Source organism: Marinobacter algicola DG893 (genome assembly GCF_000170835.1).
Lineage (GTDB): Bacteria > Pseudomonadota > Gammaproteobacteria > Pseudomonadales > Oleiphilaceae > Marinobacter > Marinobacter algicola.
In genome coordinates, this window is sequence record NZ_ABCP01000014.1 from 1 (window position 1) to 56,948 (window position 56,948).

Genomic DNA, 56,948 nt, shown 5'->3' on the forward strand with positions numbered 1-56,948 from the left:
AGCCCACTTCCTCAAAGCTAGAAGGTCTCGATTATGAATAAGTCTGAGCCAGTCAACGTATTGGGCGAGAAACTGGAAGTATGCGGTACGGATCCGGAGACCGGGTTTTATCGGGATGGGTGTTGCAACACTGGCCCGGATGACCTGGGGGCCCATGTTGTCTGTGCAGTCGTCACCGATGATTTTCTGGAATATTCCAGCGCCCAGGGTAACGATCTCAGCACACCTCGGCCGGAGTTTGGCTTCCCGGGGTTGAAAGAGGGGGATTCCTGGTGCCTGTGTGCCTCCCGCTGGCAGGAGGCGTTTGAGGCCGATAGTGCGCCGCGTGTGAAGTTGCGTGCGACGCATCGTTCAGCGTTGAAGTATTCAAAGCTGGAAGATCTTAAGCGTCACTCCGTGGATTTGAGCTAAGTGAATGGCGGATCAAATCGGGCCTGATCTGTCCGGGTGGCAGGAACTGCAAGCCAGATTGCGGGCTGCCGGACATCGGCGGTTGGTGGTTTTAGACGGGGATCGCACCGCCTCTCTCGCGTGGCTGGGGGAACTTCTTCCAGCGTTGTCGGTAGCGCCAGGGATCTGGACTGGGCCGGTTGAGGATCAGCCGGAATCCTCGCTGACCTCGATCAAACCGGTTGAAGGACGTCGCTGGTTGGGACAGGAACTGGCTTGTGTAGTCTGGGATGGCTGGCGGGGGAATCCGCCGGACGGCTTTGCGGCGTTGTCGGGAACACTTGCGGCCGGTGGTCTGTTTTTCTGGCTGATGCCAAAGCTGAAAGAGTGGGGCGGTTTCGACGATCCGGATTACCGGCGTACCGGGTTGGATGGAATCGATCAGCATCCGTTTGCGGCTCGTCTGGCGGGGGTTGTGGCCGGTGATCCTGATATTATTCGCATTAACCCGTCTGTTGACCCTCAGCCGCCACTGCCAACGGTTGTACCACCCGGCGATGCCTTCCGGGTAGGCGCTACCGATGACCAGCGCGCGCTTGTGGAAGAGGTGGTTCGAACGGGGCTGGGGCGGCGTCGGCGACCGCTGGTGGTGACGGCGGATCGGGGGCGGGGTAAGTCTGCAGCCCTGGGCCTGTCGGCGGTTCGTCTTCTGAATGAAGGGCGGCGGCGCGTGATTGTGACGGCGCCAGGGCCGGATGCGGTGAAAACATTGTTTCACCACGCCCGCCTGGCCTGCGGACAGGCCTCAGATCCTGGCATGGGCACGGACAATGTTGCGGTGGGCGATCAGGGGCGGCTGGAATATTGGCCCCTGGATCGGCTGCTTGCCGAAAAGCCGGAGGCGGAGGTGGTGATGGTGGATGAAGCCGCCGCCATACCGGCAGACTTGCTCAAGCAGATACTGCTGGGCTGGCCGAGGGTGATATACGCTTCCACGGTGCATGGCTATGAAGGTTCCGGTAGAGGCTTTGCCATCCGGTTTCGCTCGGTGCTGGATGCCGAAACGCCTCAATGGCGCAACACATCGATTACGGCGCCCATACGATGGTCTGGCTCTGACCCCCTGGAGCCGTTGACGCGTCGGATGTTTCTGCTGGATGCCCAGGCGCCATCCATCAGTCAGGACGATGTGAATGTCGCCGTTGAGCGCTGGAACCCGGGCACCGCGAAAGACAGTGAATTGGAGGAGGCCTTCGGTTTGCTGGTGGATGCCCACTACCGTACCTCTCCCGGTGACTTGCGCCAGTGGATGGACGACCCGGCTGCGGTGAGTTGGCGCCTGACGCGCGGTCGTGTTCTGGTCGGCGTGCTTTGGGCGACGGTGGAAGGGGGGCTGGACAGCGAGCTTGCAGAGCAGGTCATGTTGGGCAAGCGCCGCTTGCGGGGACATCTTTTGCCCCAGTCCCTGGCCACCCACAGTGGATTTGCCGAAGCAGCCTGCCAGCGCCTGTTGCGCATCGTGCGGATTGCCGTGAGTGCCGAGGTTCGCGGTGAGGGGCTGGGTCAGACACTGGTGGCGGCTGCGAATGATTATGCGTGCAAGCAGGGGCTGGACGGTATCGGTACCAGTTTCGGCGGCAACGCCGGACTGTTGTCGTTCTGGCAGCGGTGCGGGTTGGAACCAGTGCGGCTTGGCCTGAAGCGCGAAGCCAGCAGCGGCGAGTATCCCCTGCAGTTGCTTGCCGGGGTGTCTGCACAAGGTAAGGCGTTGACAGACCATTTGCGTCGCAGGTTGACGGAGCACTGGCTCACCCTCGTGCCGCGCAACTGGGTGGACGCAGAGCCGGAGTTGATTCTGCGGATAACCTGCAGCCTTCCCGCTGGCAGACCGCTCAATAAGGATGACTTCAGGGACCTGCACAGTTTTGCCAATGGCTATCGGGGCTTCGATCTGGCCTTGCCGGTACTGAGGCGGCTATCATTGCAGGCAGGCGTCGTCAACGAGATGACTGACGAACGTTCGCGCTCCCTCTGGGCCAGGGCGGTGCTACAGGACTGGTCGTGGCCCGATCTGCAGGCAGACGGTGAATGCGTGGGTCGGGAGGCAGGCGAAGCGGAATTGCGCTCTCTGGTGGGCGATATTTTGCAGAACCGGCCCGACTTGTGAACCGCTCGCTTTCATTGCCGCCCGCGACTGACCAGAATATCCGCAAAAATAAATCAACAGAGACTGAATCACCATGGCCCAGGGAACCGGCACCATCCTCCTGAGATTTCTCGCCGCGCTGGTCGCAGGCGCGCTGATGACAGCGTGTGCGACGGGCGAAGATCCATCCAACCTCAAGCAGCGTCGGGCGTCAGTAGCGGACACGCCCTTGATGGAAGCGGTCAGTAACGGAGATCTTGAACGGACCGAGTCGCTTGCGGCCTCTGGTATGTCTTTGAACACATTAACCGAGGCCGGCACACCGCTTTCGGCTGCGGTGAGGGCGGGTGAGGACCGAATTGTCTGGTTCTTGCTCAGCGAAGGCGCCGCGCCGGATCTGGCGCCAGAAAGTGGCGTAACGCCGTTGATGATTGCCTCAGAGGATGGTCACCGGCGGATCGTGCAACTGTTGTTGTCGGCCGGTGCCAGCGTAAATGCATCGGACGCTGAGGGGACAACGCCGGTGATCCGTGCCGCCCGTAACGGTCATCTTTCCGTGGTGAAAGTGCTGTTGGCCGCCGGGGCGAACGTCAATGTGAATCAGGGCGGCCATTCGCTGTTGATGCACATTGTTGAGGGCGGGGACTTACTGACCGCCGAGATGCTGCTGGCGGCGGGTGCAGACGTTAACTATCGCGGTAGTGACGGGCAAACGGCGCTGGATCTGGCGCGGGCCAGCAACAACCGGGATATCGAGATGTTGCTGATCCAGGCCGGCGCCGAGCTATGACACGGGCTCACTGACCTTTCAGCGCAGTGCCATGGGGTCGTTGCTGTCGTTCAGTTCCGGCTCGAAGTGTTCTTCAACCACAGCGTCAGGCACGTCCCTGACGGTCGGGAAAGACCAGGCGGGCTTGTGATCCTTGTCGATCAACCTGGCTCTGATACCTTCCCGCAAGTCTGGTCGCCGGGTACAGCGGGCTGCCATGGTGTATTCCATCCGGAAGACGTCCTTCAGTGACATTTGCTGCGCCTTCTTTAGCTGGGTCCAGACCAGCCAGGCGGTGACCGGGCAGCCGTTGCGCAGGTTATTCACGCAGCCTTGCCACCAGTCGCTGTCGATCTCCGCCGCCAGGAGATTCTCAACAATGGCCGGTAGCTCATCGCCTGCGCTGAGCCTGGCGATGTCCTGCTCATGCCGCGCCAGTTCACTGGTTGGCAGTGCCCTGTAGTCGGGATGCTCAAGTTGCTTGACGAGCCGGAACAGGCGGTTGTCATCCGCCGCTGATTCACCGGTCCAACGCTCCTCTTTCAAGCGCTCGATCAGTGAATCCACCTGATCTGGCAGGATGGCCATGTCAGCCAGGCCGACCCTCAACACGTCAGAGACATTCAGCCGGGCTCCGGTCAGCCCCATGAACAAACCGATGCGGCCTGGCAGCCGATTGAGGAACCAGCTCGCACCGACATCCGGAAACAGGCCTATGGTTATCTCCGGCATGGCCAATGTGACATCGGGCGTTACCAGGCGGTAGCGGCAGGCGGAGAAAATGCCAAGTCCACCGCCCATCACCACGCCGTGGCCGATGGCGATCACCGGCTTGGGAAAGCGGTGGATGGTGTAGTCCAGGCGATACTCACTGGCAAAGAATTCGGCCGGTGCGTCCGGGTCTTCGTCACCGGACAGGGCGCCATAGAGTTCGCGGATATTGCCACCCGCGCAGAACGCACGTTCACCGGCGCCGCGGAAAATAACCAGGCTGATGTGGTCGGCTTCGGCCCACTGATCCAGTACTGCCTGGGTTTCGCGGATCATCGACGCGGACAGGGCGTTCAGGGTGGCAGGGGAATCCAGCGTGATCAGACCAATGTTGCCTTCCCTGCACGCGATTTCCTGAACCTGAATGGACATGTCGACTTCTCCGCATCGAATGGGGTGATAAAAGGTGGTTACAGGTGATGGGAATAGTGACGTAAATGATGTCCGGCTACGTACGGTTTATTGATCCATCACATTTGAGCTTTGTTCCTGCTGTGCTATAAATTCGTGCAACTTGCGCACCGGCAGGGTCCTGTCGGGCTATAAAACGATGAGAGGGTAAAACCAATGAGACTGAAATACCACACCCTGGCTGCCGTGTTTGTGTTGGGGGCTGCCGCTCCCGCCGTTACCATCGCCGCTGGTGATGCTGAGGCCGGTAAAACCAAGGCCGCCGTGTGCGCAGCCTGCCATGGCAAGAATGGCATCGCGGCCATTCCGGGTTACCCCAACCTGGCAGGGCAAAATGAGCAATATCTGGTGTCCTCGCTCAAGGCGTACAAGAACAATCAACGTAACGGTGGCCAGGCCGCCATCATGCAGGGTCAGGCGGCGGGCCTCAGCGATGAGGACATTGCCAACCTGGCTGCTTATTACGCCAGCCTTCCGGCGGGTGGTGGGGAATAATCCCCATCACCGTCAGGGCATGGCAGGCGTTGCTTCGCTGATAATTCGGTAACTGGGTTCGTAAGCGCCGGAACCGGGCAGCTTCATCCGGTCCTGGGCGACGAACTCTTTCAACATCGCTTCCAGGGGAGCCAGTAGTTCCGGGTCGCCGGATATTTCAAACGGCCCCTTGGCCTGCACGTGGCGTATGCCGCTTTCCTTGACGTTGCCGGCGACGATGCCGCTGAATGCCTTGCGCAGGTTGGCGGCAATCAGGTGAACTGGCTGGTCACGGTGTAGCTCCAGCGACCGCATGCTTTTGTGGGTAGGCTCGAACGGCATCTGGAACACCGGGTCGATCTTCAGCATCCAGTTGAAATAGTAGGCGTCCTGCATGGCCCGGCGGAAGGTTTCCACGTCCTTCATACCCTGTTTCATGGTATGGGCGACTTTGTCCGGATCGTCGATGATGATCTCGTACTTGCTGGCGGCTTCATCGCCGAGCGCATTGCGAATGAACTGGTCTATCATCTCGAAGTATTCCGCGTTTTCCTGCTGTCCGGTAAAGACGACCGGGAAGGGCAGGTCGGCGTTGTCCGGGTGCAGCAGGATGCCCAGCAGATAGAGAATTTCCTCGGCGGTACCCACACCTCCGGGGAACACAATCACGCCGTGGCCCGTCCGAACGAAAGCTTCGAGGCGCTTCTCGATGTCCGGCATGATCACCAGCTCGTTAACGATCGGGTTCGGCGCTTCGGCACCGATGATGCCCGGTTCCGTCAGGCCGATGTAACGGCCGTTTTTTACCCGCTGTTTCGCATGGCCAATGGTCGCGCCTTTCATCGGGCCTTTCATGGCGCCAGGGCCACAACCGGTGCAAATGCTCAGCCCGCGCAGGCCTAACTGGTGGCCCACTTCCTTGCTGTACTGATATTCGCGCTCGTTGATGGAGTGGCCACCCCAACACACCACCAGGTCCGGATGACGCCCTGCCTGCAGCACGCGGGCGTTGCGGAGAATGTGAAAAATCAGGTTGGTAATGCCTTCAGGGTCGTCCCGGCGCAGTCCCTCTGCAGACTCGGGGATGGAATAGGAATAAATGATATCCCGCAATACCGAAAACAGATGTTCCCGAATGGCGCGCAACATCTGCCCGTCCACAAACGCATGGGCCGGCGCATTGACCAGTTCCAGTTTGAGGCCGCGTGGTTGTGGAATCAGGCGAACGTCGAAGTCGGCGTGGGCTTCCATCAGAGTTTTACCGTCGTCGGTTTCAACACCCGTATTGAGCACGGCCAGGGCGCATTGCCGGAATAGCCGGTACAGGCCCCCTTCGCTTTTGTCCTTAAGTCGGTTGACTTCAAAGTTGGAGAGGATTTCCAGGCTGCCTTCTGGAGAAACCAGGGCATTGATGGTGGATTCGGTCATGAACGGAAGAACTCCTGAATGTGCTGCGGGCCCTTGGCGATAGGGCGTTCCTTTCTGTTTCAGTATAGCGGGTCTCGAGAATGCCCGATTTTGAGGCAAACCGTGAAACCGTTACACTAAGCGCTTTACTGTAATTACGCTACCCGACAGACGTCCGATTTATGAAACTCCTTATACGCCCCGCCGCTGAAGTGGCCATCAAGAGCAAACCCGTTCGCCGGCAACAGATGCGGCACCTGCGGCAAAATATCCGTAAACTGCTGGCACGCCTGGACAACGATATCCACGTTGAGGGTTCCTGGGACCGGGTGGATGTGGCGATCCCTGACGGGCGTGGTTTGGCTGGCCCGGTGATAGATGAGTTGGGTCGTATTCCGGGGATTTCGACCATCCAGGAGATAGGTGTCTTTCCCTGGGTAAGTATGGACGACGTGGCGGAGCAGGCAGTAACGGCCTACGCAGACCGTATCCGCGGCAAAACCTTTGCGGTTCGGGTCCGCCGACAGGGTTATCACGAATTTCGCTCAATTGACCTGGAGCGTTTTGTTGGAGCCGCCCTTTTTGAAGCCTCCGAGCCCAAGGGCGTAGACCTTCGCAACCCGGATATTGAAGTGCGTCTTGAGGTCCACGAGGACCATTACCACATTGCCCACCGCAAACACCGTGGTGCTGGCGGCTACCCGTTGGGCGCAGTGGAAACGGTGATGACTTTGGTGTCCGGTGGATATGACTCCTCGGTGGCGGCTTATTTGATGATGCGTCGGGGGCTTCGCTCCCATTTTCTGTTTTTCAGTCTCGGTGGCCCCGCCCATGAAATTGGCGTGCGCCAGGTGGTGCATTATCTGTGGGATCGTTACGGCGCCTCCCACGGCGCCAAGTTCATTTCCGTGCCCTTTGAAGGCGTGGTGGCTGAAATCATGCGTTCAGTCAATCAGCGCCACTGGGGGGTGGTACTCAAACGCCAGATGCTGAAAGCCGCCTCTGATATTGCGGCCGCCAACAACGCCGCTGGTCTGGTGACCGGTGATGCCGTGGCGCAGGTGTCCAGCCAGACTCTGTCAAACCTCAACGTGGTGGACCGGGCCAGTAACGAGGTGGTGCTAAGGCCGCTGATTTCCATGGACAAGGAAACCATTATCAACATCGCCCGGGACATCGGTACCGAACCGTTTGCTCGCACTATGCCGGAGTACTGCGGTGTGATTTCCCGTAAGCCGGCCACCCGTGCCAAGCTCCATCGGGTAGAGGAAGATGAGGCCGCTATGGACGCCCGGGTATTGGAGCAGGCCATCGCCAGCCGTCAGGACACACCGGTCAACCGCCTTCTGGAAACCACCCGGACGCCAGAAGAGGTGGAACTTGTTCATACGCCGGCCGTGAATGATGTGATCATTGACGTGCGCCACCCGTCTGAAGGGGAGCAGTCACCGCTGCAGCTCACCAGCAATCAGGTGATGGAGATACCGTTCTACGAGCTGAATGAGCGGATCCAGTCTATGCCGGACGACAAGCAGTACCTGCTGTACTGTGACCGCGGCACCATGAGCCGGATGCATGCCTGCCATCTGAAGGCCGAGGGGCACACCAATATCAAGGTGTACGCCCCGGCAAGCTGATGCCTACCCTTCCAGTCCCTTGAAGAACTGCTGCACGTTGGCGCTCAGAGCTTCCAGATCGTAACCGCCTTCCTGCACAACCAGGGTGGGCAGGCCGGTGCGACGGATGTCAGAGCCCAGGCGACAGAAGCCTTCGGAGGAAACCGATACCTTGGCCTGGGGGTCGTTGTAGTAGATGTCGAACCCCAAGGTCAGTATCAGCACGTCTGGCTGGAAAAGACGGATGGCAGCCAGTGCCTCATCCAGTTTGTCGAAAAAATCCTGCTCTGACGACCCGTGGGGCATCGGCAGGTTGATGTTGTAGCCAAACCCCTCCCCTTCACCACGCTCGTCTTCATAGCCGCTGACCACCGGGTAGAAGTTGGTGGGATCACCGTGAATCGACACGTAGAGAACATCGCTGCGATCGTAGAAGATTTCCTGGATGCCCTGGCCGTGGTGCATGTCGGTGTCCAGTATGGCAATCCTGGGATAACGGGGCTTCAAGTGCTCTGCGGCAATAGCGGCATTGTTGAGGTAACAGAAGCCTCCGGCGGCATCTTTTCGGGCGTGGTGGCCCGGCGGTCGACACACCGCGTAGGCGTGGCGCTCGCCGGCAACCAGGGCGTCAGCAGCGCCGAGCGCTGTCTGGGCAGACCAGTAGGCGGCGTCCCAGGTGTTTGCGCCGATGGGGCAGCTACCATCGGCCTGGTAGCGGGCGGCTTCGGCGAGGATGCCTTTGAGGGCATTCGGTGACCGAACGAAGATATTGGAAATCACTTCGTCACCCCAGTCTTCCATCTTCGACCAACGACGGTGGGCAGACTCCAAAAAGCGCAGGTAGCCCAGATCGTGGACCTTTGAAATCGCCCCGGCACCCTGGTCTGCTGGCTGTAATACCGGAATGCCCATGGCCTTCAGTCCTTCCAGCATTTGAGCGGTGCGATCAGGAACTTCCTGGGGCTGACGCATCTGGCCGCGGGTGAAGTAGGTCTTCGGAAGATGCTGATCCTGCGAGGGATGAAAAAACGCCTTCATGTTCCTGCCTCCTGATAATGACATGGTTCGAGTATAGGCCCCCGCCGGCGCTGGTCAAAACACCATGGTCTGACTTTACAGTGGCGGTTTCTGCATCCACTATGAGAGACATATCACACTGACGCAAACCCCAATTCATACATTCCGAGAACATTGTTAAAAGGAGCCGAGATGATCGAGTCACCACTGCTTCCCAAGCTGACTGGCTACATCGGCGGTCGCTGGTCTGATTCGCCGGACGGTAACACCTTCGATGTCTATAACCCGGCCACGGGTGAGGTGGTTGCCAGTGTGGCATCGATGTCCGAAAGCGAAGTGTACAAGGCAGTTGAAGCGGGCAAGTCTGCGCTTCGTTTAACCAGTCCCTATTCCATCGAAACCCGTCGCAAGTGGCTGGAAGATATTCGTGATGCACTCAAGGCCAATAAAGAGGAAGTGGGCCGTATCCTGTGTATGGAGCACGGCAAGCCGTTGAAGGAAGCGCAGGGTGAAGTGGACTACGCCGCCGGGTTCTTCGATTACTGCTCCAAACACATCCAGGCACTGGACGCTCACACCATTCCCGAAAAGCCGAAAGACTGTACCTGGACGGTGCACTACCGCCCGATTGGTGTTACTGGCCTGATCACACCCTGGAACTTTCCCATTGGCATGATCGCCAAGAAGCTGTCCGCCGCCCTGGCGGCCGGGTGCCCGTCGGTGATCAAGCCGGCCAGCGAAACGCCGCTGACGATGATTGCGCTGTTCGCGCTGATGGACAAACACGTCGACCTGCCAGATGGCATGGTCAACCTGGTCATGGGCAAGGCCAGTGTGATCGGCAAGGTGCTGTGCGAAAGCCCCGACGTGCCCATGCTCAGCTTCACCGGTTCTACCGAAGTGGGCCGCAAGTTGATACTGGATACGGCCGACCAGGTGAAGAAGCTGGCCCTGGAGTTGGGTGGCAACGCACCGTTTATTGTCTTTGACGATGCGGACCTGGATGCCGCAGCCGATAACCTGATCGCCAACAAATTCCGAGGCGGCGGCCAGACCTGTGTCTGTGCCAACCGAATTTTCGTTCACGAGAAAGTGGTGGATGAATTCGGTCAGAAACTTGCCGACCGGGTCAATCGCATGACCGTGGGTAATGGTTTGACGGAAGACGTTGACCTTGGCCCGCTGATCAACAAGGCCGGGTTCGACAAGGTGAAGCGCCACGTGGAAGACGCCCTCGAACGGGGCGGTGAGTTGGTAGCCGGCAAGAAGCCGGCAGATCTGGGGGATGGCCACCTGTTCTTCCCTCCGACGGTCATTTCCGGTGTGACCCGGGACATGTGCTGCTCCCGCGAGGAAACCTTCGGCCCGCTGGTGCCCATGGCCACCTTCCGCACGGAGGAAGAAGTCATCGATGCCGGTAACGACACCGAATTTGGTCTGGCTTCCTATGTGTTTACTGCAGATGCGGAACGCGCCCAACGTGTAGCCGCCGGGCTGCGCTTTGGACATTGCGGCTGGAACACCGGTACCGGCCCAACGCCGGAAGCGCCGTTCGGTGGCATGAAGGCGTCCGGCATCGGCCGCGAAGGTGGTCTGGAAGGCCTGTTCGAATTCGTTGAGGCCCAGACCGTTCCGCACGGATTTTAAGGTTCCGGCGTCAACAGGACCTTCACGGAGTCATCCACCAGGGTAGAATCGAGATAGCCGATACTGCCCAGGGTGGATGACACCACGCTCTTCATGCTGTTCGCCGAGGATACCTCCCTCGGCGGATGCCCCTTCCCGGTCAGAACCTGCCGCGACCAGAACGACTTCAGCCAGGCGTCATTGCGCTCGGTGATCAGGTCATTGAACTCATCCCGCATGCTGTTACCCGCTGGAAGCTGGAATGCGACCACGCGCTGGCCGTCAGGCATTCGTGAGCTGCGGTTCAGGTAAATGTCCTTCACCTGCTGCACGGTGATCGAATCCGGGCCACCGTGGTGGCCGATGATCACCAGTTCCGCCCGGGAGACGCTGCTCAACAGGCATAACGCGATGAGCAATGCGGGCAGGGATACGCGTCGAATCGCCATGGTGTCCCTCCTGATCAGAATGCGGCATCAAGCCGGACGGTGTATACGTCGGTGCTGTCGAATCGGCCGCCGGGATTGCCGGCCAGGGCATCCAGCTGGTTGCCAATCAGGCCCCCGGTGGTTTTGCCGAAGCCCCTTGCGTGGGTCCAGTCCACCTTCATGGCAACCGAGGTGGTCATGTCCCAGCGGAATCCCAGACTGTAGGCCTGGCGGCGTACGTCCAACACCTCAAGCGGAGTGCCGTCGCGCTCGTAATTGTCCTGGCTTTCGACCCAGGAGGCGGTGACATACGGGGTGACTTCTTTTATCCGATAGCCGAGAGTGATGTAGGCGGAGTCCGTGTCCTGGTAAAAGCCGTCCACTTCAACCCGTGTCAGTTCCGACATCAACAGCCAGCTGCCATCGTCATAGGACAGGCCCAACCCCATGAACTCAGTTTTCTCTTCGTCACCCAGCGGTGGTGTTCCGCCGATGGTGGCTTCCGCACGGGCGTAAACGCCATGGAACGTCCACAGGTAATTGGTCCAGTTGGCGGTCAGGCCCGTGATGTTGCGCAGTTCCACGCTTACGCTCCGGCCCAGGGAGTCGGCATCGTCGTCCAGATGGCCGGCAAAAGCGTGGGCCTGAATAGAGGAACTGGACAGGTTCAGCGTGTAGGCCGCATCGGCACCCAGGTAGCTGCGGACTGGCACCGGATCGTAGACCGCCTCCGGTGGACGTGCCCAAGGCTGGCCATAGCCGATTTCCAGAGTCTCGGACTCCATGAACAGCGGCAGGCGCATTTTACCGGCTCTCAGTTCGGAGCCATTGGCGAATTGGTGGCGCAGGTAGCCCCATTCCAGTTCGGTGTCCCAATCCTCGTTGCCACGGGACACCAGCTGCATGACCGCGTCGGTGTTGCGGCCGAGGGCAAAGGTGGTCTGCAGGCCAAACAGGCTGAGAGTCTCAAGGTCGGATTGTTCCGTTGCCTCGTCGTAACCGGCATCGTTGTTGGCGCGGGTATAACCGGTGCTGAAAAAACCGTTAAGGCGAACCTTTTCCAGGCTCGACTCGGTCATCTGTTTCTGCATGGAATCCAGCCGCTGCTCCAACTGGTCAATCCGGTCGCTATCATCAGCCATGGCCGGTAACGACAGGGTCGCGGTCAGTGCGAGGGCGGTAAAGGCAAAACGGGGGGTAAAACGGGTAGTGCTTGGGTATACGGAGTACATCGTACATCATCTCCTTTGATGTCTGGTCGCAAAATGCGGGCGCCTTCCTGGCTTCAGGGGAGTTATTCCTTGCCCCTGCAAATTGTCTGGTGCGGGAAAACGGTGGCCAGCGGAGGAACTGAAGGCTCTTCCGGGCAACCCGCGGCGGGAGTATACCCAAGTTGACGACAGTTTCATAAAAAGCGTTCACATTTTCTGTATCGGCACCGTACATGTGTGCGGTAAACCCAATACACCCCCACCCGGCAAACCCTCCTTTCTCCTGTTATAATTCCGCACCTGTTCATTTAACCAGTAGCGACCGGATCTCTATGGATGTCTCCCACATTATCGACGCCCTGAACGACGCCCAACGTGAGGCGGTGACGGCCCAGAATGATCATTTGCTGGTGCTGGCCGGTGCGGGCAGTGGCAAGACCCGGGTGCTGGTGCACCGGATTGCCTGGCTGATGCAGGTGGACAAAGTACCGCCGACGGGCATCCTCGCGGTGACCTTCACCAACAAAGCGGCGAAGGAGATGCGTTATCGCATTGAGCAGATGATGCACATTCCGGCCCGAGGTCTCTGGTTTGGCACCTTTCACGGCATTGCCCACCGGCTGCTCAGGGCCCACCACCAGGACGCCGGCCTTCCGGAGAATTTCCAGGTGCTGGACAGTGATGATCAGTTGCGTCTGATCAAGCGCGTGATGCGTGAACTTGAGATTGATGAAAGCCGCTGGCCGCCGAAGCAGGCCCAGTGGTTTATCAACGGCCAGAAAGATGAGGGTCTGCGGGCGGAACATATCCAGGAAAACCCCGGCGACCATTTCACCAGCACCATGCTGACGGTCTACCGCCAGTACGAAAAGCTCTGCAATCTGAGCGGGCTGGTGGATTTCGGCGAGCTGTTGCTGCGCTCCCACGAACTCTGGCTGCATCGCCCGGAGTTGTTGAGCCATTACCAGAGCCGGTTCCAGCAGATCCTGGTGGACGAGTTTCAGGACACCAACACCATTCAATACGCCTGGCTGCAGATCCTGGCGGGAAACCGGGTGCCACTGACCGTGGTGGGCGACGACGACCAGTCCATCTACGGCTGGCGGGGCGCGAAAATCGAAAACATCCAGCAGTACCAGCGGGACTTTCCCAACGCCCGCATGCTGAGACTGGAGCAGAACTACCGCTCTACCCAGATGATTCTGAAAGCTGCCAACGCGGTCATCGCCAACAATCAGGGGCGCTTGGGCAAGGAGCTGTGGACTGATGGAAAAGATGGTGAGCCCATCAGCCTGTATGCGGCTTTCAACGAGCAGGATGAAGCCAACTACATCGCTGACACCATCAGCAGTTGGGTCAGTGAGGGCAACCTGCGCAGCGAGTCGGCGATTCTTTACCGCTCCAATGCCCAGTCCAGGGTGCTGGAAGAATCCCTTATCCGACAGGGCATTCCTTACCGGGTCTATGGCGGCCTGCGATTCTACGACCGTCAGGAAATTCGCAACGCCATCGCCTATCTGCGTCTGGTGCACTATCGCCGGGACGATGCAGCGTTTGAGCGCGTGGTGAACATCCCCGCCCGTGGTATCGGTGCCAAGAGCCTGGCGGACATGCGCGCGTTCGCCACTGAGCGCAGCATCTCCCTGTGGGAGTCTGCCGAGCGTTTGTTGGAGGCCGGGCAGGTAAAGGGCCGCGCCAAAACCGGTCTGCAATCTTTTATGGGCATCATCGAACGCCTGACGGAGATGGTGGACGACGCGTCCCTGCATGGGCTGATGAAGAGCACCCTGGAACTGAGCGGCCTCAGGGATTATCACGCCAACGAGAAGGGTGAGAAAGGTCAGGCGCGGGCAGAGAACCTGGACGAACTGGTGAATGCCCTGTCGGACTTTGAAGCGGAGGAGGGGGTTGATCCGTTATCGGAATTTATCGCCCAAGCGGCTCTGGACGCCGGCGAGGCACAAGCCGAGGTCAATGAAGACTGCGTGCAGTTGATGACGCTGCATTCCGCCAAGGGTCTGGAGTTTCCACTGGTGTTCCTGGCCGGGGTGGAGGAAGGTTTGTTCCCCCACAGCATGTCGCTTGAAGAGCCGGGGCGGATGGAGGAAGAGCGGCGCCTGGCCTACGTGGGCATTACCCGGGCCATGCAAAAGCTGGTGCTTACTTACGCCGAATCCCGCCGTTTGTATGGTCAGGAGAAATTCCACGCGCTTTCCCGCTTCGTTCGTGAAATTCCTGGCGACTGCATCCAGGAAGTGCGGTTGCGCAATACAGTCAGCCGGCCAGCCATGATGGCCCGCCCGAACGAGGGCCTGTTCAGCCAGGAACCGGACGTTGGAACGGGTTTCAGCCTGGGCCAGCGGGTACGCCATCCCAAGTTTGGTGAGGGTATTGTGATGAACAGCGAGGGTTCTGGTCATCATACCCGGGTGCAGGTGAACTTTGATGAAGGGGCGAAGTGGCTGGTGTTGGCCTACGCGCCGTTGGAGGCATGCTGAGATCGGGAGTCAGCTTTGTTTGCCAAAACTGATAGTTCGGGAGTTGGCCCAGGCACGCGGCGGCCTTTCCAAAGAAGTGTTCGAGCCATCTTAGGTCGCTTATCTTCAGGCATCCATTGCTCCACAAATTTGTTTAAAGGCTATCCCGTACCTGCGCTGGTGGTGGTTAAACCATAGCTTTCAACCAAGAAATTGGCTGCCAAAACCATCGTCGCCCACTTGAGACTCTGCTGCGAGCATTCTCAGAAAGATAAATGAGGCAAGGCTGGATCAAGTGGCCAGCGCTGTCTTGTCTCGCTGGGACCAAGGATACTCCTTAACCGGCAAGTGAATGACCGCTGAGATAGCTCCCACTCCCACGCCAACCCACCAAACCAGGGTGTAGTCGTTGTAGATGTCATACATTGCACCGCCCAGCCAAACACCTAAAAACCCGCCTAACTGATGGGAGAAGAATACCAGGCCGTAGAGCGTGCCCATGTATTTCAGGCCGTAGATATGAGCTACCAACCCCGATGTCAGCGGTACCGTGGCCAACCAGAGCGAACCCATGGCAACGGAAAACAGCACCACCGTTTCCGGGGTGATCGGCGTCATGATAAAGGCCGCCGAAACGAGCGTTCTCAGCAGGTAGACGCTGGCCAGCAGGTATTTTCGGGAGTACTTGTTCCCCAGCCAACCAGCGCACAGTGTTCCGCCAATATTGAACAACCCAATCAGTGCGATGGAAATGGCGCCAAGACCGGAAGCCGATGTCACCCCGAGTGTGTAGAGTAAGCTGTTCGGGGCAATCGGGCCGCACATTTCCGTAATGAAGGCCGGGAAGTGTGCAGTGATAAAGGCCAGTTGGTAGCCGCAGGAAAAGAAACCGATAAAAATAAACAGGAACGACGGATCTCGCACCGCACGCTTGATGACAACACCCATGGGTTCTTCGTCCCCCGTGGGCTTCTGTGGCTTCGGTGCTCGCATGAGCAGCAAGGCCATCATGGAAAGCATGATAAAGCCTGCGCAGGCAATAAAAACCGACTGCCAGGGCATCTCGCTAAGGAGAGCGTTTGCCACGGGTGGGCCGACGATCTGGCCGGCAGAACCTGCGGCCGTTGCAATCCCGAGCGCCATCGATCGGTGTTTGTCTGAAGCCGCACGCCCGACGACTGCCAGGATGACCCCAAACCCCGTACCGGCAATGCCGAAACCGACCAGCATTTCCAGCAACTGGTGTTGCCCAGGGGTAATGGCAAATGCTGACAACACCAGCCCGACGACGTAAAAAGCGCCACCGCCCAGAATCGCCTTTCGATCCCCATAGCGTTCTGCGAATGCGCCAAAGATCGGTTGCCCGATGCCCCAGAACAGGTTCTGAATCGCAATAGCGAGTGAAAACGACTCCCTGGGCCATTGAAACTCCAGGGCAATCGGCAACTGGAACAGCCCGAACGATGCGCGAACCGCAAAACTGACCAGAATGATGATGCACCCGGCGATCAGGACAGGATTGATCAACCGATCATAGGTGCCCGGGGAAGCGTTCAAAACTCTGCCCCCTGCCTCTCTGAAAGGTGATTTTCCAACTGTGGCATTCGATCTTGTCCGAAGAACATCTCGTCCCCAACGAAAAACGTAGGAGCGCCAAAGATACCACGCTCCACCGCTTCTTCGGTGAACTGTTTGAGTTCCGCCTTGACGGACGGGGCTTCACAAAGAGCCAGCACCTTGTCGGGATTGAATCCTGCCTGGTACAGCACGTCAGCCGCGACTTCGGGGTCGTTCATGTTCTTCTGATCAACCCACATCGCGCGAAACACCACTTCCAGATACCGATGAAACTCTTGAGCCCCCAAAAAGCCGACAGCACCCCGCATCAGTAGCAGCGTGTTTATCGGGAAATGGGGGTTGAAGTTGAGGGGCACACCGTAAGCCCGAGCGAAACGTTCCATATCCATGCGTGTGTAACGGGATTTCGTTGGATTCATCGCCGGCGACTGGTTGCCGGTAGCTTTGAAGACGCCTCCCAGCAGCATGGGCTTCCAGCGTATGTCTGAATGTGTTCTTTGAGCCAGCGTGGGCAGCTGTGTCCAGGCCAGGTAACTGGCAGGGCTTCCCACATCAAAATAGAAATCGATTACTTGAGTCATGGCGTCACTCCCTAAAAGGTTTCCATCCAAGGCCGGAGGTCCAGCTCATGGGTCCAGCAGTCTCTGGGTTGCTTGTGGAGCTGCCAATACTGTTCGGCAATATGGTCGGGATCGAGGATTCCGCCCTGCGCTTTCAGCGCGTAGCGATCTGGGAAGTTTTCTCGGATGAAGGCTGTATCAATCGCACCGTCGATGATTGAGTGCGCCACGTGAATACCTTTGGGCCCCAGTTCTCTGGCCATACTCTGAGCCAGGGCTCTCAAGGCGAACTTGGCACTGGCAAACGCGGCAAAACCTGGGCCGCCTCGCATGGAAGCCGTAGCACCCGTGAAGATGATGGTTCCCCGGCCCCGCGGCAGCATAACTTTGGCCGCCTCCCTGCCAGCAAGGAATCCCGCGAATGCGGCCATTTCCCACACCTTTCGGTAAACACGTCCGGTTGTCTCGGTAATCGGAAACTGAACATTGGCACCGATGTTGAACACCACAACACCGACTTCACCAATTTCCGACTCAATTTTTGAGAACAGACCGCACATAGCCTCTTCGTCACGAGCATCGCACCCCAGCCCGATGGCCTGACCGCCATTTTCTTCAATCTCCTTGACGAGCGGAGCTAACGCATCCTGATGACGCCGTGTTGCAACAACCGCATAGCCTTCTCTGGCAAATCGCTGCGCAATCGCCCCACCAGTCGCATCGCCGGCACCGATCACGACAGCCACTTGTTGTTCGTTATTTGTCATAACTCTTTGCCCCTTGCTACCCTTGGGTTCCTTTTTAGAACTCACTAATAGTCAGTTCCTTTTTGGAACCTGTCAAGTTAAAATGACGGCGGAATCCACGAGGAGTTAAGACATGCGTTGGGAAGAGCTGGATCAAGAGCCGTGTTCAGTGGCCAGAGCCTTGGCTGTTGTCGGTGATCGCTGGACACTCATTATCCTGCGGGACTGTTTTCTGGGAGTACGTCGATTCGATCAGTTCGAAAGCCGGCTTGGCATTACCCGTCATGTATTAACGGACCGGCTGAAAAAGCTCGTTGAGAACGATGTACTGACCAAAGTTCCGTATCAGGAAAAACCACTTCGAGAGGAATACCGCCTGACCGAAAAAGGACTCGCCCTGCACCCGGTAATCATGTCACTGGTGCATTGGGGCAACACGTACATGACCGATGAGCGTGGAGTTCCCCTCGTGCACATCCATAAAACCTGCGGGCACCGCATGGCTCCGGTGACTACTTGCTCCAAATGCGGTGAGGAAGTAACGGCTCGGGACGTTCGTGTCGAAGTCGGTCCTAATTGGGGGAGAACAGCCCGCGATCTGATCCCAAATCGTGCCTCCGGGCAACAGACCAAGTAATGTCATCCCAGTCCGTTTCTTGAACATTCCGAACGGATGAGTCGACTGCAATGGACTGGCATCGGGCTAGCGTTCCAAGGCACCGCCCTCGCCATATTGGCAGCATCGCCTTTCTGGCTTTTCTGATCTGGCTCTGGCTTAACGGTTGAGCATCTTTCCCTCCATATAAGATTAAGAGAGCCAAACAAAATTTTGCCGGACAAATTGCCGGTCAATTGGCCGGACAGAAAAGTAGAAAATATGATCCGATGAAACTGAGCTCCAAAACTGGAAATGGTGTCAGTGCCTATTTATACTGGCTTCAAGTAAAATAAATTGCCGTCAGAGGGAGCTGTGTGCCGCTGCTGGAAACCGGACAAATACCCGGACAAACTACCGGTCAGAAACTCAGAATCACTACACGAATTAAGGTATCAGATGACATCCTGGATGAGTGCCGCGCCTTTTGCGCCAAACGAGAAATCCTGTACGAAAGAGGGGCTTCTCGATCTGGCCAGCATCCTGAACAGGAAGGCCGCTCAGGTTGCCGGCCAGCTTGAGCCGGAGACAGCGAATACGTTGCGCCGGCACATGGCTGTCATCAACTCGTATTATAGCAATTTGATTGAAGGCAATCGAACCCTTCCTCACCAGATCCGCGAGGCCCAGCGGGGAAATTTTGAGGACGATCCGGTTGCTCGGGACAAACAGATTGAGTCTCTTGCCCACATCGACGTACAAGCGTGGATAGCGTCTGAGGATCGGAGTCTGGAAGAAGTTATTTCCGTGGACTTCATCAAAGAGCTGCATCGCCGATTCTACAGGGACTTGCCTAGCGACCTTAAAAAGGTCGAGCTGGATGAAACGGGGGAAATCGCGTGGGTTGAGGGTGGAAAATTCAGGGATCGAGGGGTAAAGGTTGGTCGGCACATACCACCAGACGCCGAAAACCTGGAACAGCTAATGACGCAGTTCTGCAACGAATATAAAAGCGTCAGACACCAAGGTGATCGACGTCTGATCGCAATCGCAGCTGCACACCATCGATTCCTCTGGATCCACCCATTCCTGGATGGCAATGGCCGAGTTGTTCGTCTTTGGACGGATGCGGCATTCCGGGCGGCCGGACTGGAAAGCGTGGGCGTCTGGTGTTTGAGCCGTGGGCTTGCGATTTACTCCGAGAAGTACAAAAGCAACTTGGCTCAAGCTGACGCCGTCCAGCAGGGCCAAACTGATGGCAGAGGCCCGCTCAGTGAGCTTGGTCTGGCCCGCTTCTGTCATTTCGTTCTGGATACCTCCGTTGACCAAGTCAGCTACATTTCAGAACTTCTGAACCTGAAATCGATGAAACGTCGAATCGAAGACTTCGTGGCGAGCAGGGATGACCTGAAACCCGCTTCTACATGGGTTCTGTATCAGGCGTTCATTCAGGGATCGATCTCAAGGTCTGATGCCCTGGCATTAACTGGGGAGCGTGATGAGCGGACTGCCCGGCGACTGCTTAAAAAGCTTCGCGATCTAGGCTTGCTGGTCGATGCAGACCCAAAGGATAGTCGCTCGCCACTTCTTTGGTCTGTTCCGGAACATGCTGAGCCCGTCTATTTCCCAAAACTCTCACCCCAGTAGGTGGTTCCCGCTTTAACGTCGAAAAGCATCGAAAGGAAAGTGTTCGCTTTTTTTTATGTGCCCGGAGTATGCCTTGGTCGCAAAGCGAACATTCAGTCGATGTATGAGGGCGTTTCATTTTCAGCACGAACAGTCCGATCATTCAGGTACCAGAGACCGCCCGGTCAATGGCTTCTTTTGCCTCCTTGGGTGAGAGAAAACGTTCCTTATTCCCAGCCGTGGAGGCACTCACTGGCTGAGTTTCACTGCTTCGATTAATCATCCCCATTGTCAGTTGCATACCAAACTTTCGAAGAATCTTATTGAGCGTTCGAACAGTGCCCGACTCTGGGTCCCTCTCAATCGCAGAGATAGTCGTGGCAGAGAACCCCGTAAGTCTTCCGAATTGCTTCTGGTTCAACCCTGTAAACTTCAGGCGAAATCGACGAAGGGCCTGGCCCAGGTGAATTTTTCCGGCTTCAAGCTCTGCAAAGGTCTGCTCTCGAATCAGCGACCGTTCGTTTGGCGTTAGCGGTGTTCGCTTCAATTTAGGCATGCTTAATAACCCCTATATCTCAGCTCGAATACAGCAAGCGTTCCAGCTGATCATGAACCAATTCCGGCTCATTCATCCTGATCGCAATATGGTTCAGCATGGCGTCTGGAGCTCCATGCCTTTTTAAGCCGGCCTTCATGTCCATCAGCTTCAGCAACTCACCTTCCATAATGCTCGCAGCTGCTTTGGTATTAACAGCAAGCTCCTCCAGAATTAGCGAATAATCTGGGTTCCGCCGCTGGTCCCGCAGGTGATGTGGCCACCATGTAGACATCGCGATTGATTCAGGGTCCAACACCATGGGGGCTATGTCATAGGCCGGCGCCAACTCAATTTCATGACCTCGCTTAATCAATGAGGTGTTGCGACCGTGGTTGTCGCGATTACCCGTTGCGGTGTTCAAAACATCCCGAACCAGGTAATCCGCGAGCAGAGCATCTTTGTCCTCGGGCTTGGTCACACAGTTCTGGAGTTTCCGGATCACGTCGACGTGATCCAGCCGAGCACCATCGCCGATCACGCCCATCATCGAATAAACCGACTCTATCCCATGACGCAAGATGCCTTCTTGCCATACTTCTCGGTCAAAACGCGGTAACCAAAGAGCAACATCGCCGTAGATGTCATCGAAAGTCGCCCCAGTGATGGAGTTAAAGCCCTGCTCCTCAAGGAACTGGTAAACGGCGGCCTCGCCCTCAAGTACCCAGATATCGTCGCGGGTCTTCTTTCCCCTCGGAAATTTAACCAGCCAGTGCCGGGCAATCTCTTCGTCGGGAATGGTTCCCTCGAGCGCATACTTGCCATCATGGTTTTCGACCAACAAAAGCTTGGGCGCGTCACCCCCGGCGCCCGTTGCGCCGCCAATTGCCACATGCAGGTTGTGAGCATACTGGATAAGGCTATCGGCCCGGGTACACACTTCTTCACGGTCGAATAGGACAACCTCTGACCTCGCAACTTCAGACTCGAAAACTTCTGCCGCTTCTTTAATTCTCAGGTTGCCAACTGGACCGATACACCCCTCAGACAAGAGCTGGTAATCGATTCGATGCTCGGGATCGCGGTCATATCCAAGGCTATTTACCCAATGTCGGCGACCAGCGCCCTGAGGAATGATGTCTCTTAAGATCGGGACGATCTCACCATTCATGTAGTCGCCAGCCAAAATGCAGGGCAGATTCACTCCCACAGCTGTCCGGTCAATTAAATCCTGATGGTCAATATCTCCAATTCGCTCGAGGGCTTTCAGAGCGTATTCAATGTCATAAGAGAATGTCGGGTTGCCTCTGAGACCTTGGTCCGGGTCTCTGAATTCGATAACGCCGGCATCATGCCACTGGTTGTCCCAGTGAATTTGGAGGGTAAGGCTCATACGCGGCCACCATAAATTGCAAGAATACTTGCAGAATTATTGGTCATCAAGGTATTTATTGCAAGTATACTTATAATTATGGAGTGATTGCACAAAAACCTGACAAGTATTCTTGCAAAATGATTATGGTGTAAAAGGAGAAGAGTGGCCAGTAGGATAATTAACCCCTTTTTTCGTCAGCCATTGATACTGAAGTGTGTCCGCCTATTGGCCAGGTGTTTCTCACGCCATTGGAAATTCCGGCTGTCCTCCGGAATGCTGCTAAGGAGTCGAACTTAACGGCACAACTCAGAAAAGGGTCGTCCAGCGATTGGCTGCGTGGCACAGGCGAAATACCAAGGGTAAAAAACGTTAATCAGCAGCGCGTCTGATACATAAATGATTCGCAGGTTGAGTGGCTGAGACACAAATTAAAGCTACGGTCGCAAAGCGAACATTCAGGTGACCACAAAGCGGACCTTTCATGGGCCGCGTGACCCCGTTTCCTCCCCCCTCCGATTCACTGAAGACTTGTCGCCATTGGAATGTCTGGCGAAACACCAACGGGCGGAAAACTCTAATCAGCAGTGCAACTAAAACAGGGATGTTTACACTTGCAATAGAGGAGGAGTCCACACACGTTCGGGCATTACACGCCCTCAGATACAGCCTGCTTCCAGATTTGGAATAATAGCGCGCCAATGGAAATGGCATCGTTGTCCAAAATTTATCAGCTTCCCGACGCATGAGGCGGTAATTCAGAATGAAGTAGTCAAAGCCTTGGTGCTGCCCTAGCCGCAATTAAAAATTGACCCTGACCCCGTTATTTCCATATCGTAATTTCGTCGTTAGTCAGCGCTTTCTGGACACTCGATCGGCTGCACAACCTTTTCGCATAAGCTGTGTACACCGGGAATTTGCTGCCCATGTCAAAGTTAGCCCGAACTCCCCACCAATAGAAAACCAGCCATAACGGGTCCACCACTGAGAATTGGGTACCGATCGCATAATCCTGGTATTGCAGCTCCTTCTCGATATCCGTAAGGCACTGCTCGTAATTGCTCCTGCCGCTCTCTTTAACTGGAGGGAAGTTTATTTCACTTGTAACAAACCTCTCAGGTCGAAATATCTGCGCATACGCGACGTGAACTGTGTTCGATGACCTGGACTTACCCCGATACACATGACACACCCCAGCCTCAAACGGAGGCCATTTCAAAGGCCTCTGGGCTGACGCCACCCAGATGGGTATGACGCCGAATTCGGTTATAGAACACTTCGATGTAGTCGAACACATCCGCCTTGGCCAGGTCACGGGTTTTGTAGATCCGCTTCCGGATACGCTCCTTTTTCAGGCTGCTGAAGAAGGATTCCGCGACGGCATTATCCCAACAATTGCCCCGACGGCTCATGCTCGGGTCTAGATTGTGGGCACGGCAGAACCGGTGCCAGTCATCACTGCCGTACTGGGAGCCTTGGTCGGAATGCACCAGCACGGTAGCTTTCGGGCGTCGACGCCAGACCGCCATCAGCAGTGCATCCACCACCAGGCTGCGGTGCAGCGTGGGTTTCATGGACCAGCCCACCACACGACGCGAGAACAGATCGACCACCACCGCCAGATACAGCCACCCCTGCCAGGTTCGCAAATAGGTGATATCGGTGACCCAGGACTTGTCCGGGCGGTCCACCGTAAACTCACGTTGAAGCTTGTTCGGGGTCAGGATTGACGGTCGTCCGGCAATCACCCTTGGCGCTTTATAGCCTCGCAGCGCTTTGATTTTATGCTCTTTCATCAACCGGGCGACCCGGTTCTTGCCGCAGGTTTCACCGGCTTCCCGAAGGTCCAGAAACACGCGTGGAGCACCGTAGACACCAGAGCTTCCCTGATACGACGCCAGGATCTGCGCCAGCAGCCGCTGGTTATCGATAGCTCGGTCAGATAATGGCTTATGCAGCCATTGATAAAACCCGCTGCGAGCCACCTGGAGCACGCGACACATGGTCTTCGTATTGAATTCGTGTCGGTGATCGTTGATGAACCGATACTTTACTCGGGCTCTCTGGCAAAGTACCGAGCGGCCTTTTTTAGGATATCCCGCTCCTCTTCAATCCGGCGCATCTGGGCCCGTAGCCTTAGAATCTCGCTCTTGGCTTCGACCAATTCGGCAGCCTGTTCGTCAGACTTATCCGGTTTCACGGCCTTAACCCATTTGTAGAGGCTGTGAGTCGATACTCCCAGTCGTTGCGACACTTCGGCGACGGTATAGCCCCGCTCCAGCACTTGTCGGACCGCTTCGTCCTTGAATTCAGGGGGGTAACGTTGGCTGCTCATGGCAATTCCTCCTATGCTCTAATCATAGGCTAGGCGTGTCCACTGCACCGGGGTAAGTCCAACCATGCAAGCAACTCCAGACAACGGGCCTCTGCCGCGGAAGCGTCGGCTGGATAGAGTCCAGAACTCGGGAATCGCCGTCCGAGAAACGCAAGTATCGCCGGCGTTTCTGTGAGGATGAAGCCATCGATCTGAAGCGCTGGGACGCGACCTTTAGGATTGATAGCGAGATACTCATTCGAGCGATTGGCACGCTCAGCTGTTGCGATCTTTCGGAGCTCGAAGGGCTCGCCGGTCTCGTTCAACACGATCTGAGGCGCGAGGGAACATGAACCCGGCGAGTAATAGAGGGCGATAGACATTGAAAGCTCCAAAGTAGTATTAATACGAAGACATAAGGCGGATAAGCGCTACAAGGACGGGTTGATCAGGTATTTCTCACCAGTCGCCTTGCGTTCACAGTCGGCCAGAATCTCCGGCTTGAGTGCATCATTGAGGCTGATGGTCTTTGTGTAGTGGCTGACGAAGGTCGTTTTGAGCTCATCGATGACTCGCTGACGCATCCGCGCCATGACCTCGGGGTCCGCCTTCTGCAGGAACAAAAAGAGCAGCCATCCGCTGACGCTCCAGGTAAAACCGAATGTTCGATCTATGACGGTCGGTCCGGTATCCAGGCCGCCGTAGATGTAGACCTGCTTAAAAGTGTCCGACCCGTAGCGGTTATAGGTGGTCATGCTGCGGCTAGCCACTATTTCCATCGCCTGGAGGATTTGGCCGGCCAGCTTGCCGCCACCGATAGCGTCGAAGCCGATGGTTGCACCGGTTTCTGCGACGGCCTCTGTCAGCTCAGCTTGGAATTCGGGGGACGTGCTATTGACAATGTACCGTGCGCCGATATCTCGGAGCATCGCTGCCTGTGCTTCGCTGCGAACGATATTGACCAGCGGGATGCCGTCCTTGAGGCAAATTTTGTTGAGCATCTGGCCCAGGTTCGACGCGGCGGCAGTATGGACGATGGCTTTATGTCCCTCGGCTTTCATCGTTTCGACGAAGCCAAGTGATGTCAGGGGGTTGATGAAAATCGACGCCCCATCCTCCACGCTCGCCTCACCGGGAAGCACGACGCAGTCCTGCGCCCGCAGTTTGCGCAGTTGCGTGTACATTCCGCCGCCGAGCATCCCGACCTTCTTGCCAAGGAAATGCTGCACGTCGCTGCCTGCACTGACAACAGTACCCGCGCCCTCGTTCCCTACAGGTAGCGGCAGGTCCAGCCGAGCCCGAATGGCGGCCAGGCGCTGTTGCGGGATGTCAGCAACCAGCGCCGGCTGCTCCGGCGTACCTTCGGCTCTGAGGGTCGACACATCGGCGGGACCGAGCAATAGTCCAAGGTCGGATGGGTTAATGGGTGTGGCCTCGACCCGCACCACCAGTTCTTCCGGTCCGGGCTCGTCTAGGTTGACCGTCTCCAGGCTCAGTCGAAGCTGCCCTCCGGAAGTCGTCAGCGATCGTAGTTCTAGTCCGTTCATTGTGTTGTTCATCTCTGTTACCTCATGAGAATTTGCCAACTGGACTTACCCCGGTCCACTAGACACTCCTGGCCATTTCGAGGATGAATACCACCCAATACTCACGAAGTCTCAGGCATTCACCAGGTTGTCTTTACTTAACCCCGTCAAGATTAAGCCTAGATGTAACGGATTCCCACCACCGTAATACGGGTTGGGCGGCCTGCCACTTTGTACCCAGTGGTGGTGCGTTTGAGATTCGAGGCTGCGCAACCTTTGCTCCCAATAATCACGCTCCGAAGGTTCTAGGGCATATTTGTGGGGCTCGGCCAGCAATCGGCGAAGCAGGAAGGCGATAAGGTAGATTAGCTGTCCCTCGCTATTCCAGACCAGGAAGAAGACGTCCCACTGATCTGACCTTTCACTCCCTACCTCCATCGCTGACAAAAACCGGCGAATATCAGTGAAGCCCAGAATTGTTTGAATGTAGTAGATCGCCCCTTCCCAATAAGCGCCCAGCTCGAACGTATCCGCTGTATCAACAGGGTACTGGGGTAAAGGACATCCACGCTCATCCTCATTGTTTTGCCACATCATGACATGGCTTTTGTATGCCTCATGCCAGTCATCGCCGGGCTTCAAATGAGGAGGCGAAGTGAAGTAATAGGTTTTTCCTCTCACCCGAACCATGCTGAAAAGGGGCGGGCCCTTGATCCATACGCCGGGGGTCGTCGTGGCTAGTTTTTCACGATATTCTTCTCGGTACTCTGCCCCCATCACAGGCAGGTGACCATGCTCTGCCTCGCCGAGCATGTAAGTAAACCAGCCGGAATATTCATAATTGAGACATCTGGTTCTCGCCATCAGCCGAGGGAACCTGAGTTTAATTTTTTCAGCTAACTCTCTCGCGGTATCTGACCTTGCGTCAGTCCAACCAAAATATTCGTTTCCAAGCTTCCCAGAAGAGTGACGCGCTGACTCAGCTCCGTCTCCTGGAAGCTCGCTCCACATTTCCCCATTCCATTGGACCTGGTCAAAAGGAAGTAGCCTGCAACGCCAAGAGGTGTCAGAAGGCGCCATTGGACAGAATACAGCGAGGTCTTGGTAGCCCTGCTTGTGGAGTTCATGAACGGCGGCCAACAGCCGAACGCATCTGCGGATTAAAGCATCTTTGATCATCACATCCGATCCTTAACAGCTGGAGGATGGGGTGGTTTTGCAGTATCTCAACATCAATAGAGAACTGAATCGAAGCGCGAGTTTTATTTTCTCGCTCCGCCACCACCAGATTTGAAGTCCAGGCTTAGTTCAATTCGCTTCAGCTCCAAAAAATGTCATTCCGCCAATCCGCAGGGAATCCCATTACCTTCTCAGAAACCGAGGGGAATTCATCGAACAGTGATTTTAAGCGCTGCTGCCAACTTGTATCGGGGCTAACCGTTCTCATTAAATGATTAAGCATGCAGAGCACCACATAGATCCGCACATGGTGGCTGGGCCGGGTCAGGGAGGCAGGCCATGGAAACGAAGCTTTCTTTGGCAGTTCCGGTTTTATGCCCAGTTCACGGTTCCACAGCCTGGCATGGTGTGCGCAAATATTGCGGACAATAGTTAGTGTGTGAAGCCAGGATTGGAGCAGGCGCCAGGGCAGATCCATCCGCTTCGCAATCGCTTTCTTATCAGAGTCTCTCGCCAACCCCGCATAAAGGTGAGACAGCGACCCCATGGTTAACTCTTCAAGAGCTGCCCAGCCGGGCATCAGCTGAGGCTCACTGTAGGTGAGACCGTAGTGCCGAGCATAGCTCTCTTTGGACCGTTTTATCTTGAGTTCGGCTCTTCGTTCTTCCGTTGTCTGGGCCAGCCTATCGATTCGATCACACTCTCGCTCGTAATCCCGCCGTTCGCTCTGCTGCTTGCCGCGAATAATCTGCAGCAGTTGCTCATGGTTGTAACCAGACTTAAAAAGTGATCGATCGAGATACCAGTGTGCACCATACATGGGACCCATATAGTTGCTGATCATGGCCCGAGCCGCGACTTCCACCCTTTCGATAGCATCCATAACCAGAAGTCGCAGCCGTCTGTCGAAAGCATACAGGTTGCTAAGATCGCGGAAACCCGCATCTTTAATAAAGTGATGATCGTTACCCGGAACCTGAAATGGTCGCATGTAAGGCGTGAGGCGGAAAAAGCTAACGACTTCGAGAAATCGAGCCGCACGCTCTTCGTCGTTGATCTGCAGCCCTCGGGCCTTCAGAAGCTCAAGCTGTTGAGGAACGTCGATGGCAGGCTTGGCGAACTGCGTCATGCCTGTTTTCTCCAGGCATAAAAAAACCCGCTCGATTTGTGCGTGACTGCCGAGGCAGACATAGGCATGGCGGGTGTGTTGGGGCTTAATATAGTGATGGCATCCTGATTATGCAAGCTCAACTTGTTCCCTCGTCGACTCTGTTACTCAGATAGCGTGCATGGTATCACCGAGCGACGACTTCGACACAGGAAGACGTTTACGTTTGAACACCGGAGTTCTATCCGCAAGCTCCTCAATGCCCAGCCACGCCATCAAGTCATGTTGGCAATTAGACCAACACCTGTCAGTTTGCAACTGCCAGGGCTTTCTGGGGATAGGTTAATTGACTAGCAGGAAAAACCGTTCTATTATTTTTCCGCGTTTATCTGCGGTCGGCTACCGAGCTTGATGCTCACTTTTCCGCTCCCATCTGCTGCACGGGAGGTTTCAACTGCAGATTGCTATCAGATTTTTTTATCTGGTGTGCGCCTTTTGTGAAACCTAATCCTATAAGCTGGAGAAAACCATGTGCAGGATTGATGCGCCTTACCGCAATCGCTCCCTCAACGAAAAACACGATCCCACTGAACGCTTCGTTCAAGCGCTCGACGAGTCTGGAATCGACGGTCAGTTCCGCTCACTGCTGACCAAGCATTTCTCTGACAACTGGAATCGCATATTCGGATCGGCGACAGATCTGGAAGAGGTTCTTGGTGCCGCAAGGTATGAGACCTCGGATCAGAGGAAATCCGCTGTACTACTCTCTACCGGCCGCTTGGCTCAGAAACTGACCATGCAGCTCCTGAATAAGCACCCGATCATGCACCAGCGCGATGAAGTCGCTGATCATGGCTCAGAAGTATATCTTTTTGCCCAAGAAATCGCTCAAACGCTCTTTTCGGCATCGCCATACTCACTGTACAGCGCCCTCAAAAATATGGGCACTACTGCATCTTTAACAGTGTCCTTCGACTGGTTTGTCACTGCACTATACGGAGAAGAGTTCTGTTTCTCCCCGACGCTGTTCGACGATCCTGCGCTTGTTGCTGAAGACGAATCGACAAGGAACGAGATGCTCTGGGGCTTCTTCATCACGATGTCCCAGTATGAGGACGGCTACCGGAACGACTTGGCAAGCGTGTGGGGCCTCCAAATCAAGAACCTAGTTTCCCTGACTTCATTGCAGTCGCATGAGGGACCGCCAACTCTCGGTTCTTCCAAACTCCTTCAGGGGATCCGATTCCTGAAAGCGTGGGTCGCATCCGATGCCGCAGCAGGAAGACTAGCCAGCATAAACGAGGGAGCATTCCGGAAACTGGGGCTTGAGTGGTCGAACTTCGATTCGACACTTCGCTCTTTCGATTCTTCCGATTACGCTCAGCTCGACGTGTCCCAGGCGACCTGTTGGCTGGACAAAACCAGAATCCAATTTTGGGAGGTTCTGTGCCTCCATATGGATCTAACATCTGCAGATAATCAGCAGATTGAACAGTGGGCTTCACTACTTAATCTCTGCTTTACGTCTCTCAGCATTCGCTATTCAGAAGTTCTGACGAGGTCGGTTGAGGAACGAGAAATTCGAGAGAACGAATACCTGAAACATATCTGTTCCGAGCTCACTGACTACCAACTGAAAGCTTGGATACGTTGGTCGATTCGGAAAGACATCGGAGCAGCACTACGCCTGGCAGAAAGAACTCCGCTCGCGAGAGAATTTTGCGACAATGAAAGCAGGAAATGGTGGGCGACCGAATACTCAGCCATCTGGAAAGCTCAACTTGAGGACGAGCTCAGCAACCTCGATATCGAGACTAAACTGACCGTCCTTTCCGGCGAGTTGCGCCGTCTTCCCAATGAAGCCGCTGCCCGCGAGTACCGGGATTGGTGGGATGACCTTTTTGAGCAATTAATTCACGATCCCGATTTCCCGCCTGCCTTAACGCCGCAGTGGTCGATTTCTGCAGCTGATAGACTGGACAACGAGATAGTGCTTCCCTACATCGATAAAAGCGTCGGGTTGCTTCGAGGAGAACTGTCCAACGGCGCACAGCCACACCATCACAAGCAGCTTGAGGAATTACTGAGCAAGCTGTCCTTTCTCAAGCCGTCAAAAGCGTTGCGGCATCGACTCATGTTGATGCGTTCATCAATAAAGCCACTTTCTGACGAGTCGGTATCTCGCTTCAACCCGGTGAACAGCGAGAACTCCATTGATTGGTATTTCCCTCTGAGAGAGGCAGCATGGGACCGGCTGAAAAAAAGAACGACCCTGGGATCTCCTCTTAGCAGGGAAGAATACGAGCAAGCTGCACTGGAGTGCTACGAGTGCTTTGCACTCGAATTGGTTGAATTCTGCCTGAGCCGCCTTCGCCTCCGGAAAGGAGAGAAGCCCAAAGCTGGCAAATACGATGCTAGCCAAGTAACCGAAAAATCACCCATTTGGCGACAAGGGTATTTGAAGGCGTTACTGGAACTCGGCCTTGATCCAAACGGGAAGGCCCATAAAACGGTCTACTTCACCAAACAGTTCGATCCTGATGAAAGTGTTCGAGCGGTTGCACAAGAGTGTTATCGGGCTGTCCGCCGAGAGGCCAAAAAGAACCGGAGCATCCAGGATTTCAAACGCGGACTGATTGCCGCTGAATGGTGGTTGTTGATGAGTCAACGGCTTGAACTCAATCTCGACGTTAACCACGAGGAAGCACTCAAGACCCGGCGCAACTTGTTGCGCAATCCGTAATTAACCGAAAACCTGACCCCAAACCCAAGTGGTGTACTGGAGCCTGATGCTCCTACCCTGACGCCCCGCGTCCGCCATGTAAAAACTTCACGGCCCGTAAAACGGATTCCGTCAAGGAGTATACGCATGCGTACGAACATCCTTATTTTTTCAGCAAACCGATCGGCCACACCTCCTGCCAAGGTCCCCGCAGTATATGAGCTCACCATAAACTGGCACGTCACGGAAGCCTGCAACTACAGCTGCCAGTATTGCTACGCAAAATGGAAAGACTACCCCAATCCCCGGGAGTTATTTCATGACCGCAGGCGAACCCGCGATCTGCTAAACGAGTTATTCCGATATTTTCACCCCACAAACACCAACAATCCGTTGCGTGAAGAACTTTCTTGGAAGACAGTCCGTCTAAATCTCGCCGGCGGAGAACCTTCGATCCTTGGCAACCGTTTGTTGGATATTGCCGAGATAGCCCGGGAAGTTGGATTTCAGCTTTCCATTATCAGCAATGGCTCACGACTGACGCGTTCTATGATTAAGGAAATAGCGCCGCATTTGACATGCTTGGGGATCAGCCTGGATTCAGCAAATCCGACTACCAACATGGAGATTGGCCGAGCCCTTAGAAGTGGGAAACTGCTCGACCCTCAAGAGCTGGCAGGCAATATACGTCTGGCGCTCAAGATCAACCCGCGACTCACAGTAAAGCTCAATACTGTAGTGAATCTCCTGAATGTCGGAGAGGATCTGAGCGGTCTGGTTCAAGAGATCCGCCCCCAGCGCTGGAAGATCCTGCGCATGCTTCCGATTGTTGACGCCTCGTTAGCGATCAGCGACGAGGAGTTTGCCGCCTTTGTTCAAAGGCATCGCGCTTTCCAATCGGTCCAATGTGTCGAGGACAATCGAGACATGTGTGAGTCCTACCTCATGATCGATCCCTTCGGGCGCTTCTTCCAAAATCACCCCTCATTAGCCGGAGGATACCTATACAGCGATCCCATTTTATCCGTTGGCGCACATGCCGCATTCTCGAAAATGGCATTCAATTCGGCGAGCTTTCAATCCCGCTACACAGGCGAGCTGGGAGGGACGCAGTGAAGAGGTACAGCTCAAACAAAGATTGGAACGTCGTCATCAGACGTCTCGTCAAGCTCGGGTGGAGGTATCGTCGCGGTGGCAAGCACGGACGGCTCACCCATCCCGACTGCTCTAAAACACTCATCATTTCGAATTCACCGAGCGATCATCGAAGTTTGCAAAACTTCATGCAAACTGTCAGATCGACTCGGGGCTAGACCGAAAGAGCCAACAGCCACATGCAACACAAAGCCCGCTGACCTCCTTTTGGAGGAGGTCAGCGGCAGCTTGCCATCGAGGTCTTATCAATGGAGCAACTCGCTAAGAGTACTGATGCAACCTAAACCATTGAGATTCAATCTCGACTTCCGGCCTCTTTCCGGTCTTTTTCATCCCTTTAATGCCAATAAAATTAATGGGCTATTCGCCCACTATCGTTATTTCCTGCTAACCAAAAGCGGCACATCCGAATTCATCACTGTCCGGATTTCGGAAACTCATTTCCTAACAGTTGCGAACTTAGATCCAAGGCGTAGTATCATCGCATCAATGGGCAAAAGCATGCTTAGGGCAACGATCAAAGTCCGGTTCCCGGACACCGAATTCTTATCAGCCTTGTGCCCAAAGTCGTCTTTAATCGGGCATAATATTGAAATATCGGCATTTTCTATAGTTTATGTTTTCGGCGCAAGCAATTGAACATCCAGATTTTCGCCGATTAAGACCGCTTGCCATCAGGCAGAGAGAGTGCCCTCCGGAGGCAGAGGTCAGAGGTTCGAATCCTCTCGGGCGCGCCATTATTTTCAAAGGCTTGCGTGAAAGCGCAGGTCTTTTTTTATTTTCTGTGTCCAAATTGTGTCCATGGTGTGTCCACTCTATCCCTGCATTTTTTTCATTTTGCAAAAATCTGACCATTGCACGGATTACGTTTTGACCCAAAGAAGTTAGGCTAGCTTCTTCAAAACTCTCCTCAAATTCAGACCCCCGTCACACAATACGGCGTGAACCCGGTTCCCGGGGAAACCACCGTGATAGCATCGCGTCATCAACCCATCACTTTTCAAGTGGCCAATGATTGGTTCAATGCTGTTGCGAGAGTGCTGGTTGGTGGTCTAAGGCTGGTCGCTGAGGACAATAAATGCAAGAGACCTTCTTTCGCAATACTGAGGAAGGTCGGGGCATTTGTCAGCGCCACGCCAAAATTCGCGAGACTTGTCTGGTCGACTCCCTCGCGTCACTCGGCATTGCCCGCGAAGACATACATCGGATCGCTCGCGCTCTATGTGCCGTGCCCGGGCTTTGCGATCAGACGTCGAGAACCGCAGCGTCACTGTAAAGCGACCGGTAGCGGCGAGCGCACCCAACTCATCAACGAATGAACTGATCGATGAAATCGCCGCCCAGTCCAATTTCCTCGTAGTGCGCGCGGCACTTGGCGATGCGAGTGAAAACGTCATCATAACCGACGTTAGCGCCGTCTGGATCGACGTAGATCATCGCACCGTTAACCTGGAACAATGTGATCATCTCCCTCACATGCGGCTCAACGACAAGGGTATGGGTTTCACCCGGAGCCTCGTAAACATAACCGCCCTCGGTGGCTATCCAGTCGTGCTCAAGATAGCGCCACTCACCCTTGAGGACGAAGCCGTGAACAGCCTGCGGGTGACGGTGTCGTGACAACACGCCGGATTTACGCACGCGTAAGAGATTCACCCAATAGCCGCTAGAGGCTGAAAGACACAGTGGGCGGAACCAGACATTCTCCTCCACGGGCACCCAGATTCGCTCGTCGTCGGGAATCGCGCTGGGGATGACCAGCTCCATCGCCGCCTCGGCCGGCTGCGGATGTCTGTAGGGTTGCGACTTATCGTTCATCGGGGTCTGTTCTAGATTACTCATAATAGGAACCTTCTCTGTTTATACGATGGAATAGCCGCCATCTACGGGCAGTATTGCTCCGGTGACGAAGCGCGCTTGGTTCGATAGGAGAAACAGGACGACGTCTCCGATCTCATCGGGCTCACCCCAGCGGCCCATAGGCGTACGAGAGAGGATCGCCACTGAACGTTCGTCACTCTCCATCAATGGTCGAGTGAGTTCAGTGGCGACCCATCCAGGTGCTACCGCATTGACGCGGACGCCCTCCATTGCCCAGGCCGCTGCCAGACTCTTCGTCAATTGCGCCACTCCACCCTTGGATGCCGCATACCCGGGTGCGGAAGCCGAGCCAAAAAAAGAGAGCATCGAGGCAGTGTTGACAATGGATCCGCCGCTCTCGATAAGCTTGGCTCTTCCCGCATGGCAGGTGCGCAGTGTGCCGGTGAGATTTACCTCCAGAGTTTGCGCAAAATAGTCTGGCTCGAATTCCCGGCCGTCGCGCTGAATAATCCCGGCGCAATTGACTATGGCGTCCAATTGTTCAAAAGAAGCGATTATCGCGTCTACCTGTTCCTGGGACGTCACGTCTAATTTTCGTGCTACGACGCCCTCAAGCGACTCGAAGTCGTTGACCTCCTGATCGCTAACCCCCGTGGCGACCACTCGGTAGCCAGCTCTTGCCAGCGACCTTGATACGCCTGAACCAATGCCACGGGTACCGCCAGTGACTAGCGCATATTTCATTTAATCGTTCTCCTGAGATTGCAGTGGGCGAATCGTGTTCGAAAGAGTCGGTTTTACCGCAGCTATCACTTCGAAGTGACAGCGGCTGGTATTAACGAAAAGGGACCAAATGCTGGACCATTGCCGGCCACGGTGGTGCGGCGAAATGCGCGTCGATATTTGGCCATGTCATAGTGCGTGGCGCGATGGAGGAGGACGCGGTTGTCCCACATGACAAGATCGTTTTCGCACCAGCGATGGCTGTAGATGAATTCGGGCTTGGACGCGTACTCGTCCAGCCACTTATGCAGTGCCTGGCCCTCCTCCAGGCTCATCCCGCTAATCTCATTCCCGGCATTCACCGTGAAAAACAGCGAGCGTTGGTTATCCCGGTCGGGGTGAACACGAACCAGAGGGTGGGACACCGGCGGCACGGCGTCGCGCTCGAATGGCGTGATCGGCGGCAGGGCGGGATACAATCGACGGCCAAACTCGTAATAGTGAACCATGTGCAGCGGCTCAAACCGGCGTTTGTCGGCATCAGACAGAGCGTCGTAGGCGGCCAGCATGTTTGAGAATTCAGTCTCGCCGCCGCGGGCTTCGTCCGGCAGAATTTCAGTGCTGTACATCACCGACGCGAAGGAAGGGACGTATCGGTAGGAGCTATCGGTATGCCAGCGCGCATTAACCTTTTGAAACAGCACTCTGGGATCGTCTTCCGAGAGATGCTCGCCCTCTCGCGAGGTATTGGCGACGTTGTAAAATGTTTTCGCGGTAGTAGTCTTGTCCTCTTCCGGAAAAACCTCCAACTCGCCCCAGCGTAGAGTAAAGTCCAGATGCGCCTTTTCATCCATCACTTGGTCGCGAAAGCAGATCACATGGTATTTTTGAAAGGCCTCCTGGATCGCCGCGAAGGTCGCGTCCGAGATCGGCTTTGCGAGATCGAGGCCAAGGATTTCAGCACCGAATGACTCGGTCAGTGGATTGATTCTGAATTGCTGAGCGTTCTGCGCGTGTGTCATCACGACTCTCCTTCTCTAGAGGGAGATCTAACCGGTCAGACCTGCGTGTTGAGGTCCAGAGATCAGATCAATTATTATTTATCATAATGTGGACGATTATCCACATTATGACTGAACGATATCGTTAGCCTTCAAGCCTGTCAAGCGGGCTTTTACGGTTTAATTCAGCATTTCTTCGAGTCTGGGTGGGCCTTACTCTGCTGAATGTGGTGCGCCACCCTGAGCACTTCGCGGGGGCCCAATTAGCTCAGCCCCGTCAGTTCATCGGGACTCTTTTTTCAACTCTCTACCAACTCGGACCGCTCATCTGTTCCGGCAGCCATAGCACCAGCCCTGGGAATAGAATGACAAGGACCAGAGTGACCAATTGCATTCCGATGAAAGGAAGCACGCCCCGGTACATGTGTCTGAGCGTGATCTCCGGTGGGGTAATCGCACGGAGGTAAAAGATTGATGGAGCCATGGGCGGGGTCAGATAGCTGGTCTGGAGCACAACCAGGAAGGTTACCGCGAACCACACCGGATCCACGCCATACCCGGTAACGATAGGCATGGCGAGGGGGATCAGGATTAGCACCACCGAGATCAGGTCCAAAACGAAACCGGCGAGAAACGCCAGAACCAGGATAGCAGTCACGGCCCCGGCACCCGAGAGGCCCAGAGTCGACAGCAGCGATTGAACGCTATCCATGCCGCCGGAAGCAAAGAATACCCCAGCGAACATGTTGCCACCGAGCACGATTAGCAGAATCATCGCAGTGATCGAGGCCGTGCGTCGCAGGGCATTCCAGAGGATTCCCCAGGTGAATGTGCGGTAGGCCAGAGAAAGAATCAGCGTTCCTGCCGCGCCACACGCAGCCGCCTCCGTCGGCGTTGCTATGCCTAGCAGGATCGTACCCAGCACGGTGAATATCAACGCCATGGTGGGAACCAGCGCGAAAACCGTCATCCGAATTTTCTGCGAAATAGAAAGTACGGGGGGCTCTTCCTCGCGAGGTGCGAACGCGGGCTTTAGCATCGCGATGCCGACCACGTAGGCGATGAACAGCGCGGCCATGACCAGTCCGGGAAAAAGTAACCCTGCGAAGAGGTCACCAACCGAGACGTTGGCTACCGGAGCCAGGACGATCACGGTGATTGACGGAGGAATCACTGTTCCCAGCGAACCGCTGGCACAGATCGTCCCGGAAATCAGGCTCTTGTCATAAGCATGCTTAAGCATGATCGGTACCGCGAGCATACCGATTACGGTTTCTGTGGCCCCCACCACACCACTCGCGGCTGCGAAAATAGTGCCCAACAGCACGGCGCTGACCCCCAGACTGCCCGGTACGCGTCGAGTCCACACATGTACCGCATCGAAAAGCCGTTCAGCAATACCAGAACGTTCGAGCATGGCACCGATGAAGATAAACAGCGGCACTGCGGCGAGCACCGAGTTAGTGGCCACATCGTCCATTTTGGAAAGTAACTGAAAGATGACACCGTCGCCGAACTGAAGATAGCCTGCCACCAGCGCCACAGAAATCATTGAGAAGGCGATGGGAAACCCCGCCAGAATCAATATCAACAGTGCGGGAAACATCAGGAATGCGACGTAGCTGGTCATGCGTTCCCTTCCCATGCCTTACCGCTAATCAGCGTTGCGGTAGCCTTGATGAGCTCGGCTATCACCTGGACCCCGAGCATAAAAAATCCCAAGAACCAGGTGGTGTAAACTGGCCAGACAACGGGACTCCAGGCCGACTTACCCGTGACCTCTCCGCTTTGGTAGGCATTGATAACGCTGGCGAATAGCTCGATGGTCATCCACCAGACCGCGAATCCGAACGCGCAGTAGCCGATAACGTCGACCACGGCCTTACTCCGCGCCGAGAGCCTTGCATAAATGAGGTCGACACTGACGTGTTGCTTAATCTTCAACGCGTACCCCATTGCCAGCGCAAAAATCGATCCCATCAACATGTAGCTGACTTCATAGACCCAGTAAGTTGGGCTGCCTAGGACATAACGGCTGAAGACTTCGTACACCAACGACGCAATCAATGGGATGGTTAGCAAGGCCGCGATCACGCCAGCGATATCGGACATCCGCTCCGCCATTTTCAATATAAACATGTTTATATTCCAGACTGTTAGTTCTTCGCCGGCGTTTGCCATCCGCCAGCATTAAAAACCTGCCGCCCCCTCGATTTGTTAGGGAGCGGCACAATTTTTCGACTAATCCGCCAGACTTCCGATAGGCAAACGGTACTCGCTCCATGTCTTGAGCTTGTTCTTGAAATCTGTCTGGGATTCCAGAACTTCCTTGAACCAGGGATCTCCGGTCGCCTGTTCCTCTGCCCATTCCCGAGTCACTCGCGCCGCCTCATCGATGAAGGACTGCTCCAGTTCTACAATCTCGTTCGGCCCCTCCTGCAATTCGCGGAAAGCATCCAAGTCAGCCGCGGAACTATCCAGCCAGCTCTCAAACACGCTCAGTTTTCCGGCCAGCTTCAACATTTTCTGATCGTGCTCGGAGAGTTCGCTCCAGGCTTCTTTGTTCACCTGACATTCCAGCAAACCACCTGGGTTCTGAATGCCCGGAACAATCACGTACTGGGCAATATCCTGAAGGCCAGTGGGGAGGTTGATTTCCGGTGTCCCCAACTCGGCAGCCTGGATTATGCCGCGCTCCAGCGCACTGTATACTTCTCCACCCGACATCACGACCGTAGAAGCACCCAGGCGAGACGCAATATCGGCCCAAGCACCGGCGGTGCGCAGTTTAAGGCCTTGGAAGTCTTCCAGCGTTTGGATTCTTTTGGTCGAGTGCAAAAAAATGTCGGTACCCAAAATCGCGCAAGGATAAGAGATCACGTCGAACTCTTCTTGACGCCATTGCTGCCAAAGTTCGAGGCCACCACCCTTGTACATCCACAGCATATAACCTTCGGGTGTCAGGCCTCCGGCGTAGCCGGCGAAGAGCACGCCGGTCTTGTCGATGCCCCAGTCATAGCCCATCCAGTTATTTCCTATCTCCGCAACACCTTTTTGGACCCCTTCTGTTACCTTCAAAGGGCTATAGAGAGTCCCTCCAGGATAAACCGTGATGTCGACCCGTCCTTCGGTAAGTTCAGCTACCCGTTTGGCATAGCCCTTGACGTCTCGTTCAAGCCAGGGGCCTCCACTCCAAGGCGTGGCCATTTTCCAATTCACGTCAGCCGCGATGGCACTAGTAGGGGTAGCCACAAAGACTGCGACCAATGAAGTAATAACAAATGACATACCGAATTTAAGCATTCTCATGTTCCTTCCCTTCTCTGCTAAATTTATCTTTGTTGTTTAAAAAAGGTGGCGGTATAGGTATCTTCATTGAACATTTTATCCATATTGTGGCTGTATATCCACAATATGGATAAATCTAGCACTTGCTTTTCAGGGTGTCAATACGGCCCGAACCTCTAAGCCCCCTCCATAGGTATATGATTAATGCATGCGTTCCAGGCGACGCATAGCGTAGATAAGATCATCTTCAGTTAGAGGACGCTCGAAATTGCGTGTATGCGGCGCCGCATGAGTATGCTTTGCGATCGTGCGCAGCTCATCGGTGTCGGGCTGGCTCAGGCCCAGCTCAGCGAGACTGGCCGGCAATCCAACCGCTGCATAGAAGGCGAATTGGTCGCCCATGAAGGAGTGCGATCGATTTTCCAAAACGAATTGAACCAGCAGAGCATAGGCTACCTGTCGGCCGTGCAACGCTTCCGCCGTCGCCGGCACGGCGCTCAACCCGCGTGTCATGGCATGGGCGATGGAAAGACCGCTGCCTTCGAATCCCAGCCCGGCGAGTAAGATGCAAGCTTCGATGACTTTCTCAAAGGCCTCGTCTGGCTCGCCGCTGCCAGCAACGGCCAAGGCATTAACGGCATGCTCCCGTAGCACTTGCTCGCAGACATTGGCCAAGCTAACGGACGCAACGGTGGCGCGGCCACCAAACATGTTAAGACCGCCAGCGCCAACACACTGTGCCGCCTCGTACCGCTTGACCAAGGCATCGCCAATACCTGAAACGAGTAAGTGGCGCGGTGCACCTGCAAGGATTTGAGTGTCCACGATCACCGCGTCGGGATTGCGTGGAATGCGCTCGGCGGACAGCAGCTTGTGATTATCGTCATAAAAAATGAAGACCCGGCTTGTAGGGCCATCGTTCGAGGCCGCGGTCGGTAGCGTTACCAACCGCGCCCCCAACTCACGACTGACCGCCTTCCCGGCATCCACGCCCTTTCCACCCCCCGCCGCGATAACCACATCCGCACGGTGTTCAACCGCCAGCTTCGCAATGTTGCCCGGTGTGACCTCCCCAGCGAGCGCTGCGGAACTGAACGCCACGCCCACGGCTGCCAGTTGCTCGGCAAGCCGCGGCGCAACCATTCGCTCGACATGGGTATCGGCGATTAGCAGCGCTCGCGTGCCTAGGCTTGCGACAATATCACCGATACGCCCGATGGCGCCGGGGCCCTGTACATACAGACCGGGAGCCCCTAGTATTTTCATAGTTTCAGACACAGCTTACTCCATTGGGGGCTTGACGCCCGCCTCATCAATACCACGCCACGGGGCCACAACTGATCGAGCCCATTGGCGTAAAGTGTTGTGACGCGCCATTCTGGCGCAGTAAAGTTGCCTCGCGTCTAACGCTGCGCCTCGGCTACCTCTACCGAATTGGCGACGTCGGAAACCGTGGCCCGTTTCAGGTCGCGTCTCCAGCGCAGATCATCGAAGTCCTTGCCCCGGTGCATGGTGCAGCGGTTATCCCACATCACCAGGTCGTGTTGGCGCCAACGGTGGGTATAGACAAACTGTCGCTGGGTGGCGTGCTCGGTCAGCTCATCCAGGAGGGACTGGCTCTCCGCATCGGATATCTCGACAATTCGTGTTATATGAGCCGCGAGATAGAGCGACCTGCGATGACTCTCAGGAATTGTGCGAACCAGGACATGCAAGGCCGGCGGTAAGGCTCGACGTTCCTCCTCGGGGAAATCGGTGTATCCGATCTTGGCCCTGGAGTGGAATATCGAATGCTCGGCAATGAGGCCCTCGATACGCCGTTTCATTGCCTCCGGTAACGCATCGTAAGCTGCGCGCTCATCGGCAAACTCGGTGTGCCCGCCAATCGGTGCGATCTCGCGGGCATACAATAGCGAGGCCCGCGCAGGCACGTGATGGAAGGAGCTATCGGTGTGCCATAATTGATTACCTAGGTGGAACATTCGTGCGCGACTGCCGCTGGTCCACACTTCGTTTTTGGGACTGAGATTGGACACATCTGCTAGTTCGGAGCTATGGGATTTCGTCGTCACGTCGCGATTGCGATATGACGCGATCGTTGGATTTTCACCCTCTAACGGTCCGAATTCCTTGGCAAAAGCGATATGCTGCTCAGGGGTCAGACTTTGCCCTGGAAAAACCAGTACAGCGTATCTCCAGAATGCCTCTTTGATTGCCTCGCTATCATCCGCAGAAAGAGGCTTTGACAGGTCCACGTCACCCACCTCGGCTGCGAAGTTTTGGGTAATTGGATAGATGCTTATAGCCATCGGGTTCTCCATCGTATAAAAGAGTCTCAGGTCCGCGACAACATCACTCGATTCAAAGAAAAGCGAGTGGTCTGGACTAATCCACAATGTGGTCTTTGATCCACTTTGTGGACGTGCTAGTATAAAGCATTCTTCCGATTCCGAGTCAACACAGCAAGGTTGGAATTTGATGCACATGCTGGCAAGCCAAGCAGAGAGTAGTTACCGAAGCTCTGGGGGGCGGGGCAATTGCAGTAGCGTATCTGTCCAATGATATGCTGATTGGCGGGTGATGCTGCGTTCCAGTCAGTCCCGCCCAATCGCAGACGGCTAACCTAGGAGATGAAATGTCAGAAGTTAGCAAGCAATCTAAGCCCCAAGTCCAGGGGACAGCGTCATTTTCCAAGTTCATGAACGTGTTGCAGGCGATCGCCGACTCGCCGAATATCGATATAACCGGATTAATGAATGTAGTGCCGTACCCGCGACCAACACTCTATCGCCTCCTTTCAGCGCTAATTAACGAAGAGCTGGTAACGGAAAACGGGGACCGCGGCACGTTCAAATTGGGTACGCGATTGATCAGCCTGGCCGCCCGCGCCCGGGATGAACACGATCTGCGAAGCATAGCGCATCGGCACGTCGCTGCGCTTCGCGATACCACCGGCGAGACCGTGCACCTCGCGGTTCCCAGCGGATTGGAAATGGTCTACGTCGATAAACTTGAGAGCCCGCAGAATGTACGCATGATTTCGCGCATCGGTACGCGAGTGAATCTGCACTCGACGTCCGTTGGCAAGGCCTATCTTGCGGCCCTCGATTCCGCGGTACGGGAAAATATTCTCGCGCAACTACAACTGACCCGGCGCACGGAACACACCATTACCAATCTCGATCAGCTCCGGGACGAACTCACTCAGACCCAACAGCGAGGTTATTCGCTCGACTGGGAAGAGAACGAACTGGACATTCGGTGCTTCGGAGCCGCTATTCTTGATTGCGAGGGCCAACCAATCGGGTGTGTCAGTGTCAGCGTGCCCAAGTATCGCTATGATTCCATCGATACCAAGCTCTTCCAAACCGCGATCCGCGCAACCGTCGATACCATCTCGAAAAGCCTATAGTGGCGATACCGATCAGATGCAATAAAACGCATCCCGCGGCGAACACCAGCGAGGTAACCTTATGCGGCTCCTTCTGGCACTGCTCCGCCAGCATGTAGTTGTGCACCGCTGGCGGTAGCGCCGGTAAATCGACCCACTTGCCTCAGCGGTATTGAGCCACTTTTTTGAAGCGGGCAAATCCACGTTCAAGGACAACAGTGCTTCCAGTTTCTCGTAAACGAGCGACTGTTGTTTGCAGTAAGCTGTGCAGGATAAGCCAGAAACGCGTCAGTCAGACAGCGCCTTCTGCCAGAACTGGTGCAGGTCGGGGTTGTCTTTCCATGGGATTCCTCCTGGGATGAACAGGCAGGAATCAGTGTGGCGAACTCTGGTGGTTGGAAACAGGTGTGGAGTTAGTGGCACTTACAAGACTGGAAAAAGCGGCTGGTCTGAGCTTGTTCTCGGAAGACCCCATACTGTTTCTCTATGCCTGAGTGCTTCAATGGTAGAAGCCATACCTTTCAAGGAAGATAGCCTAAATCCTGCGCTCTAGACAGATGAGCAATGGATGAGGGGCTTCCATGCACTGTTTGAAATCCGCATGCCGGAGATCGGTCTTGCAACCTTGCATATTCCGGCCCATCGTGACCGCCCATTCCATTTGAACGTGACCGCCTGTTCCGGGCGATCGTGACCACTGATTCCGTTTTATCGTGACCGATCTCGGGTGATTTTCCGGAGTCTCTGGTCACGATGCCTGAATCCCCGGTCACGTTCCTCCGGAATCACTGCCAACACGCTGGAATTCTTCAACTTTATCCGGCATATCCGTTTCTTTTTCATCACGAGGAAGGGCGGATGCCGGCAGCGAGGATTTCCATGCGACAGATCTCGAGGTCTTGCGCCTCAAATACGAAGCGGGCCTGAGTCATGAGCGCATTGCCCGTGCCTGCGGACTCTCCAAGGGGGTGGTTGGCAAGTACGTCAGCTTGGCCACCGCTCAGGGCATCACCTGGCCGTTACCGGAAGGCACGGACGAAGCTCGGCTGGAAGCCCAGCTGTTCCCGGCCAAGACACCCCCATCTCTCTTTGCTGAGCCCGACTACTCCCACCAGGCCCATCAGAACTGGTCACCGGGACGGTTCCTGAACTGGGCTACGGACATTGGCCCCGCCACTAACAGTGGTGCAGCGACAGCTCAAGGATCGTCCTCATCCGGAGCATGGTTACCGATCATGCCTGGGGCTGTTGAACCTAAGCCGACGATACAGTCGTGATCGGCTGGAGCAGGCCTGTGCCCGGGCGCTGTCCATCAACTCGGCCAGCTACCAGAGCATCACTTTGATCCTGAAGCAGGGGCTGGATCAGCTCCCGTTACCCCTAGCCGAGGAGGAGTCGGAACTGGCCGATCTGCCCGTTCACACCAACGTTCGCGGCCCCCGCTACTACCACTGACCCCGGAGAAACTGATGTTGACTCAAAACACCCTCGACACCCTACGCCAACTCAAACTGACGGGGATGTGCGATGCCCTGGAACAACAACGAGCACAGCCTGAGACCCACGACCTGGCGTTACTGATAGACCGGGAGGTGCTGCACCGGGAAAATCGACGACTGGAGGGACTGCTCAAAGCGGCACGGTTACGGGTGCCGGCTTGCGTGGAAGACATCGATTACCGCCACCCGAGAGGGCTGGAGCGCTCCCGTATGGCAGGGCTGGCCAACTGTGACTGGATCCGCCAATCCCTGAACCTGTGCATTACCGGGCCCACCGGGTGCGGTAAGACCTGGCTGGCGTGCGCCGTGGGCAATCAGGCCTGCCGTCAGGGCCTCTCGGTGCGCTACCTGCGAGTGCCGCGCCTGTTCGAACAACTGCGCATCGCCCATGGCGATGGCAGCTACGCGCGGCTGATGAACCAGTTGCTGAAGACCGACCTGCTGATCCTGGACGACTGGAGCATGTAGACGGTGACCGCGCAACAACGACAAGATCTGATGGAAGTGATCGAATACCGACACGGGCGAGGCTCAACGCTCATCGCCAGCCAGTTACCAACCGAACACCGGCAGGACTACATCGGCTCCGCCACGCTTGCCGACGCCATCCTGGACCGGCTCCTGCACGGCGCTCATCGACTCAATCTGAAGGGAGAATCACTGCGAAAAGCGAAAGCACAAAACGCGGAGTCGGTTGACCCATCGTGACCGCTCAGAGTACAAAACCGACTCCAGCGTGATGGCCGTGTGCAAATCGGTCACGATCCCCGGAATGACCGGTCACGTTCGCCGGAATACGCAAACCTCATAGGTAAGACGAGAGCTAAATAACCACACCCCTTGTTTTCAAGCTTTGGTAGCTTTTTTCAGGATCGTCATCCCTGATCACACGCAGGTCATCCTCCAGATACACCGGCGCTGGTTTTTCTTTTGTCCGAGAATGATTCTTCGGTGGTGGGGCGGCCGGCGCCCTCTCTCCCAAGTCATTTATATGAGCTACCAACGCGAATAAGTCATCATTTGGCCGCTCCGCCAGAGCCTGCTCTGCAACAGCGGGGGCGATGTCCTCTCCAATTCCCATCTGGACCAGAATCGTGATCAGGCTGTCCTGCTTGGAGCCGTTAGACGCCGTCGGCCTTTCCTGATCAAATGACTCAAGATGAACTGCAGTCTGCAACGAGCTTTTAGCCCGGATAGACTCCCGTGGAACATCGAGATCGGCGTACTGGAGAATCGTTGCCTCAGTGAATCACGATTTGATCAGCGCTTCCTTAGTGCAATTTTGGCGCTTATAGAAAAAATATATTAGTAAAATATAACGGAGGAGATTTTCAGGCCCACTGTAGCCAATGCAGCTTCGAGACAGGGTTGCTAGTAGCGCAAAATTAAGTTAATACTTAAAAACAATAACAATTTCAAAAGCACTTACTAAGGCACTTAAATGGCATTAATCAATTACGTGACTCATGTCCAGTTTGATTTTGGGGCTTCCTCGTTGCTGCAGCTAGAGTGCGATCGCCTCAGTATTCGGCATCCGATGGTGGTAACTGACGCGGGTGTCAGGGCAGCGGGAATTGTTGATCAAGTACTGAAAAACCTGCGTGATCCTTATGCAGCGGCATATGATCAAACGCCTCCCAATCCCAATGAAGCCGCCGTTCAGCAGGCAGCTGCTCAATATCGCGAGTGCAGAGGATTATCAGTGGATGCTTGAACAATCCCTTTAAGTTGATCTGCAGCGAATCAGGAGCCAAAAATGGAGTTAGGAATTACAGGGCGTTGGGCATTGGTCTGTGCCGCGAGTAAAGGTCTCGGTAAGGGGTGTGCCGAGGCTCTGGTAATGGAAGGTGCGAATGTCGTAATCAACGCGCGTTCATCTAAAGCGTTAGAAGAAACGGCGGCACACCTGCGCCACTTGAATCCAGCTGCCAGTATTTACACAGTAGCTGGAGATATTGCACTAGTAGAGACCCGCCAAGCGGCGCTAGAAGCCTGTCCGCAGATAGATATCCTAATCACAAATGCAGGTGGACCTCCCCCTGGGGACTTTCGAGATTGGTCACGTCAGGACTGGTTAGATGCTATCGACGTTAATATGGTGACACCTATTGAACTCATCAAAGCGACGGTTGATGCGATGGCGTCACGTGGCTTTGGCCGGGTAATTAATATCACCTCAGCAGCCGTCAAGGCACCCATCGATATTTTGGGACTATCCAATGGAGCCCGTAGTGGACTGACTGGTTTCATTGCTGGTTTATCTCGTCAGCCGCAGCTTGTTGGACGAAATGTGACCATCAATAATTTATTGCCAGGCTCTTTCGATACCGATCGATTAAGGAGTACCCAAAAGGGGATCGCACAATCGTCTGGACGGAGCTACGAGGATGTCCGCGATTCGTTTCGTCGAAGTGTTCCGTCGCAGCGCTTCGGTACCGCCGAAGAATTCGGTGCATTCTGCGCTTTCCTTTGCAGCGCACAGGCTGGTTACATGACCGGCCAGAATATACTCCTAGACGGCGGCAGTTATCCGGGAGCTTATTGATCAATTTGCGTGTCAAATTTTACAGTTGCTACTGCAAGGAAGGATAGGTCTATCTGACCCTGACCCCGTTTTAGTACCGCTCATTGCCAGAAAAATCCGGCTCTAATTGCTGCTTCAAACGACCTGAAACAGCGTGTTTTCGGGCGTAGTCGGAGGGTGTCGACCACCCCAATGCGGAGTGGGGTCTGACTTGATTATAGAACGTTCTCCAAGCCTCAATCTTCTGCTCGGCATCTGTCAGTGACAGAAACCAATTCTCGTTCAAGCATTCCTGGCGGAGTCTGCCGTTGAACGACTCCACCGTCGCATTGTCGGTGGGCTTTCCGGGCCGGGAGAAATCAATTTCTATCTGTCTCTCATAGGCCCACCGGTCCATGACCTTGCCGGCGAATTCGGAGCCGTTGTCTGCTTTCAGTATTTTCGGATGGCCCCGAAAACGAGCAATCCGCGTTAATGCTTCTTTGACGTCTTCGCCTTTCAGGCTCTGTCCGACGATGATGCCAAGACACTCCCTGGTGAACAGATCAATGATGGTCAGCAACCGAAGCCGGCGGCCGTCAAACAGGGCATCCGAGACAAAGTCCATGCCCCAGATATGATTGGGAAACTCTCCCTGAGACACGGGTTGTCTGTTCTTCGCGGCTTTGTTCCGTCTGGGCCGTTTCAAGCGCAGAGACAGGCCCTGCTCACGGTACAATCGATACACGCGTTTGTGGTTGTCCTGCCATCCTTCACGTTGCAACAACACATGGACGCGACGGTAGCCATAGTGGATCCGTACCTGAGTGATCTCTTGGATCCGCATAGATAGCGCAGAGGCGTCACGAGCCACCGATTTGTAGTGGTAGGAGGCTCTGGAGAGCCCCAAGACCGCACAAGCCTGCCGCTGGCTGACTCCGAATCGCTTCTGGAGATCATCGACCAGCTGACGCTTGCGAGGCGGTCTCAGATCTTTTTTGACAGCACGTCCTGAAGCATGGCCTTGTCCAAGCTCAGGTCCGCCACCACTCGCTTCAGGCGCTGGTTCTCTTCCTCAAGCTGCTTCAAGCGCCTGAGTTCGGAAGGTCCTAGCCCTCCAAACTTCTTGCGCCAGGCGTAAAACGTGGCGTCGGAAATACCCATCTTCCGGCACACTTCCGGGACCGGCGTTCCCAACTCCGCCTGCTTCAGGGCGAAGGCAATCTGCTCTTCGGTGTAACGGGATCGCTTCATGACATGATCTCCTTTCTCAGGGTCTATCATGCCGGATTTTCCAGCTTTAAACGGTTAAGAATTCTGGGTCAGGGTCATCTGGCTTCCGTAAACAAGTTCAGTGCAAGATTTGCCTCAAAGTACTGTGATTTAAGTGATTGCAGCAGATTTCCGATTTTCCACGACCAATCCCGGTCCTCACTTGCGAGCCATGTTCCAGGAGTTATGATCTCAAACACGTACATTGCATGTACTCCTCGGAGCATAACGCTTTTGTTTAGGGGCGTCCGGTGGCGGCCATCAGGCCGGAACGAACTACAACTACTAGTTGTGCCTTTCAACCTCTTGGCCGAAAAATACTGTACATAAAAACAGCTATTATTGTACAATATTTGAGCATCCAATCCGGCGCGCGGACAGTTGAGAAACTGATTATGGCCAGAAAACGAATCAAGGTAACGGTTGAAACCACCACAGGGCGCAATGAAAAATTTCACGATAATTGCACCGGTGCCGACATGACTCGATCCCAGTTAGTGAAGCAAATTGAGAGCGGTCGCTATCCCAATTACCACATCCGAGTCATAAACGGGATCAAGACACCAGTATCGAATCCTGACCCAAATGTTGAGAACAACCTAGACTAACCACCCTAATGGAAAAGGACTCCCATTCCCTAGACGATGCCGCGAATTACTCAGCCAGGCATAACGCCTTGGGTCAGCGGCCGATTTGGAGGCGCACCGCATCGGAAAAGCGGTCCGCTGCAGCCCTTGGTTATGCCCAATTCTCGGACTATCTAGAAATTGGATCCACGTGCTCGATAGCTTCGGAGTCAAAGTTATATGTTAACAATATGGTTTTTCCAACGACTTGAATTGATTGGCCTTTTTCAACAAATTCTTGGCAGGTATTTCCTTGGTAGTGGCCTTCCAGAAACGAAAGGAACCCCTCAACCAATTCCATGTATTTAGCCTCCGAGAGCCCTTTCTGGATCAGCAACTTGAAACTGAATCCATCGCCAGCTTCTGCATGAATAGCAAAATAAAGGGAATATGGCTGATCTTTAGAGACCTTACCCTTGCTACCAAACGCGTACACCTTTGGCGCTGACGGCCCAACCGCCTTTTGCCATAATTTTTTTAGCCCGGCCTTCAGCAAGTTGTAATGGTCTTTACCCATCTCACCAAGAAAGGCGGTGAAATACGCCTGCCCAATGAATACAGCAAGGGCCGTTGGGTAAAACCATTCTGGAATAGCATAAACGCCATCAGACGGACGTTGATGTATCGCCAATGCCAAGTGCTCTGCTTCGACTTGCTCCCGAAATTCAGATATTACCTCTGTAGGGACCTCATCAGTGTACATAACAGCAATATGGGGCGTTTCCATCTTTCCATCTCTAGGCATAACGCTTAGGTGACGGGCCGCTTTGGACCGGAGCCAAAGGCGCAGCGGAAAAGCGGTCCGGTTGACCGTTTGGTTAGGGTAATTTCAGTGAATCCAGACAGTTAAGTCCACTTTTCCCAAAGCTTTTTCCAGCGCAAGCATCCCTATCACTTTCCCTACAGAGGTAAGGAATACCATGGCTGCTCCAGTATTTTCAAAAGCCTCTATCAGACCTCCTAATGCCGGTGCTTCTTCAGACAAATTTGCCGTATTCTTGGGGAAAAACGGGTAGTTTTGTTGCATGGAGCTAACATACTGATTCGCACTAGCAACTCGGTTTATCTCCAGCGCCCCTACGCTCGCTAGATACTCCTGATTTGGCTCAGACAGGGTCAGCCCTGGCCGAACCACTTCCAACTGTAGTGGTTCAATGATTCCGGACACCAACGTAGGTGGTAATATCGCCACCATAAACGAGGTGTCTGATGACCAGAAAGCGACGTTCTTTTTCTCCTGAGTTCAAACAGGAAGCAGCCAGCCTGGTGCTGGACCAGGGTTACACGATTCCCCAGGCGAGCGTGTCCCTGGGAATTGGTGAAAGCGCTATCCGGCGCTGGGTTAACCAGCTGACCGAGGAGCGTGACGGTGTCACCCCGAAGGGCAAGGCGTTAACCCCGGAGCAGCGCCGTATTCAGGAGCTGGAAGCCCGCTGCAAGCGCCTTGAACAGGAGAAAGACATACTAAAAAAGGCTACCGCTCTCTTGATGTCGGACGACATGAATCGTACGCGCTGATAGACCAGTTGAGTGAGCAAATGCCTGTTGAAATGGTCTGCAATGCGTTTGATATCGGCCGTTCCAGCTATTACGAGTACCGCCAACGGCGGAAGCACGTGGATGTTGAGCGTCTGGCCCTGAAGACTCAGGTAAACCGTCTATTCACCAAGAGTCGTAGCTCTGCCGGCAGTAGAACGATCAAGGGCATGCTCAATGACGACGGCGTTGTCATCGGGCGCTTCAAGGTTCGACGATTGATGAGTGAGCTGGGGCTGATCTGTAAGCAGCCGGGTCCTCACGCCTACAAGCAGGCGACTGTTGAGCGACCGGATATCCCGAACCATCTGGCTCGTGAGTTTACGGTAGATCGGCCGAATCAGGCGTGGTGTGGTGACATCACCTATGTATGGAGCGGCCAGCGGTGGAGCTATCTGGCTGTCGTCCTGGATTTGTATGCCCGACGCGTCGTTGGTTGGGCGATGTCATCCAGTCCCGATGCCGATTTGGTGGTCAAAGCGCTGGATCACGCCTGGGAACAGCGTGGTCAACCAGAAAAGGTCATGTTCCACTCAGATCAAGGAAGTCAGTATGCCAGCCGTAAGTTCCGTCAGACGCTCTGGCGCTATCGAATGACACAAAGCATGAGCCGACGTGGGAACTGCTGGGACAACGCACCGATGGAAAGACTGTTCCGGAGCCTGAAATCTGAATGGATACCGGCTCTCGGATATCGGAACCTGCCCGAGGCCAAAAAAGATGTGGGTGGCTATCTGATGGACTACTACAACCGGCAGCGACCTCACGTATTCAACGACGGCATTTCGCCCGTTGCCGCTGAGGAAAACCTTAAAATACTGTCCGGGATTAGTTGACCACTACACGCTAACGGATTGATCTTGCTTTGTGCTCACCGTGCGCCCTTCTTTTTTGTTACCACATTAGCGTCCCGTCCCGCTTGAATACCCACCGACGATCCACTCACTTTCTGCTTTTGAGGATGTTCTTTTTTGAAAAGCCCACGCAGGAAGAAAAACAGCACCGTCAGCGCGGTGACGCCAATCCCAGAAAAAATCCATGTAGCGTTCTCTTTGATGTAATCAAGCACTTTATTTTCCAATATCCGAGAAAAACCCTAACGCCGCTCAGCACGCGCGGTTTTGAATTGGAGGCGCAGCCGCAATGTAAAAACCGTTGCTGTGACTGGCATGGTTAGAGCTTTATCGCTCCCAGTTTTCCAACTGCTCCAAGGCATGGTGAATCGTAATCTGGACTCCATAGAGGTTGGAAAACCATTCATCACTTGGACGTGAGGCCGCTGACACTAATAGGTCAGCCCTTGCCTGCATAATGGCTGGCATATATACCGCTTGTTCTGGATGGGTAAGGGCCACGCCCGAGTTTTGCCGTTTTATATCTCGCTCAAGACATGCTTTTAAATTCTTCAAACGTTCACGAGCTTCCGCGATACCCTCCGCAGTCAAGGCAGATGAGCCATCGACTAGCTCCATTAACTCCTCGATTTCAGCATCGTAACTACGAAGGCTCTTACGACACTGATCAAGTGATAGAGAGTAGGTCGACATATGTTTTCCCCTTGCCTCTAACCGCATTTAGGCAGCGCGCTTTATCATTGCAGAAATTTGACTGAATCATTATTACTGACTTTGAGCCATCAATCGCGCTGCACATAAATCGATAAAACAATAGCTTAGTCGAGCATGGCCATCTCTGCCATGAAATCATTTAGCGTCTGCAATTTGCTCCGTCGATCTTACTGGATGAAATCGCTGTGATTAGCTTGGAGGCTCTGGAGGATAGCCCTGACTCGAATGTTCGCTTTTGTTAAGCGGAGTTCAGAGTATGTCCTGGTCGCAAAGCGAACATTCAGATTTTGGGATAATGCCAGCAATGAAAGGCACCCTGACAAGGGCGTCCGTTTGAGGCTGGGGTGTGTCATGTGTATCGGGGTAAGTCCAGATTCCTTCAAACTCTACCGATAGGTAGCCGAGGACTTGAGCACTTCAATTGAACGTGGATAGCCTAACTCTAAGATAAACTTTTTAATCTCCGGAACGGAGGCTGGACATTTCGACCCCAAAACGATCTCGGTAATCCACTCTGGCTCAAAGTCATGTTTACAATACAGCCTTGGAATCCCTGAGACAGGCCTATGATCATAGTGGGATTCAAAAAGCCTTCCTCATACCGCCAAATTTAGTTAGCTTGCGATCAATCTGGTTCGAAATTTATATTGACCATCCGGATAGTATGTGTTTTATTGGTCAAAACACGCACTCACTACCAACAAAAAACGTGGGAGAAAGAACGATGCTTGAACGACAGGATTACGAAGAGTTTCGCAAGGCGGTGAGGCGACTGGCCGAAACAAAAATTCAGCCTCATGCCGCGGACGTTGACGAAAAGAAGCGATTTCCCGAAGAAGCACTTGCGGCATTCAAGGAATTACAACTGATTGCGCTGCCCTTTGATGAAAGTATTGGTGGTCAGTCTGGGGATGTACTGGCCCAATGCATTTGTTTGGAGGAAATCGCCCGTGTCTGTGCCACCTCATCATTAACGCTGATGGTGATCTGGGCCGGGCTTGGTCCGATAGCCTCATTTGGTTCGCCACAGTTGATCGAAGAGGTAATGGAACCGGCCATTAATGGCAATACCGTTGCCTCCATCTGTTTGACCGAAATTCACGGCGGCTCTGATGTCTGGGGTGCTCGCACTCGCGCCCAATACAAGGATGGCCAGTGGGTGCTCAATGGCCAGAAGCGCTATATCACCAATGCCAGCCGCTCCGACTGGTACTCGGTCCTGGCACGTACCGGTGAAAACAGCTTTGGTGTGTTTGCTGTGCATAAATCTGACCCCGGTCTCTCCTTCGGCAAGCTGGAATCGAAGATGGGTGTGCGGGGCAGCCCCACTGCCGATGTAATTTTTGAAGAGTGCCGGGTTGACGATTACCGGCTCCTCGGTGACTCGAAAGAAGGCCGCCAGTACATCACTGATTCACTGGCCTATACCCGGCCGTTAATTGGGGCTCAGGCGCTCGGTATTGCCCAAGGGGCACTTGATGCTGCCATCAAGTACGTTAAGGAGCGGGAGGTTTTTGGCCAGCAAGTGGCACGCTTTCAAATGATCCGCGGCACCATTGGCGACCTGGCAACCGAAATCGAAGCCTCCCGCCAACTACTTTATCGCTCCTGTGAAGCAGTTGAAAACAAAGAGCCTGAGGCCCGCACCCTAGCCTCTATGGCCAAGCTATTTTGCAGCAATGTTGCCATGAAAGTGGCCACCGAGTCCGTACAGCTCCATGGCGGTGCAGGTTATCTGACCGATTTCCCCGTCGAGCGCATGATGCGTGATGCGAAAATTACTCAGATATACGAAGGAACCAGCGAGATCCAGAAATTGATCGTCGCTAAAGCCATGCTTTCAGATTAAGGCGAAAACCATGATTGCCCAGATTAACTACCTGACCAATATCCGCTTAGGCACAGGCGCAATGGCTTCACTGAATGATGAGCTAGCAAACCTGAAAGTAAGCAAGCCGCTGATCATCACCGATGCCGGCATGTCATCAACCGGCCTGCTTGATAAGGCAAAGGCCACTGCCAAGCTCCCCAACAATGTTGCTATTTACGATGGCACACCTGCCAACCCAACTGAAGTGGCGGTGGAAGAGGCCCTGGAAGCTTATCGTTCCAACAATTGCGACAGTATTGTTGCCATCGGAGGAGGCTCCAGTATTGATCTTGCCAAGGCTGTAGCTTTGCTCGCAACCCATAAGCCGCCACTGCGCCAATATGCGGCTATCGATGGTGGCGTTGCCAAAATCGGCCCAACTGTCCCCTTGGTGGCAGTACCCACCACCGCAGGTACCGGCAGCGAAGTAGGCCGGGCATCCCTGATAACGCTGCGGGACGGCCGCAAGCTAGGATTTCTTTCTCCTTACCTGATCCCGGACTTGGCCATTTGCGACCCGGAACTGACACGCTCACTTCCGGCCAACCTAACCGCCGCAACCGGGATGGATGCCATTGCACACTGCGTTGAAACTTACCTGAGTCCCAAGGTTAATCCGCCGGCCGATGCCATTGCGCTGGACGGCCTGCGCCGAGCTTCGAAGTATCTGGTTCGTGCCGTCAACGACGGAACCGATATGGAAGCACGCAGTGAAATGATGATTGCGGCTCTGGAAGGCGCGCTGGCATTCCAGAAGGGTTTGGGGGGAGTGCACTCCATGTCCCACGCTCTTGGTGGCCTGAAGGAGCTTAAACTTCACCATGGCACCCTGAACGCGGTATTGCTGCCCCCGGTATTGCGTTTTAACCAGAGCCATTGCGGTGACAAGTTCGACCACCTCAAGGCCGCCATGGGCCTGCCGGCCGATGCCGATCTGCCAGCTGAATTCGAGCGTCTGAATGCTGAGCTTGGCATGCCAAAGAATCTTCGCGAAATGGGTGTGCCCGACAATGTGCTAGAGGATATGGCCCAGTTTTCCAAGGAAGACCACTCCACCGCCACCAATCCGCGTCCAGCGTCGGCTGAGGACTTCCTCGCCATGCTGAAAGAAACCATGGACTGAAGTTGTGACTGTGAGGAGTCTGATATGACTGGCCAGAATTCGATCCTGAAAGGCACGCGGGTACTGGACCTGACTCGCCTTGCACCAGGCCCATACGGCTCAATGTTGCTGGCGGATATGGGGGCAGAGGTTATTGTTGTTGGCGGCGGTCGCTCCGGCTTACCAATTGACAGCTACCGACGTGGCAAGCGTTTTATAAACCTTGACCTGAAAAGCGAAGAAGGTCTTGATGCCTTCCGCCTGTTGGCTGCCAATGCGGACGTCTTGATGGAAGGTTTTCGTCCTGGTGTTATGCATCGCCTGGGCCTCGGCTATGACGCACTCAGGCAAGACAACCCCAAACTGGTGTACTGCTCGGTGACCGGCTACGGCCAAGATGGTCCACTCGCTCAGGAGGCAGGCCATGACATCAACTATGTTGGTCTTTCTGGCGCCCTTGGTGCCATGGGTCCGCTCGATGGGCCACCAGCACTGCCGCTGAATATTATTGCGGACTTTGCCGCAGGCGGGCTTTACGCTGCCTATTCTATTCTCGGAGCCCTGCTGGAGCGGGAGCGCTCGGGACTAGGCCAGTTCCTGGATGTCGCCATGGTAGATGGCTGTCTTTCCCTGATGACAATGCACTATCCGGACTGGGGTAAACCAGTGCTGCCTTCTCGTGGCAAAGGACTGCTGACCGGAGAGGCTCCTTTCTACCGGTGCTACGTCTGCAACGACGGCAAATACCTAGCGGTCGGGGCTTTGGAAGGCGCATTTTTCACAAATCTGTGGCGGGGGCTGAACCTTGAGCAACCAATGCCAGATCACATGCGCCCGGATACTTGGCCCGCCATGACTGAGCAGTTCGAGCGACTATTCGCCAGCCGGTCCCGGGACGCCTGGGTGAAGCACTTCGAGGGCCGGGATGCCTGCGTTTCACCGGTGTTAGCGCCAGATGAGGTGTTCGAACACCCGCATGTGCAGGCTCGATTTCCTGGCAGCGACAGCTACGCTACTCCGGCTATTCCCCACTATTCCCGAACCCCGACCATGCCGGGTGTTACTGATGGCACGGACGATTCGTATGCGGTCCTCCGAGCGTTAGGTCTGTCAGAAGCGAAGATCAACAAAGCTGTTCCTGAAACCTCGAACGTGACAGGGCTGGAGTGGCCACCGGTTAAACCCAGTCAACCCTGAGGCTGCAGAGCCAAGCCGTCACAACAGCCCATAACAACAAGAACTGGACGGATCACCGTCAGGGTGAACCGGCCAATTACGCAAGACTGAGAGGAGTTCAATAATGAAAACGCTTAAAAACCCTATCAAGGTGGCTATTATTGCCGCCAGCCTAACCCTTGCTGCCGGTAATGCCATGGCCGAGGAAGTAACCTGGAAAATGGCCACGCCCTGGGGCGGTGGTCCCTGGCTGGAGAGGGATGCTAAAGGCTTTGCCAAGAATGTGGAGGACCTTACCGGTGGACGCATAAAAATCAATGTCTTTCCGGGCGGTACGCTTTCCAACCCGCTGAAAGTCACCGAGGCAGTCAACCGCGGTGTTGTTGAGATTGGCCACAACTGGATGGCCTATGACTGGGGCAGGGACCGAACCACTGCGCTGTTTGCTGGCTATGCTGGTTCCCCTACCCCGGAAGGCTATCTGATGTGGCTCTACGAGGGTGGTGGCTTGGAACTTTGGCAAGAGTACCGCGATGAAGAGTTCAATGTGGTGTCTTTCCCCTGCGCGATTATTGGCACGGAAATTTTTCTGCACTCAAATAAGAAAGTTCAGACCCACGAAGACTTCAAGGGTCTGAAGCTTCGCACCTCCGGCGCCTGGGCCGAGATTGCATCAAACCTTGGTGCTTCCACCATTGTGATGCCTGGAGCCGAGGTATATACGTCGCTTGACCGAGGGGTTATCGACGCCACTGAATGGGGCAGCCCGGAAATCAACAAACCGACCGGTTTCACCGATATAGCTAAGTATGTGGTCGTACCCGGCATGCACCAGCCCGGAGGCGTCCTTGAGTGCGAAATCAACAAGGACGTCTGGGCTGGCCTGTCCGAGGAAGACCAGCAGGCGATCGCCACGGCGGCAAGGCTCTCCATGTATGAAAGCTGGAGTGCCGGTGCCAATGCTGATCTCTCCGCATTCAAGGAGATGACCGACGGTGACAATGAAATTGTGCACCTTGATCCGGACTTCATGGCGACAATTGAAGAAGCCACGAACAAGTGGGAAGACGAGCAGGCCAAGGACAATAAGTGGTTTGCCAGGGTGCTTAATTCCCTGAGGGACTTCGAGGGTCAATTGGCAGTCTGGCCCGAGTATCGCTTTCCCATCGGCGGTAAGCAGTAACAACAGGGTGTTACCCGGGCCTCTATTTCTATGCACGAGACCCTACGTTGAAAGAGACACGATGCCCCCGGCCCAAGCCAAATTGCTCCCGGGTCGGGGTCATCGGCAGCAACAAGGCATGCATAATGAAAGTTTTCAGCTTCCTCGGAAAAACTGTGGATGCGTTTTCGAAAGCCGCTGCGCTGATCGGTGCATTGCTGATCGTGCCGCTGATCGGCTCGCTGACCTATGAGGTCGTTAGCCGCTATATCCTGAACTCACCAACAGCCTGGGCCTACGAAATGAGCTACATGTTCATGGGCTCAATTTTTCTATTGGGCATGGCGTACGCGCTGAAGGTCCGCCAACACGTCAACGTAGATCTCTTTTATGCCATTATGCCGCCGCGAGGCAAAGCGACGATGGACACGATTGGTCTGACCGTTTTGTTAGTGGCACTGGTCTGGATTGTTGACGCGTTATTTCTGTATGCGTTGGAGGCCTACGAGTACCAGGAAACCTCCGGAGCTTCAGGCTGGAATCCCGTGATCTGGCCATTCCGAACCGTCTGGGTTGTCGGGTTCGGAATACTAACCGCGCAAACCGCGGTCGAATTGGTACGCTCCATTGCCATTCTAATTAAGGGCGACA

The 56,948-nt window shown here is 55.0% G+C and carries 51 protein-coding genes and 3 pseudogenes (1 of these 54 running past the window's edge); 23 read left to right on the forward strand and 31 right to left on the reverse strand.

The features are described from left to right. Nucleotides 1-33 precede the first annotated feature (33 nt). From MDG893_RS10800 to MDG893_RS10810, 3 genes are all read left to right on the forward strand, one after another. Complete coding sequence (locus MDG893_RS10800) at nucleotides 34-411, forward strand: DUF2237 family protein (RefSeq protein WP_007153822.1); 378 nt, start codon at nucleotides 34-36, stop codon at nucleotides 409-411. 4 nt (nucleotides 412-415) lie between these two features. Next, nucleotides 416-2,557: a tRNA(Met) cytidine acetyltransferase TmcA gene (locus tag MDG893_RS10805; RefSeq protein ID WP_007153823.1), complete on the forward strand. Its 2,142-nt coding sequence runs from the start codon at nucleotides 416-418 to the stop codon at nucleotides 2,555-2,557. A gap of 73 nt (nucleotides 2,558-2,630) precedes the next feature. Then, entirely contained in the window at nucleotides 2,631-3,326 is a 696-nt protein-coding gene (locus MDG893_RS10810; protein ID WP_007153824.1) for an ankyrin repeat domain-containing protein, read from the forward strand. A gap of 18 nt (nucleotides 3,327-3,344) precedes the next feature. Here MDG893_RS10810 and MDG893_RS10815 read toward each other — a convergent pair whose 3' ends face one another. Further along, nucleotides 3,345-4,448: an enoyl-CoA hydratase/isomerase family protein gene (locus MDG893_RS10815; RefSeq protein WP_007153825.1), complete on the reverse strand. Its 1,104-nt coding sequence runs from the start codon at nucleotides 4,446-4,448 to the stop codon at nucleotides 3,345-3,347. Between the two features lie 195 nt (nucleotides 4,449-4,643). Between MDG893_RS10815 and MDG893_RS10820 the strand changes: the two genes are divergently transcribed. Further along, nucleotides 4,644-4,982, forward strand: a complete 339-nt coding sequence (locus tag MDG893_RS10820; RefSeq protein WP_007153826.1) for a c-type cytochrome — start codon at nucleotides 4,644-4,646, stop codon at nucleotides 4,980-4,982. A 12-nt stretch (nucleotides 4,983-4,994) separates the two neighbouring features. On the opposite strand, the gene ppnN is transcribed toward MDG893_RS10820, so the two are convergent. Next, entirely contained in the window at nucleotides 4,995-6,389 is a 1,395-nt protein-coding gene (gene ppnN / locus MDG893_RS10825) for a nucleotide 5'-monophosphate nucleosidase PpnN (RefSeq protein WP_007153827.1), read from the reverse strand. A 161-nt stretch (nucleotides 6,390-6,550) separates the two neighbouring features. On the opposite strand from ppnN, the gene thiI reads away from it, so the two are divergent. Next, nucleotides 6,551-8,005 carry a tRNA uracil 4-sulfurtransferase ThiI gene (thiI, locus tag MDG893_RS10830; RefSeq protein ID WP_007153828.1) on the forward strand — a complete coding sequence of 485 codons (1,455 nt, stop codon included), beginning with the start codon at nucleotides 6,551-6,553 and terminating at the stop codon, nucleotides 8,003-8,005. A gap of 3 nt (nucleotides 8,006-8,008) precedes the next feature. Here the strand turns inward: thiI and MDG893_RS10835 are convergent, their stop codons facing one another. Further along, nucleotides 8,009-9,022, reverse strand: a complete 1,014-nt coding sequence (locus MDG893_RS10835) for a histone deacetylase family protein (RefSeq protein ID WP_007153829.1) — start codon at nucleotides 9,020-9,022, stop codon at nucleotides 8,009-8,011. A 171-nt stretch (nucleotides 9,023-9,193) separates the two neighbouring features. Here MDG893_RS10835 and MDG893_RS10840 point away from each other — a divergent pair, with 171 nt between their 5' ends. Continuing rightward, complete coding sequence (locus MDG893_RS10840; protein ID WP_007153830.1) at nucleotides 9,194-10,648, forward strand: NAD-dependent succinate-semialdehyde dehydrogenase; 1,455 nt, start codon at nucleotides 9,194-9,196, stop codon at nucleotides 10,646-10,648. On the opposite strand, the gene MDG893_RS10845 is transcribed toward MDG893_RS10840, so the two are convergent. Together MDG893_RS10845 and MDG893_RS10850 are read right to left on the reverse strand one after the other, a co-directional pair. Beyond that, entirely contained in the window at nucleotides 10,645-11,076 is a 432-nt protein-coding gene (locus tag MDG893_RS10845; protein ID WP_007153831.1) for a hypothetical protein, read from the reverse strand. The two genes, MDG893_RS10840 and MDG893_RS10845, sit on opposite strands and share 4 nt — an antisense overlap. Nucleotides 11,077-11,090: 14 nt before the next feature. After that, on the reverse strand, nucleotides 11,091-12,287 hold the full coding sequence (locus MDG893_RS10850; protein ID WP_007153832.1) for a porin: 1,197 nt from the start codon (nucleotides 12,285-12,287) through the stop codon (nucleotides 11,091-11,093). A gap of 311 nt (nucleotides 12,288-12,598) precedes the next feature. Here MDG893_RS10850 and uvrD point away from each other — a divergent pair, with 311 nt between their 5' ends. Then, the gene (gene uvrD, locus MDG893_RS10855) at nucleotides 12,599-14,764 is read left to right on the forward strand and encodes a DNA helicase II (RefSeq protein ID WP_007153833.1); all 2,166 of its coding nucleotides are present in this window, start codon (nucleotides 12,599-12,601) and stop codon (nucleotides 14,762-14,764) included. A gap of 270 nt (nucleotides 14,765-15,034) precedes the next feature. Here uvrD and MDG893_RS10860 read toward each other — a convergent pair whose 3' ends face one another. Genes MDG893_RS10860 through MDG893_RS10870 form a run of 3 tightly spaced genes read right to left on the reverse strand, consistent with a single transcriptional unit; the run spans nucleotide 15,035 to nucleotide 17,648 of the window. Beyond that, the gene (locus MDG893_RS10860) at nucleotides 15,035-16,300 is read right to left on the reverse strand and encodes an MFS transporter (protein ID WP_007153834.1); all 1,266 of its coding nucleotides are present in this window, start codon (nucleotides 16,298-16,300) and stop codon (nucleotides 15,035-15,037) included. Then, entirely contained in the window at nucleotides 16,297-16,902 is a 606-nt protein-coding gene (locus tag MDG893_RS10865) for a 2-hydroxychromene-2-carboxylate isomerase (RefSeq protein ID WP_007153835.1), read from the reverse strand. Before MDG893_RS10865 ends, MDG893_RS10860 begins: the two co-directional genes overlap by 4 nt. Before the next feature lie 11 nt (nucleotides 16,903-16,913). Continuing rightward, nucleotides 16,914-17,648, reverse strand: coding sequence for an SDR family oxidoreductase (locus MDG893_RS10870; RefSeq protein WP_007153836.1), 735 nt, complete (start codon nucleotides 17,646-17,648; stop codon nucleotides 16,914-16,916). 112 nt (nucleotides 17,649-17,760) lie between these two features. On the opposite strand from MDG893_RS10870, the gene MDG893_RS10875 reads away from it, so the two are divergent. Together MDG893_RS10875 and MDG893_RS10880 are read left to right on the forward strand one after the other, a co-directional pair. Next, nucleotides 17,761-18,264, forward strand: coding sequence for a winged helix-turn-helix transcriptional regulator (locus MDG893_RS10875; RefSeq protein ID WP_007153837.1), 504 nt, complete (start codon nucleotides 17,761-17,763; stop codon nucleotides 18,262-18,264). 417 nt (nucleotides 18,265-18,681) lie between these two features. Further along, nucleotides 18,682-19,869, forward strand: coding sequence for a Fic family protein (locus MDG893_RS10880; protein WP_040474518.1), 1,188 nt, complete (start codon nucleotides 18,682-18,684; stop codon nucleotides 19,867-19,869). 142 nt (nucleotides 19,870-20,011) lie between these two features. Here the strand turns inward: MDG893_RS10880 and MDG893_RS20510 are convergent, their stop codons facing one another. From MDG893_RS20510 to MDG893_RS10925, 8 genes are all read right to left on the reverse strand, one after another. Then, nucleotides 20,012-20,404, reverse strand: a complete 393-nt coding sequence (locus MDG893_RS20510) for a helix-turn-helix domain-containing protein (RefSeq protein WP_007153839.1) — start codon at nucleotides 20,402-20,404, stop codon at nucleotides 20,012-20,014. A 19-nt stretch (nucleotides 20,405-20,423) separates the two neighbouring features. Further along, entirely contained in the window at nucleotides 20,424-21,776 is a 1,353-nt protein-coding gene (locus MDG893_RS10890; RefSeq protein WP_007153840.1) for a type II toxin-antitoxin system HipA family toxin, read from the reverse strand. Nucleotides 21,777-22,578: 802 nt separating this feature from the next. Then, complete coding sequence (locus MDG893_RS21410; RefSeq protein WP_083797690.1) at nucleotides 22,579-23,052, reverse strand: glutathione binding-like protein; 474 nt, start codon at nucleotides 23,050-23,052, stop codon at nucleotides 22,579-22,581. After that, nucleotides 22,955-24,090, reverse strand: a protein-coding gene (locus tag MDG893_RS10900; RefSeq protein ID WP_425268447.1) for an IS3 family transposase whose coding sequence is annotated in 2 segments (ribosomal slippage) — nucleotides 22,955-23,838 and nucleotides 23,838-24,090 — 1,137 coding nt in all. Because the reading frame shifts where the segments join, the coding sequence is not laid out codon by codon here. The genes MDG893_RS21410 and MDG893_RS10900 overlap by 98 nt, the downstream gene beginning before the upstream one ends. Before the next feature lie 29 nt (nucleotides 24,091-24,119). Continuing rightward, nucleotides 24,120-24,452 (reverse strand): glutathione S-transferase N-terminal domain-containing protein, encoded by a 333-nt coding sequence (locus MDG893_RS21415; protein ID WP_007153842.1) that lies wholly within the window; start codon nucleotides 24,450-24,452, stop codon nucleotides 24,120-24,122. Between the two features lie 48 nt (nucleotides 24,453-24,500). Beyond that, nucleotides 24,501-25,628 (reverse strand): zinc-binding dehydrogenase, encoded by a 1,128-nt coding sequence (locus MDG893_RS10915; RefSeq protein WP_007153843.1) that lies wholly within the window; start codon nucleotides 25,626-25,628, stop codon nucleotides 24,501-24,503. A gap of 99 nt (nucleotides 25,629-25,727) precedes the next feature. Next, nucleotides 25,728-26,777 (reverse strand): hypothetical protein, encoded by a 1,050-nt coding sequence (locus tag MDG893_RS20515; RefSeq protein ID WP_157132819.1) that lies wholly within the window; start codon nucleotides 26,775-26,777, stop codon nucleotides 25,728-25,730. 136 nt (nucleotides 26,778-26,913) lie between these two features. After that, the gene (locus MDG893_RS10925) at nucleotides 26,914-27,903 is read right to left on the reverse strand and encodes an Abi family protein (RefSeq protein ID WP_007153845.1); all 990 of its coding nucleotides are present in this window, start codon (nucleotides 27,901-27,903) and stop codon (nucleotides 26,914-26,916) included. Between the two features lie 508 nt (nucleotides 27,904-28,411). Between MDG893_RS10925 and MDG893_RS10930 the strand changes: the two genes are divergently transcribed. Together MDG893_RS10930 and MDG893_RS10935 are read left to right on the forward strand one after the other, a co-directional pair. Beyond that, nucleotides 28,412-30,625, forward strand: a complete 2,214-nt coding sequence (locus MDG893_RS10930; RefSeq protein WP_007153846.1) for a hypothetical protein — start codon at nucleotides 28,412-28,414, stop codon at nucleotides 30,623-30,625. Nucleotides 30,626-30,751: 126 nt separating this feature from the next. After that, nucleotides 30,752-31,720, forward strand: coding sequence for a viperin family antiviral radical SAM protein (locus MDG893_RS10935; protein WP_007153847.1), 969 nt, complete (start codon nucleotides 30,752-30,754; stop codon nucleotides 31,718-31,720). 926 nt (nucleotides 31,721-32,646) lie between these two features. Here the strand turns inward: MDG893_RS10935 and MDG893_RS20950 are convergent. Next, nucleotides 32,647-32,802 (reverse strand): annotated as a pseudogene (locus MDG893_RS20950) (IS5/IS1182 family transposase); the annotation flags it as partial. A gap of 35 nt (nucleotides 32,803-32,837) precedes the next feature. Here MDG893_RS20950 and MDG893_RS20955 point away from each other — a divergent pair. Beyond that, nucleotides 32,838-33,035, forward strand: coding sequence for a hypothetical protein (locus MDG893_RS20955; RefSeq protein WP_157132820.1), 198 nt, complete (start codon nucleotides 32,838-32,840; stop codon nucleotides 33,033-33,035). A gap of 32 nt (nucleotides 33,036-33,067) precedes the next feature. Here MDG893_RS20955 and MDG893_RS10950 read toward each other — a convergent pair whose 3' ends face one another. From MDG893_RS10950 to MDG893_RS10985, 8 genes are all read right to left on the reverse strand, one after another. Next, nucleotides 33,068-33,601 (reverse strand): 2,4'-dihydroxyacetophenone dioxygenase family protein, encoded by a 534-nt coding sequence (locus tag MDG893_RS10950; protein ID WP_007153848.1) that lies wholly within the window; start codon nucleotides 33,599-33,601, stop codon nucleotides 33,068-33,070. Nucleotides 33,602-33,619: 18 nt separating this feature from the next. Beyond that, on the reverse strand, nucleotides 33,620-34,324 hold the full coding sequence (locus MDG893_RS10955; RefSeq protein ID WP_007153849.1) for an SDR family NAD(P)-dependent oxidoreductase: 705 nt from the start codon (nucleotides 34,322-34,324) through the stop codon (nucleotides 33,620-33,622). A gap of 65 nt (nucleotides 34,325-34,389) precedes the next feature. Next, a complete protein-coding gene (locus MDG893_RS10960; RefSeq protein WP_007153850.1) occupies nucleotides 34,390-35,325 on the reverse strand; it encodes a TauD/TfdA dioxygenase family protein in 936 nt (311 codons plus the stop codon). 286 nt (nucleotides 35,326-35,611) lie between these two features. Beyond that, nucleotides 35,612-36,934, reverse strand: coding sequence for a TRAP transporter large permease (locus MDG893_RS10965; protein WP_007153851.1), 1,323 nt, complete (start codon nucleotides 36,932-36,934; stop codon nucleotides 35,612-35,614). Then, nucleotides 36,931-37,443 (reverse strand): TRAP transporter small permease subunit, encoded by a 513-nt coding sequence (locus MDG893_RS10970; protein WP_040474520.1) that lies wholly within the window; start codon nucleotides 37,441-37,443, stop codon nucleotides 36,931-36,933. The genes MDG893_RS10965 and MDG893_RS10970 overlap by 4 nt, the downstream gene beginning before the upstream one ends. Nucleotides 37,444-37,545: 102 nt before the next feature. Next, nucleotides 37,546-38,607, reverse strand: a complete 1,062-nt coding sequence (locus tag MDG893_RS10975; protein WP_040474521.1) for a type 2 periplasmic-binding domain-containing protein — start codon at nucleotides 38,605-38,607, stop codon at nucleotides 37,546-37,548. 186 nt (nucleotides 38,608-38,793) lie between these two features. Further along, nucleotides 38,794-39,858 carry a glycerol dehydrogenase gene (locus MDG893_RS10980; protein ID WP_007153854.1) on the reverse strand — a complete coding sequence of 355 codons (1,065 nt, stop codon included), beginning with the start codon at nucleotides 39,856-39,858 and terminating at the stop codon, nucleotides 38,794-38,796. A 137-nt stretch (nucleotides 39,859-39,995) separates the two neighbouring features. Next, nucleotides 39,996-40,901, reverse strand: a complete 906-nt coding sequence (locus MDG893_RS10985; protein ID WP_007153855.1) for a TauD/TfdA dioxygenase family protein — start codon at nucleotides 40,899-40,901, stop codon at nucleotides 39,996-39,998. A 326-nt stretch (nucleotides 40,902-41,227) separates the two neighbouring features. Between MDG893_RS10985 and MDG893_RS10990 the strand changes: the two genes are divergently transcribed. The 3 genes and pseudogenes from MDG893_RS10990 to istB all read left to right on the forward strand — a co-directional run bounded on the left by MDG893_RS10990 (nucleotide 41,228) and on the right by istB (nucleotide 44,190). Then, entirely contained in the window at nucleotides 41,228-42,004 is a 777-nt protein-coding gene (locus MDG893_RS10990; RefSeq protein ID WP_007153856.1) for an IclR family transcriptional regulator, read from the forward strand. Between the two features lie 1,085 nt (nucleotides 42,005-43,089). Beyond that, nucleotides 43,090-43,292 (forward strand): annotated as a pseudogene (locus MDG893_RS21420) (IS21 family transposase); the annotation flags it as partial. Between the two features lie 160 nt (nucleotides 43,293-43,452). After that, nucleotides 43,453-44,190: pseudogene (gene istB / locus MDG893_RS11000) on the forward strand (IS21-like element helper ATPase IstB). Between the two features lie 115 nt (nucleotides 44,191-44,305). Here the strand turns inward: istB and MDG893_RS11005 are convergent. Next, entirely contained in the window at nucleotides 44,306-44,659 is a 354-nt protein-coding gene (locus MDG893_RS11005; protein WP_007153861.1) for a hypothetical protein, read from the reverse strand. A 264-nt stretch (nucleotides 44,660-44,923) separates the two neighbouring features. Here MDG893_RS11005 and MDG893_RS11010 point away from each other — a divergent pair, with 264 nt between their 5' ends. Next, on the forward strand, nucleotides 44,924-45,196 hold the full coding sequence (locus MDG893_RS11010) for an iron-containing alcohol dehydrogenase (RefSeq protein WP_040474523.1): 273 nt from the start codon (nucleotides 44,924-44,926) through the stop codon (nucleotides 45,194-45,196). 42 nt (nucleotides 45,197-45,238) lie between these two features. Then, the gene (locus tag MDG893_RS11015; protein WP_007153862.1) at nucleotides 45,239-46,027 is read left to right on the forward strand and encodes an SDR family oxidoreductase; all 789 of its coding nucleotides are present in this window, start codon (nucleotides 45,239-45,241) and stop codon (nucleotides 46,025-46,027) included. A gap of 70 nt (nucleotides 46,028-46,097) precedes the next feature. Here the strand turns inward: MDG893_RS11015 and MDG893_RS11020 are convergent. The 3 genes from MDG893_RS11020 to MDG893_RS11035 form a co-directional block, all read right to left on the reverse strand. Continuing rightward, a protein-coding gene (locus MDG893_RS11020) for an IS3 family transposase (RefSeq protein WP_085985287.1) occupies nucleotides 46,098-47,239 on the reverse strand; the annotation gives its coding sequence in 2 pieces (ribosomal slippage) (nucleotides 46,098-46,978 and nucleotides 46,978-47,239; 1,143 coding nt in all). 774 nt (nucleotides 47,240-48,013) lie between these two features. Next, nucleotides 48,014-48,610, reverse strand: coding sequence for a hypothetical protein (locus MDG893_RS11030; RefSeq protein WP_007153867.1), 597 nt, complete (start codon nucleotides 48,608-48,610; stop codon nucleotides 48,014-48,016). A 102-nt stretch (nucleotides 48,611-48,712) separates the two neighbouring features. After that, nucleotides 48,713-49,078, reverse strand: coding sequence for an LPO_1073/Vpar_1526 family protein (locus MDG893_RS11035; protein ID WP_007153868.1), 366 nt, complete (start codon nucleotides 49,076-49,078; stop codon nucleotides 48,713-48,715). A 14-nt stretch (nucleotides 49,079-49,092) separates the two neighbouring features. Between MDG893_RS11035 and MDG893_RS11045 the strand changes: the two genes are divergently transcribed. After that, nucleotides 49,093-50,255 (forward strand): IS3 family transposase gene (locus tag MDG893_RS11045; RefSeq protein WP_085985281.1). Its coding sequence is split into 2 segments (ribosomal slippage): nucleotides 49,093-49,348 and nucleotides 49,348-50,255, totalling 1,164 coding nucleotides; the frame shifts between segments, so codons are not numbered across the junction. Nucleotides 50,256-50,290: 35 nt separating this feature from the next. On the opposite strand, the gene MDG893_RS11050 is transcribed toward MDG893_RS11045, so the two are convergent. Then, nucleotides 50,291-50,488, reverse strand: coding sequence for a hypothetical protein (locus MDG893_RS11050; protein WP_040474524.1), 198 nt, complete (start codon nucleotides 50,486-50,488; stop codon nucleotides 50,291-50,293). A gap of 112 nt (nucleotides 50,489-50,600) precedes the next feature. Next, nucleotides 50,601-50,966, reverse strand: a complete 366-nt coding sequence (locus tag MDG893_RS11055; protein WP_007153869.1) for a hypothetical protein — start codon at nucleotides 50,964-50,966, stop codon at nucleotides 50,601-50,603. A gap of 565 nt (nucleotides 50,967-51,531) precedes the next feature. Here MDG893_RS11055 and MDG893_RS11060 point away from each other — a divergent pair. The 5 genes from MDG893_RS11060 to MDG893_RS11080 form a co-directional block, all read left to right on the forward strand. Then, nucleotides 51,532-52,836, forward strand: coding sequence for an acyl-CoA dehydrogenase family protein (locus MDG893_RS11060; protein ID WP_208855195.1), 1,305 nt, complete (start codon nucleotides 51,532-51,534; stop codon nucleotides 52,834-52,836). A 13-nt stretch (nucleotides 52,837-52,849) separates the two neighbouring features. After that, nucleotides 52,850-53,980 carry an iron-containing alcohol dehydrogenase gene (locus MDG893_RS11065; RefSeq protein WP_167319394.1) on the forward strand — a complete coding sequence of 377 codons (1,131 nt, stop codon included), beginning with the start codon at nucleotides 52,850-52,852 and terminating at the stop codon, nucleotides 53,978-53,980. A 24-nt stretch (nucleotides 53,981-54,004) separates the two neighbouring features. Further along, the gene (locus MDG893_RS11070; protein WP_007153872.1) at nucleotides 54,005-55,156 is read left to right on the forward strand and encodes a CaiB/BaiF CoA transferase family protein; all 1,152 of its coding nucleotides are present in this window, start codon (nucleotides 54,005-54,007) and stop codon (nucleotides 55,154-55,156) included. A gap of 103 nt (nucleotides 55,157-55,259) precedes the next feature. Next, nucleotides 55,260-56,318, forward strand: coding sequence for a TRAP transporter substrate-binding protein DctP (dctP, locus tag MDG893_RS11075; protein WP_007153873.1), 1,059 nt, complete (start codon nucleotides 55,260-55,262; stop codon nucleotides 56,316-56,318). A 125-nt stretch (nucleotides 56,319-56,443) separates the two neighbouring features. Then, nucleotides 56,444-56,948, forward strand: the 5' portion of a protein-coding gene (locus MDG893_RS11080; RefSeq protein ID WP_007153874.1) for a TRAP transporter small permease subunit. 26 nt of this gene lie beyond the right edge of the window; the window shows 505 of its 531 coding nt (coding positions 1-505); its start codon is at nucleotides 56,444-56,446; the stop codon falls past the right edge of the window.

What these genes read in the sequence shown, in the direction of transcription:
- MDG893_RS10935 (WP_007153847.1), top strand. Translation starts at nt 30,752, where the DNA reads ATGCGTACGAACATCCTTATTTTTTCAGCAAACCGATCGGCCACACCT.
- MDG893_RS10955 (WP_007153849.1), bottom strand. Translation starts at nt 34,324, where the DNA reads ATGAAATATGCGCTAGTCACTGGCGGTACCCGTGGCATTGGTTCAGGC.
- MDG893_RS10835 (WP_007153829.1), bottom strand. Translation starts at nt 9,022, where the DNA reads ATGAAGGCGTTTTTTCATCCCTCGCAGGATCAGCATCTTCCGAAGACC.
- MDG893_RS10800 (WP_007153822.1), top strand. Translation starts at nt 34, where the DNA reads ATGAATAAGTCTGAGCCAGTCAACGTATTGGGCGAGAAACTGGAAGTA.
- MDG893_RS10845 (WP_007153831.1), bottom strand. Translation starts at nt 11,076, where the DNA reads ATGGCGATTCGACGCGTATCCCTGCCCGCATTGCTCATCGCGTTATGC.
- MDG893_RS10980 (WP_007153854.1), bottom strand. Translation starts at nt 39,858, where the DNA reads ATGAAAATACTAGGGGCTCCCGGTCTGTATGTACAGGGCCCCGGCGCC.
- MDG893_RS10970 (WP_040474520.1), bottom strand. Translation starts at nt 37,443, where the DNA reads ATGTTTATATTGAAAATGGCGGAGCGGATGTCCGATATCGCTGGCGTG.
- MDG893_RS10985 (WP_007153855.1), bottom strand. Translation starts at nt 40,901, where the DNA reads ATGGCTATAAGCATCTATCCAATTACCCAAAACTTCGCAGCCGAGGTG.
- MDG893_RS21410 (WP_083797690.1), bottom strand. Translation starts at nt 23,052, where the DNA reads ATGTGTTCGACTACATCGAAGTGTTCTATAACCGAATTCGGCGTCATA.
- MDG893_RS11010 (WP_040474523.1), top strand. Translation starts at nt 44,924, where the DNA reads ATGGCATTAATCAATTACGTGACTCATGTCCAGTTTGATTTTGGGGCT.
- MDG893_RS10890 (WP_007153840.1), bottom strand. Translation starts at nt 21,776, where the DNA reads ATGAGCCTTACCCTCCAAATTCACTGGGACAACCAGTGGCATGATGCC.
- MDG893_RS10875 (WP_007153837.1), top strand. Translation starts at nt 17,761, where the DNA reads ATGCGTTGGGAAGAGCTGGATCAAGAGCCGTGTTCAGTGGCCAGAGCC.
- MDG893_RS10880 (WP_040474518.1), top strand. Translation starts at nt 18,682, where the DNA reads ATGACATCCTGGATGAGTGCCGCGCCTTTTGCGCCAAACGAGAAATCC.
- MDG893_RS11035 (WP_007153868.1), bottom strand. Translation starts at nt 49,078, where the DNA reads ATGGTGGCGATATTACCACCTACGTTGGTGTCCGGAATCATTGAACCA.
- MDG893_RS10805 (WP_007153823.1), top strand. Translation starts at nt 416, where the DNA reads ATGGCGGATCAAATCGGGCCTGATCTGTCCGGGTGGCAGGAACTGCAA.
- thiI (WP_007153828.1), top strand. Translation starts at nt 6,551, where the DNA reads ATGAAACTCCTTATACGCCCCGCCGCTGAAGTGGCCATCAAGAGCAAA.
- MDG893_RS10815 (WP_007153825.1), bottom strand. Translation starts at nt 4,448, where the DNA reads ATGTCCATTCAGGTTCAGGAAATCGCGTGCAGGGAAGGCAACATTGGT.
- MDG893_RS10865 (WP_007153835.1), bottom strand. Translation starts at nt 16,902, where the DNA reads ATGACTCAAGTAATCGATTTCTATTTTGATGTGGGAAGCCCTGCCAGT.
- MDG893_RS20510 (WP_007153839.1), bottom strand. Translation starts at nt 20,404, where the DNA reads ATGCCTAAATTGAAGCGAACACCGCTAACGCCAAACGAACGGTCGCTG.
- MDG893_RS21415 (WP_007153842.1), bottom strand. Translation starts at nt 24,452, where the DNA reads ATGTCTATCGCCCTCTATTACTCGCCGGGTTCATGTTCCCTCGCGCCT.
- MDG893_RS10840 (WP_007153830.1), top strand. Translation starts at nt 9,194, where the DNA reads ATGATCGAGTCACCACTGCTTCCCAAGCTGACTGGCTACATCGGCGGT.
- MDG893_RS11055 (WP_007153869.1), bottom strand. Translation starts at nt 50,966, where the DNA reads ATGTCGACCTACTCTCTATCACTTGATCAGTGTCGTAAGAGCCTTCGT.
- MDG893_RS10990 (WP_007153856.1), top strand. Translation starts at nt 41,228, where the DNA reads ATGTCAGAAGTTAGCAAGCAATCTAAGCCCCAAGTCCAGGGGACAGCG.
- ppnN (WP_007153827.1), bottom strand. Translation starts at nt 6,389, where the DNA reads ATGACCGAATCCACCATCAATGCCCTGGTTTCTCCAGAAGGCAGCCTG.
- MDG893_RS20955 (WP_157132820.1), top strand. Translation starts at nt 32,838, where the DNA reads ATGCAAGAGACCTTCTTTCGCAATACTGAGGAAGGTCGGGGCATTTGT.
- MDG893_RS10960 (WP_007153850.1), bottom strand. Translation starts at nt 35,325, where the DNA reads ATGACACACGCGCAGAACGCTCAGCAATTCAGAATCAATCCACTGACC.
- dctP (WP_007153873.1), top strand. Translation starts at nt 55,260, where the DNA reads ATGAAAACGCTTAAAAACCCTATCAAGGTGGCTATTATTGCCGCCAGC.
- MDG893_RS11030 (WP_007153867.1), bottom strand. Translation starts at nt 48,610, where the DNA reads ATGGAAACGCCCCATATTGCTGTTATGTACACTGATGAGGTCCCTACA.
- MDG893_RS10870 (WP_007153836.1), bottom strand. Translation starts at nt 17,648, where the DNA reads ATGACAAATAACGAACAACAAGTGGCTGTCGTGATCGGTGCCGGCGAT.
- MDG893_RS10820 (WP_007153826.1), top strand. Translation starts at nt 4,644, where the DNA reads ATGAGACTGAAATACCACACCCTGGCTGCCGTGTTTGTGTTGGGGGCT.
- MDG893_RS11015 (WP_007153862.1), top strand. Translation starts at nt 45,239, where the DNA reads ATGGAGTTAGGAATTACAGGGCGTTGGGCATTGGTCTGTGCCGCGAGT.
- uvrD (WP_007153833.1), top strand. Translation starts at nt 12,599, where the DNA reads ATGGATGTCTCCCACATTATCGACGCCCTGAACGACGCCCAACGTGAG.
- MDG893_RS10965 (WP_007153851.1), bottom strand. Translation starts at nt 36,934, where the DNA reads ATGACCAGCTACGTCGCATTCCTGATGTTTCCCGCACTGTTGATATTG.
- MDG893_RS10925 (WP_007153845.1), bottom strand. Translation starts at nt 27,903, where the DNA reads ATGACGCAGTTCGCCAAGCCTGCCATCGACGTTCCTCAACAGCTTGAG.
- MDG893_RS10975 (WP_040474521.1), bottom strand. Translation starts at nt 38,607, where the DNA reads ATGCTTAAATTCGGTATGTCATTTGTTATTACTTCATTGGTCGCAGTC.
- MDG893_RS11070 (WP_007153872.1), top strand. Translation starts at nt 54,005, where the DNA reads ATGACTGGCCAGAATTCGATCCTGAAAGGCACGCGGGTACTGGACCTG.
- MDG893_RS10930 (WP_007153846.1), top strand. Translation starts at nt 28,412, where the DNA reads ATGTGCAGGATTGATGCGCCTTACCGCAATCGCTCCCTCAACGAAAAA.
- MDG893_RS10915 (WP_007153843.1), bottom strand. Translation starts at nt 25,628, where the DNA reads ATGAACAACACAATGAACGGACTAGAACTACGATCGCTGACGACTTCC.
- MDG893_RS10810 (WP_007153824.1), top strand. Translation starts at nt 2,631, where the DNA reads ATGGCCCAGGGAACCGGCACCATCCTCCTGAGATTTCTCGCCGCGCTG.
- MDG893_RS10950 (WP_007153848.1), bottom strand. Translation starts at nt 33,601, where the DNA reads ATGAGTAATCTAGAACAGACCCCGATGAACGATAAGTCGCAACCCTAC.
- MDG893_RS10850 (WP_007153832.1), bottom strand. Translation starts at nt 12,287, where the DNA reads ATGTACTCCGTATACCCAAGCACTACCCGTTTTACCCCCCGTTTTGCC.